The organism is Streptomyces sp. NPDC002206, assembly GCF_053593595.1.
In genome coordinates, this window is sequence record NZ_JBSFCW010000004.1 from 286,713 (window position 1) to 342,771 (window position 56,059).

The 56,059-nt window shown below is 70.4% G+C and carries 53 protein-coding genes and 2 pseudogenes (2 of these 55 only partly in view); 17 read left to right on the top strand and 38 right to left on the bottom strand.

Annotated features, from left to right (window positions below; all coding sequences use genetic code 11):
* The 6 genes from ACWCP8_RS11745 to ACWCP8_RS11770 form a co-directional block, all read right to left on the bottom strand.
* On the bottom strand, positions 1–238 hold the 5' portion of the coding sequence (locus ACWCP8_RS11745; RefSeq protein ID WP_352265067.1) for an ROK family glucokinase. It extends 926 nt beyond the left edge of the window; only the first 238 of its 1,164 coding nucleotides appear in the window; the start codon lies at positions 236–238; its stop codon lies off the left edge, out of view.
* 135 nt (positions 239–373) lie between these two features.
* Entirely contained in the window at positions 374–1,240 is an 867-nt protein-coding gene (locus ACWCP8_RS11750) for an ATP-binding cassette domain-containing protein (protein ID WP_451115644.1), read from the bottom strand.
* A complete protein-coding gene (locus ACWCP8_RS11755; RefSeq protein ID WP_352265063.1) occupies positions 1,207–2,262 on the bottom strand; it encodes an ABC transporter permease in 1,056 nt (351 codons plus the stop codon). Before ACWCP8_RS11755 ends, ACWCP8_RS11750 begins: the two co-directional genes overlap by 34 nt.
* Entirely contained in the window at positions 2,259–3,272 is a 1,014-nt protein-coding gene (locus ACWCP8_RS11760; protein ID WP_443064396.1) for a sugar ABC transporter substrate-binding protein, read from the bottom strand. Before ACWCP8_RS11760 ends, ACWCP8_RS11755 begins: the two co-directional genes overlap by 4 nt.
* Positions 3,273–3,448: 176 nt before the next feature.
* On the bottom strand, positions 3,449–4,462 hold the full coding sequence (locus ACWCP8_RS11765) for a sugar ABC transporter substrate-binding protein (protein ID WP_352265061.1): 1,014 nt from the start codon (positions 4,460–4,462) through the stop codon (positions 3,449–3,451).
* Positions 4,463–4,556: 94 nt separating this feature from the next.
* Positions 4,557–5,315 carry a GntR family transcriptional regulator gene (locus ACWCP8_RS11770; RefSeq protein ID WP_352265059.1) on the bottom strand — a complete coding sequence of 253 codons (759 nt, stop codon included), beginning with the start codon at positions 5,313–5,315 and terminating at the stop codon, positions 4,557–4,559.
* Positions 5,316–5,537: 222 nt separating this feature from the next.
* On the opposite strand from ACWCP8_RS11770, the gene ACWCP8_RS11775 reads away from it, so the two are divergent.
* Positions 5,538–5,957, top strand: coding sequence for a PPOX class F420-dependent oxidoreductase (locus ACWCP8_RS11775; RefSeq protein WP_352265057.1), 420 nt, complete (start codon positions 5,538–5,540; stop codon positions 5,955–5,957).
* A 92-nt stretch (positions 5,958–6,049) separates the two neighbouring features.
* Here the strand turns inward: ACWCP8_RS11775 and ACWCP8_RS11780 are convergent, their stop codons facing one another.
* Positions 6,050–6,535 carry a peptidoglycan-binding domain-containing protein gene (locus ACWCP8_RS11780; RefSeq protein WP_451115648.1) on the bottom strand — a complete coding sequence of 162 codons (486 nt, stop codon included), beginning with the start codon at positions 6,533–6,535 and terminating at the stop codon, positions 6,050–6,052.
* A 214-nt stretch (positions 6,536–6,749) separates the two neighbouring features.
* Here ACWCP8_RS11780 and ACWCP8_RS11785 point away from each other — a divergent pair, with 214 nt between their 5' ends.
* Positions 6,750–7,754, top strand: coding sequence for a Gfo/Idh/MocA family protein (locus ACWCP8_RS11785; protein ID WP_451115650.1), 1,005 nt, complete (start codon positions 6,750–6,752; stop codon positions 7,752–7,754).
* A gap of 15 nt (positions 7,755–7,769) precedes the next feature.
* On the opposite strand, the gene ACWCP8_RS11790 is transcribed toward ACWCP8_RS11785, so the two are convergent.
* The 4 genes and pseudogenes from ACWCP8_RS11790 to ACWCP8_RS11805 form a co-directional block, all read right to left on the bottom strand.
* Complete coding sequence (locus ACWCP8_RS11790; RefSeq protein ID WP_352265051.1) at positions 7,770–8,186, bottom strand: PaaI family thioesterase; 417 nt, start codon at positions 8,184–8,186, stop codon at positions 7,770–7,772.
* Between the two features lie 16 nt (positions 8,187–8,202).
* The gene (locus tag ACWCP8_RS11795) at positions 8,203–9,309 is read right to left on the bottom strand and encodes a cytochrome P450 family protein (protein WP_451115754.1); all 1,107 of its coding nucleotides are present in this window, start codon (positions 9,307–9,309) and stop codon (positions 8,203–8,205) included.
* 122 nt (positions 9,310–9,431) lie between these two features.
* Positions 9,432–10,149 (bottom strand): annotated as a pseudogene (locus tag ACWCP8_RS11800) (response regulator).
* A gap of 203 nt (positions 10,150–10,352) precedes the next feature.
* On the bottom strand, positions 10,353–11,276 hold the full coding sequence (locus ACWCP8_RS11805) for a DMT family transporter (RefSeq protein ID WP_352265049.1): 924 nt from the start codon (positions 11,274–11,276) through the stop codon (positions 10,353–10,355).
* A gap of 290 nt (positions 11,277–11,566) precedes the next feature.
* Between ACWCP8_RS11805 and ACWCP8_RS11810 the strand changes: the two genes are divergently transcribed.
* A complete protein-coding gene (locus ACWCP8_RS11810) occupies positions 11,567–12,397 on the top strand; it encodes an aldo/keto reductase (protein WP_451115653.1) in 831 nt (276 codons plus the stop codon).
* Between the two features lie 81 nt (positions 12,398–12,478).
* Here the strand turns inward: ACWCP8_RS11810 and ACWCP8_RS11815 are convergent, their stop codons facing one another.
* The 3 genes from ACWCP8_RS11815 to allB all read right to left on the bottom strand — a co-directional run bounded on the left by ACWCP8_RS11815 (position 12,479) and on the right by allB (position 15,391).
* Entirely contained in the window at positions 12,479–12,808 is a 330-nt protein-coding gene (locus ACWCP8_RS11815; protein WP_352265045.1) for a putative quinol monooxygenase, read from the bottom strand.
* A gap of 106 nt (positions 12,809–12,914) precedes the next feature.
* Entirely contained in the window at positions 12,915–14,045 is a 1,131-nt protein-coding gene (alc, locus tag ACWCP8_RS11820) for an allantoicase (RefSeq protein ID WP_451115655.1), read from the bottom strand.
* 2 nt (positions 14,046–14,047) lie between these two features.
* Complete coding sequence (gene allB / locus ACWCP8_RS11825) at positions 14,048–15,391, bottom strand: allantoinase AllB (protein ID WP_355997302.1); 1,344 nt, start codon at positions 15,389–15,391, stop codon at positions 14,048–14,050.
* A gap of 352 nt (positions 15,392–15,743) precedes the next feature.
* Between allB and ACWCP8_RS11830 the strand changes: the two genes are divergently transcribed.
* On the top strand, positions 15,744–16,544 hold the full coding sequence (locus ACWCP8_RS11830) for an IclR family transcriptional regulator (protein ID WP_352265039.1): 801 nt from the start codon (positions 15,744–15,746) through the stop codon (positions 16,542–16,544).
* 83 nt (positions 16,545–16,627) lie between these two features.
* On the opposite strand, the gene ACWCP8_RS11835 is transcribed toward ACWCP8_RS11830, so the two are convergent.
* Positions 16,628–16,930, bottom strand: a complete 303-nt coding sequence (locus ACWCP8_RS11835) for a DUF5955 family protein (protein ID WP_352265037.1) — start codon at positions 16,928–16,930, stop codon at positions 16,628–16,630.
* Between the two features lie 305 nt (positions 16,931–17,235).
* On the opposite strand from ACWCP8_RS11835, the gene ACWCP8_RS11840 reads away from it, so the two are divergent.
* A complete protein-coding gene (locus ACWCP8_RS11840) occupies positions 17,236–17,805 on the top strand; it encodes a nucleotidyltransferase family protein (RefSeq protein ID WP_352265173.1) in 570 nt (189 codons plus the stop codon).
* Positions 17,806–18,051: 246 nt separating this feature from the next.
* Positions 18,052–19,671, top strand: coding sequence for a malate synthase A (gene aceB, locus ACWCP8_RS11845; protein WP_328625682.1), 1,620 nt, complete (start codon positions 18,052–18,054; stop codon positions 19,669–19,671).
* Positions 19,672–19,771: 100 nt separating this feature from the next.
* On the opposite strand, the gene ACWCP8_RS11850 is transcribed toward aceB, so the two are convergent.
* Positions 19,772–20,548 (bottom strand): peptidase dimerization domain-containing protein, encoded by a 777-nt coding sequence (locus tag ACWCP8_RS11850; protein WP_451115658.1) that lies wholly within the window; start codon positions 20,546–20,548, stop codon positions 19,772–19,774.
* A gap of 288 nt (positions 20,549–20,836) precedes the next feature.
* Positions 20,837–21,817 carry a fibronectin type III domain-containing protein gene (locus ACWCP8_RS11855; protein WP_451115660.1) on the bottom strand — a complete coding sequence of 327 codons (981 nt, stop codon included), beginning with the start codon at positions 21,815–21,817 and terminating at the stop codon, positions 20,837–20,839.
* Between the two features lie 163 nt (positions 21,818–21,980).
* Here ACWCP8_RS11855 and ACWCP8_RS11860 point away from each other — a divergent pair, with 163 nt between their 5' ends.
* Positions 21,981–22,586: a TIGR03086 family metal-binding protein gene (locus tag ACWCP8_RS11860; protein WP_451115662.1), complete on the top strand. Its 606-nt coding sequence runs from the start codon at positions 21,981–21,983 to the stop codon at positions 22,584–22,586.
* A 129-nt stretch (positions 22,587–22,715) separates the two neighbouring features.
* Here ACWCP8_RS11860 and ACWCP8_RS11865 read toward each other — a convergent pair whose 3' ends face one another.
* Together ACWCP8_RS11865 and ACWCP8_RS11870 are read right to left on the bottom strand one after the other, a co-directional pair.
* Entirely contained in the window at positions 22,716–24,848 is a 2,133-nt protein-coding gene (locus ACWCP8_RS11865) for a hypothetical protein (RefSeq protein ID WP_451115664.1), read from the bottom strand.
* A gap of 62 nt (positions 24,849–24,910) precedes the next feature.
* Positions 24,911–25,594 (bottom strand): alpha/beta fold hydrolase, encoded by a 684-nt coding sequence (locus ACWCP8_RS11870; protein WP_352265027.1) that lies wholly within the window; start codon positions 25,592–25,594, stop codon positions 24,911–24,913.
* A gap of 117 nt (positions 25,595–25,711) precedes the next feature.
* On the opposite strand from ACWCP8_RS11870, the gene ACWCP8_RS11875 reads away from it, so the two are divergent.
* Both ACWCP8_RS11875 and ACWCP8_RS11880 read left to right on the top strand, forming a co-directional pair.
* A complete protein-coding gene (locus tag ACWCP8_RS11875) occupies positions 25,712–26,512 on the top strand; it encodes a chitosanase (protein ID WP_451115756.1) in 801 nt (266 codons plus the stop codon).
* A 364-nt stretch (positions 26,513–26,876) separates the two neighbouring features.
* Complete coding sequence (locus ACWCP8_RS11880) at positions 26,877–27,755, top strand: chitosanase (RefSeq protein ID WP_451115666.1); 879 nt, start codon at positions 26,877–26,879, stop codon at positions 27,753–27,755.
* Positions 27,756–27,836: 81 nt separating this feature from the next.
* On the opposite strand, the gene ACWCP8_RS11885 is transcribed toward ACWCP8_RS11880, so the two are convergent.
* The 9 genes and pseudogenes from ACWCP8_RS11885 to ACWCP8_RS11925 all read right to left on the bottom strand — a co-directional run bounded on the left by ACWCP8_RS11885 (position 27,837) and on the right by ACWCP8_RS11925 (position 35,185).
* The gene (locus ACWCP8_RS11885; protein ID WP_382831962.1) at positions 27,837–29,279 is read right to left on the bottom strand and encodes a nucleobase:cation symporter-2 family protein; all 1,443 of its coding nucleotides are present in this window, start codon (positions 29,277–29,279) and stop codon (positions 27,837–27,839) included.
* A gap of 237 nt (positions 29,280–29,516) precedes the next feature.
* Positions 29,517–30,905: an 8-oxoguanine deaminase gene (locus ACWCP8_RS11890; RefSeq protein WP_451115668.1), complete on the bottom strand. Its 1,389-nt coding sequence runs from the start codon at positions 30,903–30,905 to the stop codon at positions 29,517–29,519.
* Positions 30,906–30,950: 45 nt separating this feature from the next.
* Positions 30,951–31,106, bottom strand: a pseudogene (locus tag ACWCP8_RS11895) (purine permease); the annotation flags it as partial.
* A 182-nt stretch (positions 31,107–31,288) separates the two neighbouring features.
* Positions 31,289–32,212: a factor-independent urate hydroxylase gene (pucL, locus tag ACWCP8_RS11900; protein WP_451115670.1), complete on the bottom strand. Its 924-nt coding sequence runs from the start codon at positions 32,210–32,212 to the stop codon at positions 31,289–31,291.
* A gap of 7 nt (positions 32,213–32,219) precedes the next feature.
* Entirely contained in the window at positions 32,220–32,624 is a 405-nt protein-coding gene (uraH, locus tag ACWCP8_RS11905) for a hydroxyisourate hydrolase (RefSeq protein WP_352265019.1), read from the bottom strand.
* 5 nt (positions 32,625–32,629) lie between these two features.
* Positions 32,630–33,139: a 2-oxo-4-hydroxy-4-carboxy-5-ureidoimidazoline decarboxylase gene (gene uraD / locus ACWCP8_RS11910; protein WP_451115673.1), complete on the bottom strand. Its 510-nt coding sequence runs from the start codon at positions 33,137–33,139 to the stop codon at positions 32,630–32,632.
* 167 nt (positions 33,140–33,306) lie between these two features.
* A complete protein-coding gene (locus ACWCP8_RS11915) occupies positions 33,307–33,684 on the bottom strand; it encodes a helix-turn-helix domain-containing protein (RefSeq protein ID WP_451115675.1) in 378 nt (125 codons plus the stop codon).
* Positions 33,681–33,932: a hypothetical protein gene (locus ACWCP8_RS11920; RefSeq protein ID WP_326606402.1), complete on the bottom strand. Its 252-nt coding sequence runs from the start codon at positions 33,930–33,932 to the stop codon at positions 33,681–33,683. The genes ACWCP8_RS11915 and ACWCP8_RS11920 overlap by 4 nt, the downstream gene beginning before the upstream one ends.
* 56 nt (positions 33,933–33,988) lie before the next feature.
* Complete coding sequence (locus tag ACWCP8_RS11925; protein WP_451115758.1) at positions 33,989–35,185, bottom strand: lactonase family protein; 1,197 nt, start codon at positions 35,183–35,185, stop codon at positions 33,989–33,991.
* 236 nt (positions 35,186–35,421) lie between these two features.
* Here ACWCP8_RS11925 and ACWCP8_RS11930 point away from each other — a divergent pair, with 236 nt between their 5' ends.
* The 3 genes from ACWCP8_RS11930 (at position 35,422) to ACWCP8_RS11940 (ending at position 38,863) form a co-directional block, all read left to right on the top strand.
* On the top strand, positions 35,422–36,261 hold the full coding sequence (locus ACWCP8_RS11930; protein ID WP_451115677.1) for a TIM barrel protein: 840 nt from the start codon (positions 35,422–35,424) through the stop codon (positions 36,259–36,261).
* 46 nt (positions 36,262–36,307) lie between these two features.
* Positions 36,308–37,207 (top strand): 2-hydroxy-3-oxopropionate reductase, encoded by a 900-nt coding sequence (locus tag ACWCP8_RS11935; RefSeq protein ID WP_382831946.1) that lies wholly within the window; start codon positions 36,308–36,310, stop codon positions 37,205–37,207.
* A 198-nt stretch (positions 37,208–37,405) separates the two neighbouring features.
* Positions 37,406–38,863 (top strand): catalase, encoded by a 1,458-nt coding sequence (locus ACWCP8_RS11940; RefSeq protein ID WP_451115679.1) that lies wholly within the window; start codon positions 37,406–37,408, stop codon positions 38,861–38,863.
* A gap of 343 nt (positions 38,864–39,206) precedes the next feature.
* Here ACWCP8_RS11940 and ACWCP8_RS11945 read toward each other — a convergent pair whose 3' ends face one another.
* From ACWCP8_RS11945 to gcl, 5 genes are all read right to left on the bottom strand, one after another.
* Positions 39,207–39,878, bottom strand: a complete 672-nt coding sequence (locus tag ACWCP8_RS11945; RefSeq protein ID WP_451115681.1) for a response regulator — start codon at positions 39,876–39,878, stop codon at positions 39,207–39,209.
* Positions 39,875–41,197 carry a sensor histidine kinase gene (locus ACWCP8_RS11950; RefSeq protein WP_451115683.1) on the bottom strand — a complete coding sequence of 441 codons (1,323 nt, stop codon included), beginning with the start codon at positions 41,195–41,197 and terminating at the stop codon, positions 39,875–39,877. Before ACWCP8_RS11950 ends, ACWCP8_RS11945 begins: the two co-directional genes overlap by 4 nt.
* 10 nt (positions 41,198–41,207) lie before the next feature.
* Positions 41,208–42,371 (bottom strand): acyltransferase family protein, encoded by a 1,164-nt coding sequence (locus ACWCP8_RS11955; protein WP_451115685.1) that lies wholly within the window; start codon positions 42,369–42,371, stop codon positions 41,208–41,210.
* The gene (locus ACWCP8_RS11960) at positions 42,364–43,353 is read right to left on the bottom strand and encodes an alpha/beta hydrolase (RefSeq protein WP_451115687.1); all 990 of its coding nucleotides are present in this window, start codon (positions 43,351–43,353) and stop codon (positions 42,364–42,366) included. Before ACWCP8_RS11960 ends, ACWCP8_RS11955 begins: the two co-directional genes overlap by 8 nt.
* A 241-nt stretch (positions 43,354–43,594) precedes the next feature.
* The gene (gene gcl, locus ACWCP8_RS11965) at positions 43,595–45,379 is read right to left on the bottom strand and encodes a glyoxylate carboligase (RefSeq protein ID WP_451115689.1); all 1,785 of its coding nucleotides are present in this window, start codon (positions 45,377–45,379) and stop codon (positions 43,595–43,597) included.
* A gap of 250 nt (positions 45,380–45,629) precedes the next feature.
* On the opposite strand from gcl, the gene ACWCP8_RS11970 reads away from it, so the two are divergent.
* The gene (locus ACWCP8_RS11970; protein WP_352265002.1) at positions 45,630–46,343 is read left to right on the top strand and encodes a hypothetical protein; all 714 of its coding nucleotides are present in this window, start codon (positions 45,630–45,632) and stop codon (positions 46,341–46,343) included.
* Between the two features lie 317 nt (positions 46,344–46,660).
* On the opposite strand, the gene ACWCP8_RS11975 is transcribed toward ACWCP8_RS11970, so the two are convergent.
* Together ACWCP8_RS11975 and ACWCP8_RS11980 are read right to left on the bottom strand one after the other, a co-directional pair.
* Positions 46,661–47,779, bottom strand: coding sequence for a PP2C family protein-serine/threonine phosphatase (locus ACWCP8_RS11975; RefSeq protein WP_451115691.1), 1,119 nt, complete (start codon positions 47,777–47,779; stop codon positions 46,661–46,663).
* Between the two features lie 251 nt (positions 47,780–48,030).
* The gene (locus tag ACWCP8_RS11980) at positions 48,031–48,603 is read right to left on the bottom strand and encodes an RICIN domain-containing protein (protein WP_451115693.1); all 573 of its coding nucleotides are present in this window, start codon (positions 48,601–48,603) and stop codon (positions 48,031–48,033) included.
* Positions 48,604–48,953: 350 nt separating this feature from the next.
* Between ACWCP8_RS11980 and ACWCP8_RS11985 the strand changes: the two genes are divergently transcribed.
* Positions 48,954–49,460, top strand: coding sequence for a GNAT family N-acetyltransferase (locus ACWCP8_RS11985; RefSeq protein WP_451115695.1), 507 nt, complete (start codon positions 48,954–48,956; stop codon positions 49,458–49,460).
* 146 nt (positions 49,461–49,606) lie between these two features.
* A complete protein-coding gene (locus ACWCP8_RS11990) occupies positions 49,607–49,828 on the top strand; it encodes a hypothetical protein (protein ID WP_352264997.1) in 222 nt (73 codons plus the stop codon).
* Between the two features lie 42 nt (positions 49,829–49,870).
* On the opposite strand, the gene ACWCP8_RS11995 is transcribed toward ACWCP8_RS11990, so the two are convergent.
* The gene (locus ACWCP8_RS11995; RefSeq protein WP_352264995.1) at positions 49,871–51,484 is read right to left on the bottom strand and encodes an AMP-binding protein; all 1,614 of its coding nucleotides are present in this window, start codon (positions 51,482–51,484) and stop codon (positions 49,871–49,873) included.
* Complete coding sequence (locus tag ACWCP8_RS12000) at positions 51,481–53,157, bottom strand: AMP-binding protein (RefSeq protein WP_352264993.1); 1,677 nt, start codon at positions 53,155–53,157, stop codon at positions 51,481–51,483. The genes ACWCP8_RS11995 and ACWCP8_RS12000 overlap by 4 nt, the downstream gene beginning before the upstream one ends.
* 110 nt (positions 53,158–53,267) lie before the next feature.
* On the opposite strand from ACWCP8_RS12000, the gene ACWCP8_RS12005 reads away from it, so the two are divergent.
* The gene (locus tag ACWCP8_RS12005; RefSeq protein ID WP_451115698.1) at positions 53,268–54,110 is read left to right on the top strand and encodes a response regulator transcription factor; all 843 of its coding nucleotides are present in this window, start codon (positions 53,268–53,270) and stop codon (positions 54,108–54,110) included.
* 121 nt (positions 54,111–54,231) lie between these two features.
* On the opposite strand, the gene ACWCP8_RS12010 is transcribed toward ACWCP8_RS12005, so the two are convergent.
* A complete protein-coding gene (locus ACWCP8_RS12010) occupies positions 54,232–55,401 on the bottom strand; it encodes a winged helix DNA-binding domain-containing protein (protein ID WP_451115700.1) in 1,170 nt (389 codons plus the stop codon).
* A gap of 127 nt (positions 55,402–55,528) precedes the next feature.
* Here ACWCP8_RS12010 and ACWCP8_RS12015 point away from each other — a divergent pair, with 127 nt between their 5' ends.
* On the top strand, positions 55,529–56,059 hold the 5' portion of the coding sequence (locus tag ACWCP8_RS12015; RefSeq protein ID WP_355997240.1) for a DMT family transporter. 351 nt of this gene lie beyond the right edge of the window; 531 of the gene's 882 nt are visible here — the first part of the coding sequence; the start codon lies at positions 55,529–55,531; its stop codon lies off the right edge, out of view.

The following is a 56,059-nucleotide window of genomic DNA, read 5'->3' on the forward strand; positions in this document are numbered from 1 at the left end:
TGGTGTCCTCGACGACCCTGGGGCTCTTGGACTTGTCCGGCGTCTCGGTGCGCAGCTGCTCCAGGATGTTCCCGTCGGCGTCGACGACGCCGGCCATCACCTTCGTGCCCCCGATGTCGATGCCGACGGTGGGTACCCGTGGCGCCGTGAGGTGCGAGCGCCGCTCGCGGGTGCCGACGGTCCGCAGGACGGTGGCGCGGGCGGAGCCGCGGTGTGTGAAGTCGCGGTACGTGCTCATCGTCCCTGCATTGTCTGGGGGGACCGGGTGGTGACAGCTCCCGGCGGCGGACGGCGCCCGTCGGGCTCGATTCTGCCACTGCCGGAGCTTCGGGGCGGGCGGTCGGGGTCTGCGGCGCCCCGCCCGCGCTTTCTCCTACGGGGTGTCGTCGGTGACCGAATGGCCGCCCAGGTGGGTCGGCGAGGGGGCCCGCTCGAGCTCGTGGCTGAGCTCCTCGAGCTCGCTGCCACCGGCCATCTGGCGGGTCAGCTCGTCCAGGGTGATGGAGTCCTTGGTGTGGCTGCCGGACATGGCGCCCCGCTTGAGCAGCACGAACCGGTCGCCGACCAGATAGGCGTGGTGCGGGTTGTGCGTGATGAGAACCACGCCGAGCCCGGCGTCCCGGGCGGCCGCCACATACTTCAGCACGACCCCGGACTGCTTGACGCCGAGCGCCGCGGTGGGCTCGTCCAGGACGAGGACCTTGGCGCCGAAGTAGACGGCCCGCGCGATGGCGACGCACTGGCGCTCGCCGCCGGACAGGGTGCCGATCGGCTGGTCGACGTCGCGCAGGTCGATGCCCATGCGCAGCAGCTCGGAGCGGGTCGTCTCGCGCATCATCCGGACGTCGAGCCGCTTGAACGGGCCGGCGCCCGTCGTCGGCTCGGAGCCGAGGAAGAAGTTTCGCCAGACGGGCATCAGCGGAACGACGGCCAGGTCCTGGTAGACCGTGGCGATGCCCCGGTCCAGAGCCTCGCGCGGGTTGGCCAGAGCGGTCTCCTCGCCGTCGACGAGGAACCGGCCTGCGTCGTGCCGGTGCAGCCCTGCGATGATCTTGATGAGGGTGGACTTGCCTGCGCCGTTGTCGCCGAGGACGCAGGAGATCTCGCCCGAGTGGACCTCCAGCGAGACGTCCTGGAGGGCTTTGATGTTCCCGTAGAACTTGCTGACGTGGTCGAGCTCGATCAGCGCCCGGGGGGTCGCGGTCGTCATTTCGTCGCCTCCGCGCGCTTGCGTACCCATGCGTTGAGCAGGGTGGCCAGGAGCAGCATGGCTCCGAGGAAGAACTTGAACCAGTCCGGGTTCCACTCGGCGTACACGATGCCCTTGCTGGTCATGCCGAAGATGAAAGCGCCGATCGCCGAGCCGATCGCCGAGCCGTAGCCGCCGGTGATCAGGCAGCCGCCGATGACGGCCGCGATGATGTACGTCAGCTCGTTGCCGACGCCCTCGCCGGACTGCACCACGTCGAACGAGAACAGCAGGTGCTGCCCGGAGACCCAGGCGGCGAAGGCGACGCCGAGGTAGAGCCCGACCTTGGTGCGGATCACCGGAACACCGACGGCGCGGGCCGCGTCGGCCTCGCCGCCGACCGCGAAGATCCAGTTGCCGAAGCGGGTACGGAGCAGGATCCAGGTGGCGATCGCGACGAGCACCGCCCACCAGAGAATGGTGATCTTGAGCTCGACCCCGCCGACGGTCCACTGCGAGGCGAAGACCTTGCGGGCCGAGTCGAAGCCTTCCATGTCGGCGATGGACTTCGTCGACACGGTTCCGCTGATCAGCTTGGTGAAGCCGAGATTGAGACCGGTCAGCATCAGGAACGTACCGAGCGTGATGATGAAGCTCGGGAGTTTGGTACGGGTCAGCATGAGCCCGTTGAACGCGCCGACGGCCAGCGTCACCAGCAGCGACACGAAGACGCCGACCCAGATGTTGGCCGTCATCTGGTAGCTGAACATCGACGAGACCAGTGCGGAGCTGGTGACCAGGACACCGGCGGACAGGTCGAACTCACCGCCGATCATCAGCAGCGCCACCGGCGCCGCCATGATCCCGATGGTGGACGCCGCGTACAGCACCGTGCCGAAGCTGGAGGCGCGCAGAAAGCTGTCGGCGACGATCGAGAAGAAGATGAAGACGGCTGCGGCGCCCACGACCGAACCGAGTTCGGGGCGGCCGAGCAGCCTGCGCAGCGCCGAGGTGTGCAGCAGCCGCTCGTCGGACCCGGCCGCCGGGGCCGGTGGTTGCTCCGTCGTGGTCATCGGGTCCCCCGCTTCGTGTACTCCGCCAGCTCTGCGGCGTCCTTCGAGGTGATGATCTGCGGGCCGGTGAGGACGGGGCGCCCGCCGCCGAGCACATTGCGGTTGTAGCGGTAGAGCCAGAGCAGGTCGACGGCCTCGTACCCCTGGAGGTACGGCTGCTGGTCGACGGCGAAGCCCAGGGTCTTGTCCTGCAGTGCGGTGGCGACCTTCGCGTTCAGGTCGAACGTGTCGATCTCGGCCTTGGAGCCCGCGGTCCGCTTCGCCTTCACGGCGGCGTCCGCGAACGGTGCGCCGAGCGTGACGACCGCGTCGATGCTCTTGTCCGCCTGGAGCTTCGCCTCGATGGACGCCTGGACGTCGGGCATGTTGGTGCCCTCGACGTACAGGTTCTGCATCTGCCCGTCGAATGCCTTCTTCGCCCCGGCGCAGCGCTGCTCGTGGCCGACATTGCCCTGCTCGTGCAGGATGCACAGAGCCTTCTTGCGGCCGCGCGCGTTGAGCTCGTCCCCGACGGCCTCGCCGGCGATGGACTCGTCCTGGCCGATGTGGGTGAGCGCGCCGAACGCCTTGGACTCCGCGGAGCCCGAGTTCACCGTGATCACCGGGATCCCGGCCCTGGTGGCCTTGGCGACGACGTCCTTCATCGCGTCGGGCTTGGCGAGCGAGACGATCAGCCCGTCGACCTTCTGGTCGATCGCGGCCTGGACCAGCTGGGCCTGCTGCTGCGCCTCGTCGTTGTGCGAGTACAGGAACTTGATGTTGTCCTTGACGGCCGCCTGTTCGGCGCCCCGCTGGACGATGTCCCAGAAGGTGTCGCCGTCGCCCGAGTGCGTGACCATGGCGAAGGTCCAGCGGGGTGTGTTCACCGCGGACCGGCCCTCGGCGGCGGCCCGGGCCGCGCGCTCCTCCGCCCGCTTGCCACCGGTGCTGCTGCATCCCACGAGGGATGCCCCGAGCACCGCCGCAAGCACGGCACCCATCGCACGTACCCCTGTCCGAACCCTTGCCACGACGCCGTGCCCTTCTTGTGCTGCTCGCTGTACTGCTTGGTGCCGCCTGGGGGTATTGCCTCCCGGTCCGGCCGGCCAAGTATCCCCGAGCCCGAGTCGGCGCCGCCCGGCAGGGGCGGGACGTGTGTGTCGGAAGGGGGTGTGCACGGTGGTGTGCGCGGTGGCGCGTACGGCGGTCATCGGGTGCCGCGCGCGGTGTACTCCTCCAGCTGCGGGACGTCGTCGGCGGTGACGATCGCCGGGCCGGTGAGCACCGGTTTGCCGCCGCCGATGACATTGCCGTTCGTCTTGTTGAGCCACAGTTCGTCGACGGCGAGGTAGCCCTGGAGGTACGGCTGCTGGTCGACGGCGAAGCCGACCTCCGCGGCCTTGAGGCGTTTGACGACCTCCGCGTTCAGATCGAATGTGTCGACCTCGGCCTTGGAGCCGGAGCCCTCCTTGGCCTTGACGGAGGCGGCGGCGAACGGCGCGCCGAGGGTGACGATCGTGTCGATGCCGTGGTCGGCCTGGAGCTTCGCCTCGATGGAGGAGGTGGAGGCGGGCATGTTGGTGCCCTCGACGTTGAGGTTCTCGACCGCGCCCTTGAAGGTCTTCTTCACCCCGGCGCACCGCTCCTCGAGCGACACATTGCCCTGTTCGTGGATGACGCAGACGGCCTTCTTGCGGCCGCGCTCGTTGAGTTCCTCACCGACGGCCTCGCCGGCGACCTTCTCGTCCTGCCCGATGTGGCCGAGCGCGCCGACCTCCGCGGAGAACTGCGCGCCCGAGTTGATCGTGACGACGGGGATGCCGGCCTTCACCGCCTTGGCGACGACCTCCTTGACGGCTTCCGGTTTGGCGAGCGTGACGACGATGCCGTCGACCTTCTGGTCGATGGCGGCCTGGACGAGCTGGGCCTGCTCCTTGCCCTCCTTGTCGGCGGAGTACAGGAACTCGACGTTGTCCTTGGCCGCGGCCTGCTTCGCACCGCTGCGGACGATGTCCCAGAAGGTGTCGCCCTCCCCCGCATGTGTGACCATGGCGATCTTCATCCGGGGTGTGGAGACGCCTTTGACGCCCTGCCCGCTGCCGCTCCCGGGCTTGTCCTCCGAGCTCTTGCCGCCGGAGCTGCTGCATCCGGTTAAGGCGGTGAGCGCGAGGCCGATGGTGCATATGGCGATCAGGGTTGCTGTCCTGCGAGGGGTACGCATGGTGGGTCCGCCTTCTCTCCCGGCCGCCCGAGTGCGGCTTGGGGAGTTCTAGCGGGGTGCGTCGGCGTCGTCAACGGGGCCGCCGGAGCGCTCGTCAGCGTACGAGGAGCTGGAAGTCGAAGGCGTAGCGCGAGGCCCGGTAGACATGGGAGGCGAATTCGACCGCCCGCCCGGTGTCGTCGTACGTGGTGCGCTCCATCGTCAGCAGCGGCGCACCCTCGGACTCGGCGAGCTGGGCGGCCTCCTCGGCCGTGGCGAGGCGGGCGCCGACGCTCTGGCGCGCGCTGTGCAGGGTGATACCGGCGGCCCGCATGATCCGGTAGAGACCGGTGGCCTCCAGTCGTTCGGTGCCCAGGTCGACCAGGCCGGCCGGCACGTGGTTGCGCAGCAGGGCCATCGGTTCGTCGTGCGCGGACCGCAGCCGCTCCACGAGGTGGACGTCGGTGCCTTCCGGGACGCCGAGGGCGGCGGCGATCCTGGCAGTGGCGGGCTCGATCCGGTTGCCCAGGACGCGGGTGGCGGGGCGCTGGCCGGCCGCCTCGAGATCGTCGTACAGGCTGCTCAGTTCGAGGGGCCGCTTGACCTGGCTGTGGACGACCTGGGTGCCCACCCCGCGGCGTCGGACCATCAGACCCTTGTCGACGAGCGACTGAATGGCCTGGCGGACGGTGGGCCGCGACAGGCCGAGCCGGGCCGCGAGCTCGATCTCGTTGCCGAGAAGGCTGCCGGGGGCGAGCCGGCCCTGCTCGATGGCCGCCTCCAGCTGCTGGGACAGCTGGTAGTAGAGCGGGACCGGGCTGGTGCGGTCCACACCGAGTTCGAGGGCGGCGGGGTCGGCGACGGGTTTGGGCACGGCAGGAGCGTAGTCCTCATGTCAGGACCACCGGTAGTCAGGTCGTCCCGTTGTCCGGTTGTCCTGACAACCCGCTGCCCAGGAGATGCGATACGCCCGCCGACCCACCCGGTCGCGGGCGGGTCGGCGGGCGACCTGGACGGGGTGATCGTAGTCTGCGGGTGGGGTGCTCAGGGGGCGCGCCACCGGTGCCGTACGACGCGTCGACGTGAGGGAGAGCAGATGTCCAAGCCACCGTTGCCGGACGAAGCCGTGGCCATGCTGAAGAAGGCGAACCCGGCCGTCATCACCACGCTCCGCCCGGACGGCCAGCCGGTGTCCACCCCGACCTGGTACCTCTGGGACGACGGCCGGGTCCTGGTGAACATGGACGAGGGCCGCAAGCGGCTGGAGCACATCCGCCGCGACCCGCGCGTCACTCTCACCGTGCTGGACGAGGCGGGCTGGTACACGCACATCAGCATCATCGGCCGCGTCGCCGAGACACGCCCGGACGAGGGCCTCGCCGACATCGACAAGCTGGCCCGCCAGTACATGGGCAACGACTACCCCATGCGCGACCGCGACCGGGTGAGCGCCTGGATCGAGATCGACCGCTGGCACGGCTGGGGCACTCTGAAGGACAACAGCCAACCGGGCTGACCACCCCCGGGGCGCCGGCCCCGCTACCTCTGGCCGGGAAGCGAAGGCCCGCGGGCCTTCGCACACGTGCCGGTCGGCTGCCGCGGACCGGTTCAGACCCGGAACGCCTGCCGTACCGAGCCGCCGACGACGGCGCACCACGTGCTCTTCCCGACCTTGCCGTCGGGAACGAGGCCGTGCAGTCGCTGAATGCCCTGGACGGCTTTCATGGTCGCGTCGTCATACGTGCCCGTCGGTGCGGCATCGGCGTACCCCTTGCGGACGAGCATCTCCTGAAGGGCCACGACGGGCAGGCCGGTGGCATGCTTGGCGAGGGTGGGTACGAGCGCGTCCCAGGTGGCACCGTCGAAGGTGCAGTCCGGGTCGACCGGTATGCCGTTCCTCGCCTGGAAGTCGTTCACGACCGGGTTCATGTCCTGGCCGAAGACGCCGTCGGCGGCCAGTTCGTATCCGAGGTCGGCGAGCAGGTGCTGCGCCACCTTGACGACCGGGCCGCCGACGAACCGCCAGATGTCCGGACACCGGCGCTCCGGTATCGCGTCGGCCGGCGTGCCCAGCGTGGGAGCAAGTCGCCGCACCCCTCCCTTTCCGAACCCCTGGCATTCACGACGATTTGACGAGCTGTCGGATCACCTGGACACGGCCACACCGCCGGAGGGCCGGGCATCGAACGACGAGCCGCCAGAGACGGGGCACGGGAGCCCTTCCCCCTGAGGTCCGAGGCTCCGAACACACTCTCGTTTGTCAGGACATATAGTTGACAGCGCAGCCGGTGGGCGGCACGTTGGGTCCATGCGTATCGGACTCATCGGCACCGGCCGGATCGGTTCCTTCCATGCGGGTGTGCTGGCCCGCCACCCCGCGGTGGACACGCTGGTGGTGACGGACACCGACGGGGCAAGGGCGGCCGCGGTCGCGGCCCGGACGGGCGCCGCAGCCGCCGGGTCCGTGGCCGAAGTGCTGCGCGCGGGGGTGGACGCCGTCGTGATCGCCTCGGCCACGTCGACGCACGCTGAGTTGATCGGGACGGCCGCTCGTGCGGGGCTGCCCGCATTCTGCGAGAAGCCGATCGCGCTGGACCCCGCGGGGACCTTGAACGCGCTGCGCGAGGTCGAGCGGGCCGGGAGCGTGCTCCAGCTGGGCTTCATGCGCCGGTTCGACGCCGGGTACGCTGCGGCGCGCACCGCCGTGCGGGGCGGGGTGCTGGGCAGGCTGCACACCGTGCGGGCCGTGACCTCCGATCCGGCGCCGCCGCCCGCCGCTTATCTGCCGCACTCCGGCGGTCTGTTCCGGGACTGTCTGGTCCATGACTTCGACATCCTGCGGTGGGTGACGGGCCGTGAGGTGGTGGAGGTGTACGCCACCGGATCGGATGCCGGGCCCGCGATGTTCCGTGCGGCGGGCGATGTCGACACGGCGGCGGCCCTGCTGACCCTCGACGACGCCACGCTGGCCACGGCGACGGCGACCCGGTGCAACGGCGCCGGGTACGACGTACGGATGGAGCTGGCGGGCGAGCTCGGCCAGATCGCGGTCGGTCTCGACGAGCGCACCCCGCTGACCTCGGTGGAGCCACAGGGCCCCACCGCCCCGGCCAAGCCCTGGCCGGGGTTCCTGGAGCGGTTCGCCCCGGCGTACGAGGCGGAACTGGACGCGTTCGTACGGGTGGTGCGGGGCGAGGCGGCCAACCCGTGCGACGGCCGGGAAGCTCTGCACGCACTGCGGATCGCGGAGGCGTGCGAGCTGTCCCGGCGCGAGCACCGGCCGGTGGCGGTGGCGGAGATCCCGGCCGACTGAGGTGGAACTGCCCCTTCAGCGCCGGGCGGAGAGCACGGTCCCCTGGGCCACGGCGCACAGGGTTTCCGTGCCGTCGTCCGCGGCGGCGAACAGATCACAGCGGACGACGGCCTGGCGGCGGCCGGTGTGGGCGACGAGGGCGCGGGCGATCAGGGTGCGGCCGGTGGCGGGCCGGATGTACTGGATCGAGAAGCCGCCGGTGAGTACGGCCGGTCCGAGGGTCGTCCCGGCGGCGAACGTGATCGAGTTGTCGGCGGCGTAGGACAGCACCCCGCCGTGCACAAAGCCGTTCTGCTGCTGGAGTTCCGGACGGATGTCCACTTCGAGGATGGCCGCACCGTCCCCGAAAGCGGTGATCCGTGCCCCGACGAGCCGGCTGAAAGGCTGGCTGTCGAGGACCTTCTGTGCCATCTGCAAATCAAGTCCGGTCATGACACGCTTTCCTACCTCACCAGCGCACCGGCAGCCGTCGCACCCCTCGGATCAGCATCCCGGGCAGCCAGTCGAGCTCCCCGGTGTCCGGGGCGAGTTCGAGATCCGGGCACCGCTCCAGCAGCGCGCGGATCGCGATCCGGCCCTCCATACGGGCCAGCGGCGCCCCCATGCAGAAGTGGATGCCGTGTCCGAACGCCAGGTGCCCCTGGGTGTCGCGGCGGATGTCGAAGCGGTCCGGTTCCGGATAGCGGGCGGGGTCGCGGTCGGCTCCGGCCAGGGCGATCAGGACCGCTTCGCCGGCCGGAATGACCCGGGAGCCGATCCCGACCGGTTCACGGGTGAAGCGGAAGGTGGCGGTCTCCACCGGCCCGTCGTACCGGAGCATCTCCTCGACCGCACCGTCGATCAAGCCGAAATCGGCGCGGAGCGCAGCCAGTTGATCGGGGTGGGCGAGCAGTGCGCGTACCCCGTTGGAGATCAGGTTGACCGTGGTCTCATGACCGGCGACGAGCAGCAGGAAGGCCATCCCGACGAGTTCGTCGGACGACAGTCCGTCGCCCTCCTCGTCGCGCGCCCGGATCAGCGCACTCAGCAGATCGTCGCCGGGCGAGCACCGCTTGTCCTCGATGAGCTCGACCAGATAGGCGCCCATCGAGCGGACCGCCTCGCCCTCCTCCTGCGCCGTCTTCGGGGCGACGATGCCGTTCGACAGCCGGCGGAACTCGTTGCGGTCCAGGTCCGGCACACCGATCAGCTCGCAGATGACCGTCATGGGCAGCGGGAAGGCAAGCGCGTCGACGAGGTCGCCGTGCCCGGCGGGCACCATCGCGTCGAGGAGTTGCCCGGTGATCTGCTGGACGCGCGGCCGCAGCGACTCGATCCTGCGGGCGGTGAACTCGCGGGCGACGAGCTTGCGCAGCCGGGTGTGGTGGGGCGCGTCCATCTCCAGCATGTTGGCGTTGATCGGATCGCCCGCGCCCGTCGCGTACTGCGTCGTCCGCCAGTCCTTGCCGAGCCGCTGGTCGGCGAGGGCGGCGCGGCCCTCCTCGTAACCGACGATCAGCCAGACCCGCTCGAAGTCGTCGGTACGGATGGTGTGTACCGGTCCCTCGGCGCGCATCTTCGCGTAGTACGGATACGGATTCGCGGTGAAGTCCTGGATCCCGCGAAGATCGACGTCCACTGCGGACACGGTCCGCCCCCTCCCGGCCGGTTCGGTCGATCTGCTCGGATCGACCCCCATCAGCCTACGTCGCCGGTGGAGTCGCCCTCCTCGTCGAGCAGACCCGCGTCGTGCACCAACAGCGCAATCTGAACGCGGTTGTTGAAGCCGAACCTCGCGAGAATGCGCGACACATGGGTCTTGACGGTGGCCACGCTGAGATACAGGGTCGCGGCGATCTCCGCGTTGGACCGGCCTCGTCCGACGGCGACCGCGACCTCGCGCTCCCGCTCGGCGAGGGAGGCGATCCGCTGCCGGGCCCGCTCGGCCCGGGCCCGCCGGCCGTCGGCGCCCCCGCGGCACGAGCCATGAGCTGCCGGGTGACGGCGGGCGACAGCACGGGGTCACCGGCCGCGACCCGTCGCACCGAGTCGACGATCTGCGCGGGCCGGGTGTCCTTCAGAACGAATCCTGCGGCTCCGGCGCGGATGGCCCGCAGCACCTGCTCGTCGGCGTGGAACGTGGTGAGGACGACGACCTCGGGCGCGTCGGGTCTGCTGCGCAGCGCCTCGGTCGCGGTCAGCCCGTCCATGGTCGGCATCCTGATGTCCATCAGCACCACATCGGGGGGTGCCGGTCGACGAGATCCGCGACCTCGGAGCCGTCCGCACCCTCCCCCACGACGGTGATGTCGTCGACGCCGCCGAGCATGAGCGTCAGCCCGGCCCGTACGAGCGGGGCGTCGTCGACGATGAGCAGCCGGACGGGGGGCGCCACGGGATCCCTGGGGGTGGTCATGAGGACCACGTTGGCTTCCGCTCCCCGGGCCAAGGCCCGGGGATTCCTACCACGGTCGTGTGTCCGTCTCGGTGGGTTCCTGCTTCACCGCGCTGCGCCGGGACGAGTCCCGGTCTTACCTGCGCTCGACAGGCTGACACCGCCAGTCCGGCGGCCTTGGCGACGTTGACCGCCGCGTTGATGTCCCGGTTCCGGTAGCCGGCTCAAGGACCGGCTGGGGCCGCCGCGCGGCGGCCCCAGCCGGTCCCGGCGAGGACGAGCACCGCGCCCAGTACGCCGAGGGCGGAGAGCCGTTCGCCGCCGATCGCGATGCCCGCGGCGGCTGCCCACAGCGGTTCCGTACCGAGCAGCAGACTGACCCGGGACGGCGAGGTGCGGCGTACCGACCACATCTGCACGAAGAAGGCGAACAGCGTGCAGAAGACGGAGAGGAACAGCAGCCCGCCCCATTCCCGGACGCCGAACCCCGCGGCCACCGTCCAGGGCGACGCCCCGGTGCCGGGAACGGCGGCGAGCACGGCGAACACGGCGACCGCGCTGCCGAGCTGCACGGTGGTCAACGACAGCGAGTCCGCCGCCTGGACGGACTTGATGCGGGCCATCAGCAGCACATGGAGAGTACGGGCGAGCGCGGCCACCAGCATCAGCAGATCGCCCACCGACGGACTGGTGAAACCGCCGCCCTGGGTCAGCAGCACGACACCGGCGACGGACAGTGCGGCGGCGGCGAGGAACGCTCTGGGCGGCCGGACCCTGGTCACCGCGGCCTCGGCGAGCGGCGTGATGATCATGGTGAGACTGATGATGAGCCCGGCGTTGGTCGCCGAGGTGTGCACCACGCCGTACGTCTCCACCAGGAAGATCCCGCTGAGGACCAGTCCCAGCAGACCCGCGCCGCGCCACTGCGCCGCGCTGAGCGCCCGCAGCCTGCGCCACCCGGCGACGGCGAGGACGGGCAGCACGATGACGAAGCGCAGGACAAGGACCGCGACGACGGTGGACGTCGTGGTGATGCCCTTGGCCGCGAGATAGCTGGCGCCCCAGACGACCGCGACGAGCAGCACCGGCAGATCGGTGAGCCACGCCCGGCGCGGCGGTGCGAGGGCGGGCAGGGCGACAGCGGACACCTGACTCTCCTGATTCTCCACAGCGGGAACGATGTGGAGACCTCACCGGCTCACACGCGGAACGATCACGGTACCGGGCGGGACCCGGCTGCGGGAACACCTGTCTCATCGGCCGGGCGAGGCCGCCCTCCTGGTCCTGTGTCTCCTGCTGACACCCAGGCGGTCACCCGATCGGCCCGGCGGCCGCGCGCTCCGTGGGCGTCGGCCTGCCGCCCGTGACCGGCCCGGCAGGTGATCCACCGTCGTCCGTCCTACCCTGGCCAGGAAGGTTTCCGAACGTAAGGGAGATCATGATCGAGACCCCGGCTCGCCCCCTCAACGACGGCCGCACCATTCCCGCCGTCGGGCTCGGCACCTGGCCGATGGACGACGACGCGGCCGAGCAGGCCGTCGCCGGGGCGCTGGGCCTCGGATGCCGGCTCGTCGACACCGCGCTCAACTACCGCAACGAGACCGGCACCGGCCGGGGGATCGCCCGCAGCGGTGTGCCGCGCGAGGACGTCTTCGTCACCACCAAGGTCCCGGGCCGGCACCACGGATACGAGAAGACGCTGGCGTCGTTCGAGGAGTCCCGGCGCAATCTCGGGCTCGACTACGTGGACCTGTATCTCATCCACTGGCCGCTGCCCCGGGTCGATCTGTACGTCGACACCTGGAAAGCCATGATCCAGCTCCGCAAGGACGGTCTGGTGCGGTCGATCGGTGTCTCCAACTTCACCGCGGCCCATGTCGAACGGCTGGAGCAGGAGACCGGGGTGCTGCCCGCCGTCAACCAGATCGAGATGCATCCGCGCTTCCCGCAGGAGGAGCTACGGGCCGTGCACGAGGCGAAGGACATCGTCACCGAGAGCTGGAGCCCGCTGGGCCGGGGACATCGGCTGCTGGCGGACCCGGAGATCGTCGCCGTCGCCGAGGCACACGGTGTGACACCTGGTCAGGCCGTGCTGCGCTGGCACACCCAGCTCGGTGCGGTGCCGATCCCGAAGTCCGCCGATCCAGGGCGGCAGCGCGAGAACCTGGATCTGTTCGGCTTCGAGCTGACGGCGGACGAACTGGCCCGGATCTCCGCGGGCCCACGGCGGCGGTTCGGCGGAGACCCGGAGTCCCACGAGGAGTTCTGACCGGCGGCGACTCACCGGCCGGGATTCGCCCGTGGGATCTCACCCTTCGCAGCCCACCGGCTGGACCTCACCGTTCCTGCGTCACTCACCGCGGGGCGTGAGCTCCGCCATCAGGGACCAACCGTCGCCCGGGACCTCGACGTTGATGATCTCCGGGGTCCGGGCGAGGAGGTCCGCCATCCCGTCCATCGCCGCCGCGAAATGCTCGGACTTCACATGCGCCTCGCCCGCTTCGGGGGACGCGAAGGCCTCCAGGAGCACGAACTGGTCCGGATTCTCGACGCTGTACGACCACTCGAAGAACAGATTGCCCGGTTCCTGGCGAGTGGCGAGGGTGAAGGGCTCGACGGCCGGAAGCCAGTTGTCGCGCTCGGCGCTGCGGACGGTGAACTTGACGGCGATGAAGATCATGGCGACTCGACTCCTGCTCGGGACATGCGATCCGCCCAGAGTCCCATAAGCCCTGGATCGCGACGCGTCGGGCACACCAGGAGGGAGCCGGAGTCACCCGTCCTCGTCAGCTGCCCAGCTCGCGGTGGCGGGCGGCCAGTCGCGTCGCGCCCTCCGCCGTCAGTGAGCCGAACAGCCGCAGCCGCGAGATGCCGCCGTCCGGGTAGATGTCGATCCGGACATGGGTGGCCCGTACGGCTTCCGGCAGGACGAAGCGGTGGTTCGTGTCGGGCTGCAGCCGGGTCCGGGGCAGGAGCTCGGCCCAGTCCCCGCCGTTCCCGTCGGCGCTTTCCCCGTCCCGCACCGAAAGGCTCGCCCAGCCTGCCGAGTTGCCCTTGAGGTACGCGGTGTCGATCTCGACGGCCCGGATCTCCGACTGCTCGGCGAGCCGGTAACGGATCCAGTCGTTGCCCTTGTCGCGCCGACGGCGGGTCTCCCAGCCGTCGTCCATCTGCCGGGAGCGGCCGGGCTGGATCGTGTTGGTGGCCGGGGAGTAGAAGCGGTCGGAGGCGTCCTCGACCTGACCGCCGTTCTCCAGCGCCGCGAGGTCGAAGGTCGACAGGGCTGCCAGCCAGGCAGGGTCCGGGACGACCTCTCCGTAAGCCCGCAGACGGGCGATCCCGCCGTCGGGGTGCTGGTTGACCCGCAGATGGGTGACGCGCTGTTCGACGTCGATCGCGAACCCGTTGGCCGCGTGGCCGCCAACGGCCGTACGGGGTACGAGCGTTGTCCACTTCACGTCCGGCGCAAGGAGTTCCTCGGGCGACGGGGAGCCGGGGACGGAGGCCGCCTCGACGGAAACGGCCTGCGGGTAGTTGCCGCGGAAGTGGGCGGTGTCGACGACGATGCCGCGTACGACGCCGGGCGCGCCGAGCCGCACCAGCGCCCAGTCGTGGTCCTCGTCCGTGGGGTGCGGCTGCGCGGCGCTGACGCCACGGCGGCGGCGCGTCTCCCAGCCGTCCATGATCTTGCCCTTGTGCCCGAAGTGCTCCGGGTCGAACTCGGCGGGCCCGGGCTTCAGCAGGTTCTCGCGCTCGGCGAAGAACTCGTCGTTGGCGGCGATCACGCCCGCGCCGAGCCGCCGGTCGGCGAGGTCGACGAGGTGGGTGAAGGGGAAGTCGGCGGTGCGGTAGTCGGCGTACGGGTCGCCGCCGCCGTACGGGTTGGCGTCGCCGGTGAAGTGCGCTGTCGCCGTCATGGTCAGTGGTTCCTTACGAGGAGGCGGCCGGTGGGTTCGGTGAGGACGCCGGCCGCCGCGATCCGCCGGCCGCGCAGCCAGGTCGACTTCACCACGCCGTGCAGGGTCCGTCCCGCGTAGGCGGTGACCTGGTTGCGGTGGAACAGCTCGGCCGGGTCGACGGTGAAGGTCTCGTCGGGGGCGAGGACCGCGATGTCGGCGTCTCGGCCGGCCTCGATGGCGCCCTTGCGGGTCAGCCCGGCCAGCGCGGCGGGGGCGGCGGACATCCAGCGGGCCACGTCGTCGAGCGAGTGGCCGCGCCGGCGCGCTTCGGTCCAGATGGCGGGCAGGCCGAGCTGGAGGGAGGAGATGCCGCCCCAGGCGGAGGCGAAGTCCGGCGTCTTGAGGTCGGTGGTGCAGGGCGAGTGGTCGGAGACGATGCAGTCGATCGTGCCGTCGGCGAGCCCGTCCCAGAGCGCGTCCTGGTTGGCGGCTTCACGGATCGGCGGACAGCACTTGAACTCTGTTGCGCCATCCGGGACTTCCTCGGCGGTGAGGGTGAGGAAGTGCGGGCAGGACTCGACGGTGACGCGCACGCCGTCGCGCTTGGCGGCCGCGATCAGCGGCAGCGCGTCGCCGGACGACAGATGCAGGACATGGACGCGCGCGTTCAGCCGCCTGGCGTGGGCGATGAGGCCCTCGATGGCGGTGTTCTCGGCGTCGCGCGGCCGGGAGGCCAGGAAGTCGGCGTACGCGGGTCCGCTGCGCTGCGGCGCGGCCGCCAGATGGCGCGGATCCTCGGCGTGCACGATCAGCAGCCCGCCGAAGCCGGCGATCTCGGCCATGGAGCGGGCCAGCTGCTCCTGATCGAGCTCGGGGAACTCCTCGACGCCGGAGGGCGACAGGAAGCACTTGAAGCCGAAGACCCCGGCCTCGTACAGCGGCCGCAGATCCTTGACGTTGGCCGGGACGGCACCGCCCCAGAAGCCGGTGTCGACGTGCGCCTTGGTGGCCGCCACCTGCCGTTTGGTCCGCAGATGGTCGACGGTGGTGGTCGGCGGGAGAGAGTTGAGCGGCATGTCGAGCAGGGTGGTGATGCCGCCCGCCGCGGCGGCGCGGGTGGCGGTCCAGAAGCCTTCCCACTCGGTGCGGCCGGGGTCGTTCACATGGACATGGGTGTCGACGAGGCCGGGCAGCAGGACGTCGTCGCCGAAGTCCTCCAGCCGGGCGCCGGCCGGCACCTCGGTGTCGTACGCCAGGACGGCGTCGATCCTCCCGCCGGCGACCGCCACCGCTGCGGGGCGCGTCCCCTCGGGGGTGACGACGCGCGTCGAGCGCAGTACCAGGTTCACGTCCGCACCGGACACCCGTGCTCCTCACTTCCGGCCTCTCGGCGGCCTGAGGCCGCCGAAGAAATTCAACGAACTGTTGAAGGAGTCTTCACGTGGGATTCCAGCCCGTCAAGACCACACCTTCCCCGCCGGACGGCAAGCCGACCACTCACATGGGTGACTGCAGATTTCCACAAAGTAAAAGAGTAATTTCGGAGAGCGGAACGTAGGATGGGCCAGGTACGGCTTCGCAGAACCGTCCCGCGGATCGCGGACACCCGGACAAACAGGCCCTGACCGGCCAGGACGCCGTGCCGGAGCAGTGGGCCGATCGGGAACCTCCCGGTAGGCTGCTGCCTTGCCCTTCCGCCTCGAAAGGACCGTTGACGTGCCGCCGTCCCACGCCAGCACATCAGACTCCAAGCCCGCCGGTTCCAGCGGCGGCGTGCAGTCACTTGAGCGCGCCTTCGACCTGCTGGAGCGGATGGCCGACGCCGGGGGCGAGGTCGGGCTGAGCGAACTCTCCGCGAGCAGCGGACTCCCGCTGCCCACCATTCACCGGCTGATGCGCACACTGGTCGTCTGCGGCTATGTGCGCCAGCAGCCCAACCGGCGCTATGCGCTCGGCCCGCGCCTGATCCGGCTCGGCGAGTCCGCGTCCCGGCTGCTCGGGACCTGGGCCCGACCGTATCTGGCGCGGCTGGTCGAGGAGACCGGCGAGACCGCGAACATGGCGCTGCTCGACGGCGACGAGGTCGTGTACGTCGCGCAGGTGCCGTCGAAGCACTCGATGCGGATGTTCACCGAGGTGGGCCGGCGGGTACTCCCTCACTCCACGGGGGTGGGCAAGGCGCTCCTCGCGCACACCTCGCCGGATGAGGTACGGGCGCTGCTGGCCCGCACCGGAATGCCGGCCGCCACCGAGAAGACGATCACCACCCCGGACAGCTTCCTGGACGCGCTGGACCAGGTCCGCCGTGCGGGATACGCGGTGGACGACAACGAGCAGGAGATAGGGGTCCGCTGCCTGGCGGTCTCCGTACCGAACTCCCCCACCTCGGCCGCGATTTCGATCTCGGGCCCGGCGGGACGGGTCACGGAGGCGGCGACGGAGCGGATCGTGCCGATCCTGCAGCAGGTCGCGAAGGAGCTGTCGCAGGCGCTGGCCAGCAGCGGCCCCACCGGCTGAGCCGGCTCGGACGTGACAGTGCCCGCCGGGCAGGGACCAGGCGGGCACTGTCATGTTCGGTGGCAGCCGACGCGCGCGTTCCGTCAGCGGCGCGGTGGCTCGCCGAAGAGGTCCACGGCGATACGTACATCCCTGAGTGCGGATGCCAGTGCGCTCACCGAGCCGATCGCCCCCGCGATCAGCAGCAGTGAGCGGCGCAGCCGCGGGATCTCGGGCACACCGGTGACGGCCATGGCGTCCAGTGCGGCCAGCTCGACCTCGGCGATCCCCCGGTCGGGGAACTCCGCAGGATGCCCCGCCAGCTCTCGACGGAGCCGGGAGACGGCCGTACGCAGCTCCGTCACCCTCGGGTCCTCGTCACTGCTGGTCACCCTCGTCTGCCCCACGCTTCGCAACAAAGCACTCCCCCTCGCACATCCTTGTGCCGGTGTTTCGACCACGTCCCGAGCCGTGGTCAAGTGCCCGGGGGTGTGCGCAAGTTAACGCCATGACAGGTGCCGCGCGCCACTCCATGGACAGAAATCAGGGTGACCACCGGGGGACGCAGCGTACTGGCCGGTCCGGTAGGAAATCACCGGTGCGGTGAGGTATTCAGGGCCTCATGGCTCATACACCCCACACCCTGTCCACTTCCGGAGCTCCGCAATCGTCCCGTCCCTCCGACGGGGGACAGCAGCCGGTGATCGCCGGTCTGCTGCTCGCCGCGGGCGGCGGCCGCCGGCTCGGCGGCCGGCCGAAAGCCCTGCTCGAACACCGCGGGCGGCCGCTCGTCGAACATGCGCTGCGTGCACTGCGGAACGGCGGTTGCGGCCCCGTCCATGTGGTGCTCGGCGCCGCGGCGGAGACGGTACGGGCACGGGCCGACCTCTCCGGCTGCATGGTGACCGTCAATGCGCAGTGGCCGGAAGGCATGGGTTCGTCGCTGCGGGCGGGTCTGGGCGCGCTCGCCGGCACGGGGGCGGATGCGGCACTCGTCCTGCTGGTGGACCAGCCGGGCATCGGTGCCCAGGCGGTGGCACGGGTGCGGTCGGCATACCGCTCGAGGGTAAGTCTGGCGGCGGCCTCGTACGACGGGGAACGCGGTCATCCGGTGCTGTTCGGGGCCGAACGGTGGGCGGATGTCGCGGCGGGCGCGGTCGGTGACCAGGGTGCCCGGACGTACCTGCGGGCGCACCGCGATGCGATCACGCTCGTCGAGTGTTCCGATGTGGCGGAGGCCTACGACATCGACACGGCGGAGGACCTGACGCACCTCGAATGAACGGGTTGTGCGCGCAATGGCACGCTGCGCCAGCCCCGCCCCACTTCTGTCGACCCGGAGAATCTCGACATCAACAAACCATTGAACTTCCACTATGAGGAAACTACTATCCACTGGTCAGAAGCGCTCTGTATCCCAGACGGCGCCCACGGCCACATTCCGGAGCCCTGGCACGCCGTGCCATTTCTGGCGACCCGCCGGCCGTAGACACGCCGCCCGCACCGCCCGCTGAAGGAGTGACAGCTCATGTCCGCACCAGCGCCGTCCCCGCTGGCCATCGTCGATGCCGAGCCCCTGCCCCGGCAGGATGAGGTCCTGACCGACGCGGCCCTCGCGTTCGTGGCCGAGCTGCACCGGCAGTTCACGCCCCGCCGTGACGAGCTGCTCGCCCGCCGCGGCGAGCGCCGCGCCGAGATCGCCCGCACCTCCACGCTGGACTTCCTGCCCGAGACGGCGGCGATCCGCGCGGACGACTCCTGGAAGGTCGCGCCGGCCCCGGCCGCGCTGAACGACCGCCGGGTGGAGATCACCGGTCCGACCGACCGCAAGATGACCATCAACGCCCTGAACTCGGGCGCCAAGGTCTGGCTCGCCGACTTCGAGGACGCGTCCGCCCCCACATGGGAGAACGTCATCCTCGGCCAGCTCAATCTGATCGACGCCTACGAGCGCCGCATCGACTTCACCGACCCCACGTCGGGCAAGTCCTACGCGCTGAAGCCCGCCGACGAACTCGCCACGGTGGTCACCCGCCCCCGCGGCTGGCACCTGAACGAACGTCACATCCAGCTCGACGGCACCCCGGTGCCCGGTGCGCTGGTCGACTTCGGCCTCTACTTCTTCCACAACGCCCAGCGTCTGATCGACCTCGGCAAGGGCCCGTACTTCTACCTCCCGAAGACGGAGTCGCACCTGGAGGCCCGCCTCTGGAACGACATCTTCGTCTTCGCCCAGGACTACGTCGGCATCCCGCAGGGCACCGTCCGCGCGACCGTCCTGATCGAGACGATCACCGCCGCGTACGAGATGGAGGAGATCCTGTACGAGCTCCGCGACCACGCCTCCGGGCTGAACGCGGGCCGCTGGGACTACCTCTTCTCCATCGTCAAGAACTTCCGCGACGGCGGCTCGAAGTTCGTCCTGCCGGACCGCAACGCGGTGACGATGACCGCCCCGTTCATGCGCGCGTACACCGAACTCCTCGTCCGCACCTGCCACAAGCGCGGCGCACACGCGATCGGCGGCATGGCGGCGTTCATCCCGTCGCGCCGTGACGCCGAGGTCAACAAGGTCGCCTTCGAGAAGGTCAAGGCGGACAAGGACCGCGAGGCGAACGACGGCTTCGACGGCTCCTGGGTCGCCCACCCGGATCTCGTCCCGATCGCGATGGCCTCGTTCGACGCGGTCCTCGGCGAGAAGCCGAACCAGAAGGAACGCCTGCGCGAGGAGGTCTCCGTGGCGGCGGGCGACCTGATCGCAATCGACACCCTGGACGCCAAGCCCACGTACGACGGCCTGCGCAACGCCGTTGCGGTCGGCATCCGCTACATCGAGGCGTGGCTGCGCGGCATGGGCGCGGTCGCCATCTTCAACCTGATGGAGGACGCGGCCACGGCGGAGATCTCCCGCTCGCAGATCTGGCAGTGGATCAACGCGGACGTGGTCTTCGAGAACGGCGCACACGCCACGGCGGACCTGGCCCGCAAGGTCGCGGCCGAGGAACTCGCCGCGATCCGGGCGGAGGTCGGCGAGGAGGCGTTCGCGTCCGGCAAGTGGCAGCAGGCCCACGACCTGCTGCTCCAGGTGTCGCTGGACCAGGACTACGCGGACTTCCTGACGCTGCCGGCGTACGAGCAGCTGGTCTGAGTCCGTCCGATCCCGTAGCACCTCGCGCCCCCGGTACCGCACAGCACCGGGGGCGCGGTTGCGTGCGGCCCCGTCACCGTGCGGCCCCGTCACCGAGTGCTCAGGAACTGTTCCCCGCCCGGTACGCCTCCGCGTACTCGCGCAGGAACGCGGCTTCGGCGACGACCGCCGAGCGCAGCTCCGAGAAGAGCACCCGCTCGTTCGGGGCGTGCAGATTGCACATGCTGTCCTGGGCGCCGAAGAGCAGCACCTCGGCGCCCGGCACCGCCTTGGACAATCCGTTGACCAGCGGGATCGAGCCGCCACTGGCGACGAATTCCGGGTCCTTGCCCCAGCCCTCGCGCAGCGCGATGCGGGCTGCGCGGTAGGCCGGGCCCTCGGTGGCGGGCTCGAATCCGGGGCCGGTGTCACCCGAGGTGACGGTGAGCGGGATTCCGAACGGGCGCATTGACTGCAAATGGGTGACCAACAGGCCCTGTGCCTCCTCCGGGTCCTGCTGCGGGTGGAAGCGGAGGTTCAGCTTGGCCCTGGCGTAGGGGACGACCGCGGACGCGGCGTGGTCGACGCCCGGGGCATCGATACCGATGACGGTGATCGCCGGCCCGCTCCACAACCGTTCGCCGAGGCTTCCCGTACCCATCAGCGGCAGGCCGTCCCGGACCCCGGCAAGGGAGCGGAACTCCTCCTGCGTATACGCGGTACCGGTCCACTCCTCGCGGCGCAGCCCCTCGACGGCGACATCGCCGTGCACGTCGTGGAGGGTACCGAGGGCCGTGAGCAGGACGAGCAGGGCGTCGGGGGCGGCGCCGCCGAACTCGCCGCTGTGGCGGGCTTCGTCCCAGGGTCCGCACCTCGACGACGACCTCCGAGGCGCCACGCAGACCGGCGGTGAGGGTCGGGCTGCCGGGGCGGATGTTGCCCGTGTCGGCGATGACCATGGCGTCGCAGGCGAAACGGTCGGGGTCCGTCGGCGGGTAGTCGTCGAACGCGCTCCCGTACTCCTCCTGCCCCTCCAGGATGATCTTGAGGCCGACCGGGGGCTTTCCCTCGTAGGCCCGCAGCTCGCAACCCCTCTTCCTCATCCTGCTGATCCATGAGGTTTCCGGGATCAATGGACCATACGGTGCGACTCCCCGCACGCCATGCCTGTCGGCACGATCTCCCGTCAGTCGCCGAGGACGACCGTGCGCCGGGCGGAGAAGTCGCCCCACTTCCCGTCCGGCAGTTTGGCGCGGATCTTCATCGAGTAGCGGGTCCCGCGGGAGTCACCGACGGTGAGCCGGTAGTTCGCCCGGCCCGCCGGCGGCTTGCCGCCCCACACGATCGTGGTGGTGAGCCGGCCGTCGAGGAAGAGCTGGTACGCGGGGATCTCACCGCCGGTGTCGGGCTGCTTCCAGTCCAGGTCGATCGCGTACTCCTTGCCCTGGGCCCTGGTCGTGATCCGTAGATCGGTGGGGGCGGTACCGGCCGGCGCGCCCGGGGCGGAGGGCGTGGTGACGTCAAGGGCGTTGCTGTGCGGCGAGGACGTGTCGGCGGCGTCCCGGGCCCGGACCGTGAAGGTGTAGACGGTGCCGGGGCGCAGTCCGGCCAGACGGGCCGTGGTCTGCGTGCCGGGCACGCTGTGGATGCGGAAGTCCTCCTGGTAGATGTCGTACGAGGTGACACCCACGTCGTCCGTCGAGCCGCTCCAGGACAGGGTTGCCGCCCGGTTGCCGTCCGCCTTGCCGCGCAGCCTGACCGGGCGGGTCGGCGGCTCGTGGTCGGCTGGTGTCGGCGCGGGTGTGGTGACGGCGACGGCCTGGCTCGGCGCGGAAAGGTTCCCGGCGGCGTCCCGGGCCCGGACGGTGAAGGTGTAGGCGGTGGAGGGGGTCAGCCCGTCGATGTCGATCATCTGCCGGGCCGCCGTGACGGACTCGACCTGCGTGCCCTTGCGGTACACCTGGTAGCCGGTGATCGCCTTGTTGTCGGAGGCCGGGTCCCACATGACGTGGACGGAGGTGGCGCTGCTCGCCTGCGCCGTCACCCCGCCCGGGGCGGTCGGTTTCTGCGTGTCGGCGGCGTCGGCGGTGTCGGCGCATGCGGTGAGCGTGCCGAGGAGCAGGGCGGCGGAGGTGGCCAACGCGGCGTGTGCGTGGGGGCGTTGCACGGTTTTGCCTTCCGTCCGGCAGCAATGGTCTGGACCTGTATGCCACGGCCGGCGGGCACCCGACAAGAGCGTGGAGCAGCGCCTTCCGCGATATGCAGGTCTGCGCTGCGGATGCGTTGTGCGCAGAGCGATGAGTTCGGACCGCCACAGCGGTCTGAAGAATATGGATACACAGAACGAAACGACGCCCACGCTCGATCTCGAACCTGCGGCACGGCAGATCGCCGGACTGCTCGACGGTATCGAGGACCGCTCTCTGACCGGCCCGACGCCCTGCCCCGACTATGCGGTACGGGAACTGCTCGCCCACCTGCTCGGGCTGGCCACGGCCTTCTGCGACGCAGGCCGCAAGAACCTCGGACCGACGACCGACACCTCTCCGGATGCCGCGCTTCCGGTCCTGTCGGAAGGCTGGCGCAAGGCACTGCCGCCCCTGCTGGACGAGCTGGTGGCCGCCTGGCGCGACCCCGCCGCCCGGCAGGGAATGACCAGGGCCGGTGGCGTGGATCTGCCGGGCGAGGTGGCCGCGATGGTCGCTCTGAACGAGCTGGTGATCCACGGCTGGGACCTGGCCAGGTCGACCGGCCAGAAGTACGAGGCGGACGAGGCGAGCCTGCGGGTCTCCCTGGCCCTGATGACACCGAGCGACGACAGCCCCCGGCTGGGACAGCCCTTCGGGCCGCCGGTCCCGGTGCCGGCGGACGCGCCCCTCGTCGACCGGGCGGTCGCGATGAGCGGCCGGCGCCCGGACTGGCAGCCGGGCGGCTGACGCGTCCGGCGTCGGCCGGCTCATGGCCCGCCGCTGCCCTCGGCGGATCCGGCGGACGGCTCATGGCATCCCTCGACACCACGCCGGCCTGCCGCGCCGCCACCGGTGCGGCACGCGCGGTCGGCGCGGTCAGCGCGGTCGCAGCGTACGCACCGCCTCGCGCGCCCGGTCGCGGAGTCGTTCGTCGGCCGGGGCGATGCCTGATTCGAGTCCTGACGCCGTCACCCGCAGGTCCCGCTCGGCGAGTGCGGTCAGCCGGCTCAGATGGTCGTCGGTGAGTGCGGTCGGGCCGAGGGCAACCAGGGCTTCGATGGCGGTGACCGGTTCGGCGTCCGCCTCCGCGGAGTCCAGGAGCAGGCCGGCCAGCCGGGGGGCGTCGAGGGATTCGGGTGCGATCGCGTGCAGGGCGAGTACTGCGGCCGGGGTCTGTTGCCGGTCAGCCAGCAGGCCCTCCAGCGCGGGGACCAGCGGGCGGGCCGGCTCTCCGATGAGGGCCGCCGCTCGCGCGGCACGGATGAACGTCCAGCGCATCCAGGCCGGTTCGACCGCCGCGAGCACTCCGGCGAGCACAGGAACCGCTTCCTTCGCGTCACCGGTGATCCGCCACAGGGCGGTGGCGATCTCGACGTCGCCGTCCAGCTGCGGGACGGTGCGGTTCGCTCCGGGAGCAGTGAGCGCGGACCGCAGGGCGGGCACCAGATCGGCTGCCTCCGGGCCCAGCTCACCGGCGACGCCCGCAGCCTCCCGTACATCGAAACCGCCCGCGGCGAGCTGCACGGCCGTCGCCTCCAGGAGTGGGGCGGTGTCTCCGGTCAGCTCGTACAGCGCCCTGGCCGCCGCGAGCCTGCCCGCCTTCGGTCCGGAACGGGCCGCGGCGGTCAGCAGTTCCGCCGTCTTCGCGCGGTGTTCCGGCGGGCACACCGCCGCCAGCGCCTTCGGTACGACCTTCGGAAATCTCGGCAGCGCGGACCGGAGCTCGGGCAGGGCGGAGGACGCCCGGCTCCCCCAGGCGCCGAGCAGGACCGTGAGCCAGATCGGCTCGTTCCCTTCGAGATCGCCGGCTCCGAGGCGGATACGGATCGCGTCCAGCAGTTCGGGGTCGTACGGGAACGAGGGGGCGACCGCCGCCCGGACCGGGAAGCCGCATGCGGCACCGAGTGCGCGCGGGCGCTGCCCCAGGTCGCGGGCGAGGAACGGCGCGGCCTGCGCGGGTGCCACCGCGACGAGGGCTTCGAGAGCCCGGTCCGCCGGATCGCCCTCCCCTGCGGCAAGTCGGGCCAGTACGGGAGCGGCCGCCGCTCCATGCGCGCCCAGCTTCTTGAGGAGCGGGTACGCCGCGGGCACGGCGGCCGGGTCGGTGATCAGTGCGCGCACCGGTGCGGCCAGCCGTTCGGGGGCGCTGCGCGAGAGCCGGCAGGCGCTCTCGGCCGCCCCCAGCGCCTCGGTACGGGCGTCGGGCTCGGGACTGCGCAGTGCGGCGTCGAGCAGGGCGTACGCCGCTTCACGGTCCGCAGGGGCGTCCCGGAGCAGCAGCGATTCGACCACATACTGCAGCGGTTCGTTGCGCTCCTGGTCGAGGCGGCTTGCGACAAGCCCGTCCGCCGGGAGGAGAGCCAGCATCGCGTCGTGGTGTGCGGGGGTCCAGGGCCGGCCGGCGTCGACACCGGCCAGCAGGGCCGCGATCCTCACCTCGCCCGGCTCGCCCGCCCCCATGGCTTCAGTCGCCTCGGCGGCGCTCCCTGCCGGATCCAGATGAGCGATGGCGCCGAGGAGTTCGGCCCGGACGAGGGGATCCGTCTCCTGCGCCCAGCGCCTCCGGAGCACCGGCAGCACCTGGCCGGACGCCCCCGTCATGGCCGCGGTCCACGCGGCGGCCTGCCGCAACCCGGGATTCTCGTCGGCAATCCAGCCCAGGACCAACGGCAGTTGGCCGACGACGGCCGCCCGGCAGGCGGCTTCGTCCGTCTCCCCCCGGTCCTCGCCGCCCTCCGCGATCCCGCCGAGCATCACCAGCAGGTCCTCGGTGCGGTGACCGGCCTCCGCGAGCCGTGCCAGATACGGCACCGCGCGGGCCGTCGCCTCGTAGACCGATCCCTGATGCAGGATGCTGCCGTACAGCTCGGAGAGCGCCTCGGACGCCTCGTCCTCGTCCCCGGCAAGCGCCCGCAGGCGGTCGGGCACATCAGCGGCGCTTCCGTACGCATGCTGCAGCTCGGCCCAGGGCTGGGCGTCGACCTCGGCGAAGAACAGTGCGAGTTCCATGGGAAAGATCTTTTCACCCGGTACTGACAATGCCCCGGCAGCGGCCGCCCCGGCCGCACGGGTCAGCTGGTGAAGAACTCGGTGATCTGCTGGGCGACCTGGTCGGCGTGGATCTCGTGGACCCGGTGGCCGCCGCCGAGTGTGATCAGTCGGCAGTCCGGGATCAGGGATGCCATGTCGGCCAGCCGGCCCTGCGGCATGGTGCTCTCCGGGCCGCCGGCGATCATCAGCGTGGGTGCGACGATCTCGCCGAGACCTTCCGCCCACTGCGGGTCGGGGTCGGCGATCCGGGCCCGGATGGGTGCGACGACGTTCCAGTCGTAGTCGACCGGCCCTTCGGGCTCCGCGACGGGCCTCGGCTCACCGGGGAACGGCGGCGGGGTCTCCACCAGCACCAGCCGCTCCACCCGGTCCGCGTGCTCCTGGGCGAGCAGGTGGGCGACGACGCCGCCCATGGAGTGGCCCACCAGGCCGACGCGGTCGAGTTCGCACTCGTCGAGGAAGCCGAGGACGTCGTCCCGCATCAGCTCGAAGGAGTACTCGTCGGGCCAGTCGCTCTCCCCGTGCCCGCGCAGATCGAGGGCGTACACCCGCCATTCCTCACCGAGCAGGCTCCCGACCGCTTCCCAGCTCGCGGCGGAACCGCCGAGGCCGTGCAGCAGCACGACGGGCGAGCCGAACGGGTCACCCCAGGTCCGGTACGCCAGCCGCACATCACCGACATCCACAACAGACTGATCTTCCATACCCGTGACGCTACAGCCGAATCGACCAAGATCCTTCTCCGCGCCTGGCAGGCTGGCGGAGTGAAGTTCGTTCCGCATTCCCGCCTCGCCCCCGCCAGGGCCTTCGTCACCGCTCTCGTGACGGCTCTCGTGACGGCTCTCGTCGCGCTGTCCGGATGCTCCGCGTCCGGGGCCGGTTCCGGAAGCGACCCCGCGGGGCCCGGGCTCGACGATCCGGCGAAGAAGGAGATCGCCATGCAGCTGGTCTCCAGCGCGGAGAACTCCACCCTCGACTGGAAGGGCCAGTACAAGTACATCCAGGACATCGGCGACGGCCGCGGCTACACCGCGGGCATCATCGGATTCTGCTCCGGCACCGGCGACATGCTGAAGGTCGTCGAGCGGTACGCGGCGACCCGCCCCGGCAATCCGCTGGAACGGTTCCTGCCCGCTCTGCGAGCCGTCAAGGGCAGCGATGCGCACGACGGTCTCGGCCGCCCGTTCACCGACGCGTGGGCGAAGGCGGCCGCCGACGCCGCGTTCCGGTCGGCGCAGGACGCGGAGCGGGACCACTCGTACTTCGATCCGGCGGTGCGCCAGGCCAAGGACGACGGGCTGGGAGCTCTTGGACAGTTCATTTACTACGACGCCTATGTGATGCACGGTGCGGCCGACTCGGGGGGCACGGTCGGGTTCCGTACGATGCGCCGCGAGGCTCTCGCCGCGGCCGAACCGCCGTCGCGGGGCGGTGACGAGACGACGTATCTGAACGCCCTCCTCGACGCCCGCGTCACCGCGATCCGCAAGGAGCCGTCGCACTCCGACGTCAGTCGCATCGAGACGGCGCAACGGGTCTTCGTACGCGAGGGAAGATTTCGGCTGGAGACGCCGCTGAAGTGGAAGGTGTACGGCGACAGCTACCGTATCGACGGACCCTGAACCCGCGATTGGCGGTCTGCACGGTCGACGAAGACGGGGTCAAAATCTCAACGGCCGTGCCCAGTAGGGGCATTGGGCCATGGGCGACCTGCAGGGTGGCCCCACGGGCGTTTGGATCCACGTGCCTACCCCGACTGCTGACAGCCATCGGCCAGAGGGGGTCCGCCCCTGATCCGCAGGCCGCCCCGTACGGCCCCGCACCGCGCGTCCGGCGCGTGGTGCGGGGCCTTTCCGTAGCCGGAGCCGGACTCAACTCGCTTACGCCGAAGGAGTGCATGGCTCTCACTCCACCACGACTCTCACTCCACTCTGATAGGAAAGCTTCCTAGCGGATCCGGAACGACGAACTCCCTTTGGAGGAATGGTGCCCGCTCCCCATCGGCACGCCGCACGTCGCGACACTCGCCCCGTACGGCTCGCGCTGGTCGCATTCGGGGTGACCCTCACGGCGTCACCCACCACCGCCAACGCCGGTACCCACACGCATCCGGTCGTGCGCCAGGAGGTCTCCGCCACCCGGCAGGCGGCTGCCGCCACCGGGCTGGACGATCCGGCGAAGAAGGAGATCGCCATGCAGCTGATCTCCAGCGCGGAGAACTCCTCACTCAACTGGAAGGCGCAGTACAGGTACATCGAGGACGTGGGCGACGGCTGCGGCTACACCGCGGGCATCATCGGCTTCTGCTCCGGCACCGGCGACATGCTCGACCTCGTCGAGCTGTACACCCAGCGCAAGCCGGGCAACGTCCTCGCGAAGTATCTGCCCGCTCTGCGGGAGGTGAACGGCACCGACTCGCACGACGGCCTCGACCCGAACTTCGCCGAGGACTGGGCGACCGCGGCGTCGGACCCGGCCTTCAAGCAGGCGCAGAACGACGAACGGGACCGGGTGTACTTCAACCCGGCGGTCGGTCGGGGGAAGGCCGACGGCATCGGCACGCTCGGCCAGTTCGCGTACTACGACGCCATCGTCATGCACGGCGACGGCGACGACAGCACCAGCTTCGGCTCCATCCGCAAGCGCGCGCTCGCCAGGGCGAAGCCGCCGTCGCAGGGCGGCAACGAGGTGACCTACCTCAACGCCTTCCTGGACGCGCGGGTCTGGGCGATGCGGCAGGAGGAGGCCCACTCGGACACCAGCCGGGTGGACACCGCCCAGCGGGTCTTCCTGAGGAAGGGCAATCTGAACCTGAATCCGCCGCTCGACTGGAAGGTGTACGGCGACAGCTACCACATCGGCTGAGTCCCGCCCGGACCTGCCCGGAACACGTCTGTGGCGCGTACGGCTCCCGCCGTGCGTGCCACAGCGCCGTGCCGGACACGCTCAGTGCGCGCCCACCGGAGCCGCTGCCGGGACGGAGCGCTCCTCCTCGTTCGCCTCCTCGGGTTTCCTGCCCAGGTGGTTGAAGACCAGATTGAGGACGATCGCCACGACGCACCCGGTGGAGATCCCCGAGTCCAGCACGACGAGGAGATCCTTGGGGAACGCGTGGTAGAAATCCGGCGCGGCGATCGGGATCAGGCCGATACCGACGGCGGCCGCGACGATCAGCGCGTTCTCGCCCTTCTCCAAAGCCGCGCCGGCCAGCGTCTGGATGCCGCTCGCGGCGACCGAGCCGAAGAGCACGATGCCCGCACCACCGAGCACCGGCAGCGGCACGAGCGCGATGACGGACGCGCCGACCGGTACCAGGCCGAGCACGATGAGGATGCCACCGCCTGTGGCGACGACGAACCGGCTGCGTACCTTGGTCATCGCCACGAGGCCGATGTTCTGCGCGAAGGCGCTGCACATGAAGCCGTTGAAGAGCGGGCTGATGGCGCTGCCCAGGGTGTCGGCGCGCAGACCGCCCTCGATGGTCCGCTCGTCCGCCGGACGGCCGACGATCTTGCCGAGTGCCAGCATGTCCGCGGTGGACTCGGTCATGCAGACCAGCATCACGATGCACATGGAGACGATGGCGGCGATCTCGAACTGCGGCGCCCCGAAGTGGAACGGGGTCGGGAAGCCGATCAGGTCGGCGTCCTTGATCGCGCCGAAGTCGGTGATGCCGACCGGGATCGCGATCAGGGTGCCGGCGACCAGTCCGAGCAGGATCGCGATCTGCTGGAGGAAGCCGCGCAGCAGTTTGCGCAGCGCGAGGACGATCACCAGGGTGAGGGCCGCCATGGCGATATTGGTCGTCGACCCGTATCCGTCGGCCGTGGCGTTGCCGCCCTGGGACCAGTTGAAGGCGACCGGCAACAGGGAGACGCCGATCAGGGTGATGACGGTGCCGGTGACGACGGGCGGGAAGAAGCGGACCAGTTTGCAGAAGTAGGGGGCGAGGACGAAGCCGAGCAGGCCGGCCACGATGATCGCGCCGAAGATGACGGCGATGCCGTCGTGTCCGCGGTCCTTGCCGATCGCGATCATCGGTGTCACACCGGCGAACGAGACGCCGTTGACGAACGGCAGCCGGGCGCCGATGCGCCAGAAGCCGAGGGTCTGGAGCAGGGTGGCGATGCCGGCGGTGAAGAGGCTCGCCCCCATCAGGAAGGCGGTCTCCTTGGGGGTGAGGCCCACGGCGGGTCCCACGATCATGGGCGGGGCCACCACGCCCGCGTACATCGCGGCCACGTGCTGCAGTCCGCTGGTGAACATCTTCAGTGGGGGGAGAGTCTCGTCGACCGGATGGTTGCCGTCGGCGACCTGCGGGTCGTCCCGTATCGGCTCCTGGTCGGGTCCTGCGACTGCGTCGTTGCGAAACCTGGGCTGTGCTGCCACGGCGGTTCCTCCGGTCGGTTACACGTCAAAGCGACGCGGGTGTCTGGGAGGTGGTGCGTTGGTGCAGGTGGGGCAGGTCGTGCAGCTGATGCGGCAGCTTCGGTCACCGGTCCGGCGGGCGCGTACGTCTGCGTACGTGCCCGCCGGACCGGCTGCCGTGGACCCCGCTCGGGCCCACGGCGGCCGGCCAAGGGCCGTCCCCCTTCGGCCGGCCGTTCTCGGGGGCGCCCCGGAGCGTCAGGCTCCGGCGGCGATCTGCGCGAGGCGGCGGGCCTCGTCGCGGGTGGAGCGCGCGATGGCGTCCTCGTCCACGGTGGTGAGGTGGTTGCTCTCGACGACCGTCTTCCCGTCGACGAGGGAGAGAGTGACGGGGGCCGCCGCGCCGAACACGAGCGCGGTGACCGGGTCGGCGATGGAGGAGTGGGCGAGCGTGTCCAGCTTCCAGAGCACCAGGTCGGCGAGCTTGCCGACCTCCAGGGAGCCGATCTGGTCGGCGCGGCCGAGTACCTGGGCGCCCCCGTACGTGCCCAGGCGCAGCGCCTGACGGGCATTCAGGGCCCGTTCGCGGTGAGCGCCGAGGCGGTTGATGAGGAGGGCGTTGCGCAGTTCGGTGTGGAGCTCACCGGACTCGTTGGATGCGGTGCCGTCGACGCCGAGGCCCACCGGGACACCCGCGGCGAGCATGTCGGGGACCCTGGCGATGCCTGCGGCGAGGCGGGCATTGGAGGACGGGCAGTGCGCGACGCCCGTTCCGGTACGGGCGAACGCGGCGATGTCGGAGTCGTTCATATGGACGCAGTGCGCCATCCACACGTCGTTGCCGAGCCAGCCCGTCGACTCGAAGTAGTCGGTCGGGCCCATGCCGAACAGCTCGTGGCAGAACTTCTCCTCCTCCACGGTCTCCGAGCCGTGGGTGTGCATCCGGACGCCGCGGCGGCGGGCCAGCTCGGCGCCCTGACGCAGCAGTTCGGTGGAGATGGAGAAGGGCGAGCAGGGCGCGACGGCGATCTGGGTCATGGAGTCGAATGATCCGTCGTGGTGCGCGTCGATGGTCGCCTCGGTGGCGGCGAGCGCACCGTCGAGCGTCTCGACGGCGAAGTCCGGCGGCAGTCCGCCGTCCTTCTGGCTGCGGTCCATGGAGCCGCGGGCGAGGGTGAACCGTACGCCCATGTCGCGGGCCGCCCCGATGACGGCGCCGGACAGGTCGCCGGAGCCCTGCGGGTAGACGTAGTGGTGGTCCATGGCGGTGGTGACGCCGCCGCGGACCATCATCGCGAGCGAGCCCTGCGCGGCCGCGCGGACCATCGGCTCGTCGATGCGCGCCCATGTCGGATAGAGCGCGACCAGCCAGTCGAAGAGGTTGTGGTCGGTCGCCAGGCCCCTGGTGATCCACTGGTAGAAGTGGTGGTGGGTGTTGATCAGGCCGGGAGTGACGAGGTGCCCGGCGCCGTCGATGCGTCGTACGACATTCTCCAGGCCCTCGGGGGCCCGGCCGGCGCCGACGTGCTCGATGCGGTTGCCCGCGACGACCACATGGCCCGAGGCGTACTCGGTGTCGTCGGCGTCGACGGTCGCGATCGAACAGTTCTCGATGACGATGCGTTCCACACGATCAGGGGCTGCCATGGCGCTTCCTTCTTCTCGCTGCAGGGACGTGGGCACGGCAGGACCCTAGGAGGATTTGAGTGCCACAGCCGTGCGGCCGTGGGTGCCGAGATGATGGAGGAACAGGTTGAGCGGGACGGCGACGAGCGCTCCCGTACCGATCCCGGAGCGCGGCACGGTCCGCGCCGAGGACGGGGATCCGGCGTGGAGGCCGGGCCCGGCGGGCGTCAGCAGGACGGTGGCGGGTCCGGCGGTCAGCGGGCCGGCCGGATGGGCGGAGCTCTCCGGTGGTGCGGTGCACGGGCCTTCTGCTGCCGGCCCCGTTGCGTGCAGTGCCATGGGGGGTTCCCTCCGGTCCGGCCGGTCCCCGTCCGTCGGCGGACGGGGACCGGCTCGGTGCCGCGTCAGAGGTTGGTCATGTCGACCGGGATCTGCGGCTCTGTGCCGTCGCGCAGCACGGTGGCCTCGATCAGGCCGTACGGGCGGTCCGCGGCGAAGTAGACCTCGTTGTCGTTCTTGAGGCCGAACGGTTCCAGGTCCACCAGGAAGTGGTGCTTGTTCGGGAGCGAGAAGCGGATCTCGTCCACCTCGCTGCGGCTGTTGATGATGCGCGAACCCATCTGGTAGAGGGTCTGCTGCAGCGAGAGGGAGTACGTCTCGGCGAAGGCCTGGAGCATGTGCTTGCGCGTCTGCTCGTAGGACTTCTCCCAGTTCGGCATGCGCGCGTCGTCGCTGGTCCAGTTGTACCGCCACTTGGCGGACACCTCGGTCGCGAGGATGCGGTCGTACGCCTCCTTGAGCGTCGTGTACTTGTCCTTGACGTAGCCCCAGAACTCGGAGCTGGTGGAGTTCATCACCACGAGGTCCTTGAGGCCCGAGATGACCTGCCACTTCTCGCCGTCGAAGGTGATCTGCGTGGTGCGCGTCTCCTGGCCCTTGCGGACGAAGGAGTGCTTGACCTCGTCGGCGCCGATGAACTGCGAGTTGCCGTCGGAGGTGGCGATGCGCTCCCAGGCGTACTCCTCGATCCGGATCCGCGCCGTCCTGATCGGCTCCTGCGACGTCACGAAGTGACGGGCGAGGTGGATGCCGAACTGCTCGGCGGACTCGATGCCGTGCTCCTTGGCGAACGCGTACACCGTGTTCTTGGTGGTGTCGGTCGGCAGGACGTTGGCGTTGGAGCCGGAGTAGTGGACGTCGTCCATGTCGCCGGAGAGAGCGACCGAGACGTTCAGGTCCTTGATGTGGTGGGTGTCGCCGTCCCGCGTGATCCTGACGACGCGGTTCTCTGCTTTGCCGTACTGGTTCTGGCCGAGAATCGTGGGCATGTCGGTGCTAGCTCCCTCGGTAAACGGAGTAGCCGAACGGGTTGAGCAGCAGCGGTACGTGATAGTGCTCGCCCGGTACGACGGCGAAGGTGATCGCCACCTCCGGGAAGAACGCGCCGCTGTCCCTTACGCGGGGGGCGTCCTGCTGCGCCTCGGCTTGCTTCTTGGAACTGTGCTCATTGGAGAAGTACGTCTCGGTGTCGAAGTCGAGCCGTACGTGGGCGGTGCCCTCCGGCAGCGCCGGCAGGTCCTTGCATCGCCCGTCCGCATCGGTCGCGGAGCCGCCGAGCGTCACCCACTGCGCGTCGCTGCCGCTGCGGACGGCGAGCGAGACGGGGACGGCCTCGGCGGGGCGGCCGATGCTGGTGTCCAGGATGTGTGTGGACACCGATGCGGTGGTGTCGGTGCGCAAGACCGTCACTCTCCTTCTGTTACGAGACGGGTCAGCCGGATGCGGTTGATCTTGCCCAGCTCGGTGCGCACGATCTCGCGCTCCTGGTCGGGCGAGTTCCCGATCCGGGACTTCACCGCGTCACGCATCTGCTCACCGGTGGCGCCGGTGGCGCAGATCAGGAAGACGTGTCCGAACCGCTCCTGGTAGGCGAGGTTCAGTTCGAACATCTCGGCCTTGAGCTCCTCGGTGGCGCCGGCCATCCCCCGCTGTTCGCGTGAGGAGGTGGGGTCCCCGGGCTTCGGGCGGCCGATCGGGGGGTGTCCGGCCATCGCGTCGGCGAGCTCGTCCTCGGTCAGCTCGGCCGTGGCGGCGTCACTGGCGGAGAGAAGGGCTTCTGCGGTGGCGTACGGGCGCCGGGAGAGGATCGCTCTTCCCCATGCCCCGCTGGCACACACCTCGTGCAACGCGGTGATGGCCTCGTCGTCCGCCAGGATGTTGAACCGGGCGAGGCCCGGTGTGGAACTCGAAGTCACGGGAGCCTCCGTGGCTGTTCTTCGCTGTGCGTCGGTCGGGCTGCGGATAGCTAACGCCTTCCGCAACACCACGTCAACACTTTGTTGAAATTACCCGAACAGAAAAGGCCGTCGCCGGGCGATCCGGACAACGGCCTTCCATGGTGCTTGTGCACCTCTTCATTCAACTACTCACCTTTGGCGGCGTTTTCCCGGTTGAGATAGTTGTAGACGGTGAAGCGGCTGACACCCAGGGCCCCGGCCACCGTCTCCACCCCGTGCCGTACGGAGAAGGCACCGCGTGCCTCCAGGGTCCGCACGACCGCCTGTTTCGTCTTCCGGTCCAGGTCGGCGAGTGGCATCCCGTGCTGTCGCTCCATGGCGGCCAGGATGTGGTCGAGCGAGTCCGACAGCTGCGGCAGGCGTACGGCTATGACGTCCTCACCCTCCCAGGCCAGCACCACGTCGTCGGCCCGCGCCTGCTCCGGCCCGATCAGCTCGGCGCCCATGGCGTCGACGAGCGGCTTGACCGCGGTGACGAGGGGGTGGTCCGCAGGTTCGGTCACTTCGAGTCCTCCCCGACGACGTTGACCTGGAGCGATATCCGGGTGGCACCCGACTCCAGGGCCTTGCGCAGCAGGGAGTCCACCGCGGTGAGCACCGCGTCCGCGCCGCCCTCCGCCGTATTGCCGAAGGGGCCGACGTCCACGGCGTCCAGTTCGGCCGACTGGATGACCTCGCGGGCCACCACCGCGTGTGCGGGTGCCTCGTCGAGATCGAACGGCTCGGTGGTGAACTCCACTCTCAAGCGCACTGTGCCTCCCTCGTGTGCTCGCCGTGCGCCCAGGGGCCCGCGGCTCGGCCCCGACCCTAACGGACCTCCGCCGGGCCCGGCGGCGGGAGCGGCAGCACACAGGCGGCCATCGGGGCGGCGAACGGGGTTCCGGTGCGGCGCAGGCCGCCGTCCGCCCGGTCGACGTCGAAGACCGTCACCGTGCCGGACCGCTGATTGGCGGCGAGGAGCAGCGCCCCGTCCGGCGAGAAGGCGATCTGCCGGGGGAAGTCACCGCCCACCGGCACCGTGTCGATCAGCCGCAGCGCGGCCCCGCCCGCCTCGACGGCGTAGCGGGTCAGGCTGTTGTGGCCGCGGTTGGCGAGGTAGGCGAAGCGGCCGTCGCCGGTGACCAGGAGCTGGGCGGGATAGCTGGTGCCGGGGCCGGTTCCGGTGGACTGCCCGGCCCCCGGGGTCACGGCGCCGGTGGCGGGGTCGTAACCGCAGACGACGACGGTGTTGTCGACCTCGCAGGCGAGGTAGGCGAAGCGGCCGCTCGGGTGGAAGGTGAGGTGGCGCGGGCCGGCGCCAGGTCGCAGCGCGGCATAGGAGAGCCGGCGGAGCGTGCCCCGGCGCGTGTCGAGCCGGTACGTGTAGACGGTGTCGTTGCCCAGGTCGACGGCGAGGACATGGCCGCCGTCGGGGGCGGTGACGATCTGGTGGGCGTGCGGCCCGTCCTGGCCGGGGCCGGGGGCCGGGGCCGTATGGACGACCAGGTCGGTGCGCTCCCCCAGCGAACCGTCGGCTGCGATCGGGTGCACGGCGACGCTGCCCGAGGTGTAGTTGGCGCTCAGCAGCCACCGGCCACTCGGGTGGACCGAGAGATGGCAGGGGCCGGCGCCGCCGGTGGAGCGGGTGCCGAGCACCCGGAACGTTCCGTCCGGGGCGAGCGCCACGGCCGTCACGCCGCCTTGCTCCTGCTCGTCGACGGTGTACAGCGTGGCGCCCGAGGGGTGCAGGGCGAGGTACGAGGGGTTGTCGACGCCGGTGATCGTCGTTCGTCCGGTGATCGCACCGGTCGCCGGGGCGTACCCGGCGACCCCGATCCCCGTACCCCCTCCGGCGGTCGAGGTGTACGTCCCCAGGAAGAGCGTCCCGGTCCTTCGGTCGCGGGCGGCCGGTGCGTCCGGCCCGGCCGTCGGTCCGGACGGCGCGGGCGGGGCGGGCGAGAAGGAGACTGCGGCGCCCGCCAGGAGCGCTCCGAGAAGCGTGCGTCGGCTGGTGCGGGTCGTCATGCGCGGCACCTCGGGGTCGGCTGCGTCGGACATGTCAGCCACACTCTCCCGCCCCGACCGAAGCCGCAAGTGGCGCAATTTCGGTTGCATCCTCCGCAACCACCATGCACGGGGCCGCGCGCGCCGCTCCCGGCGGCCCGGTGTGCGGACCCCCTCTTGACAGCTCTCCCATCAGCCATGCAATCTTCCGTTAAGCAGAAACTAACTTCCGCAATACGGAAGGAGCGCCTGACCTCATGGGACACCCGGACCAGCGCTTCGATGTGAACCTTTCGATCCTCTTCACGGAACTCCCGCTCCTGGAGCGCCCCGCGGCGGCCGCCGCCGCGGGCTTCACGGCGGTCGAGCTGTGGTGGCCCTGGATCGAGACCCCCGCCCCGCCGCAGACCGAACTCGACGCTCTCAAGAAGGCGCTCGACGACGCGGGCACGCAGCTGGTGGGGCTGAACTTCTACGCCGGACAGCTGCCCGGCCCCGACCGCGGTGCGCTCTCCGTACCCGGCGCGGAGTCGGACCGGTTCCGCGCCAATATCGACGTGGCGGCCGGCTTCGCCGCCTCGGTCGGCTGCAAGGCGCTGAACGCGCTCTACGGCAACCGCGTCGACGGCGTGGACCCGGCGGTGCAGGACGAACTCGCCCTGGAGAACCTGGTCCTGGCCGCCCGCGCGGCCGACCGGATCGGGGCGGTCCTGCTCATCGAGACCCTGAACAAGCCGGAGTCGCCGCGCTACCCGCTAGTGAGCGCACCGGCCGGGATCGAAGTCGTCGACAAGGTCAACTCCGCGACGGGCCTCGGCAACGCCAGGTTCCTGCTGGACCTGTACCACCTGTCGATGAACGGCGAGGACCTCAGCCAGGTGATCGCCGCGTACGCCGGGAAGACCGGCCACGTCCAGATCGCGGACAACCCGGGGCGCGGCGCGCCCGGCACCGGCTCACTGCCGCTCGAGCAACTCCTCGACGAGCTGACGAAGGCCGGTTACGACGGCTGGGTCGGCCTGGAGTACAAGCCGGGCGACCGACCGAGTTCCGAGTCCTTCGCCTGGCTTCCCGCCGAGGCGCGCGCGGCCCGCTGAGGGCGTCGGACCCCCCTCGTACACACGTTTTCAGGAAGGCACCCTCATGAGCAACAACCTCCCCAAGGTTGCGTGGATCGGACTCGGCATCATGGGCTCCCCCATGTCCGAGAACCTGATCAAGGCCGGTTACGACGTCACCGGTTACACCCTGGAGCAGGACAAGATCGACCGGCTGGTCGCCGCCGGCGGGAACGGCGCGGGCTCGATCGCCGAGGCGGTCAGGGACGCCGATGTCGTGATCACGATGGTGCCGGCCTCCCCGCAGGTCGAGGCCATTGCGTACGGCCCCGACGGCATCCTGGAGAACGCGAGGCCCGGGGCCCTGCTGGTCGACATGTCCTCGATCACCCCGCAGACCTCCGTGGACCTCGCGAAGAACGCGAAGGACCGGGGCATCCGCGTGCTGGACGCCCCGGTGTCGGGCGGCGAGGCCGGTGCGATCGAAGCGGTTCTGTCGATCATGGTCGGCGGCGAGCAGGCCGATTTCGACGCCGCGCAGCCGATCCTCCAGGCACTCGGCAGGACCATCGTGCTCTGCGGCCCGCACGGCTCCGGCCAGACGGTGAAGGCCGCCAACCAGCTGATCGTCGCGGTCAACATCCAGGCCTGTGCCGAGGCCGTCGTCTTCCTGGAGAAGTCCGGGGTGGACCTCTCCGCCGCGCTCGACGTGCTGAACGGCGGGCTGGCCGGCTCGACCGTGCTGACCCGCAAGAAGGACAACTTCCTCAAGCGGGACTTCGCGCCGGGCTTCCGGATCGATCTGCACCACAAGGACATGGGCATCGTCACCGACGCCGCCCGCAATGTCGGGGCCGCGCTGCCCGTCGGCGCCGTGGTCGCGCAACTCGTCGCCTCACTGCGCGCGCAGGGCGACGGCGGCCTGGACCACTCGGCGCTGCTGCGCGCGGTCGAGCGCCTCTCGGGTCAGCCCGTCCAGGCCTGACCGGCCTGCCCCCAGACTTCCGGATGGTGTCGGCGCCGACACCTGTCCTGTCGCGCCCAGGCGTCGGCACCATCCGGAACACCCCACTCTCAATTTCAACAAACTGTTGACGTTCGGTTCGGAGCGTACTTACGCTCCTGGAGCCCCCAGGGCGTCGCAGTTCAGCAGCTCCCGTACGGAAGGTCGCCCCCCGACACCATGACGCAGCGTGTGCTTACGACCGAGTCAGGCGCCCCGGTCGCCGACAACCAGAACTCCGCCACCGCCGGCGTCGGTGGCCCGATCCTCCTCCAGGACCAGCACCTGCTGGAGAAGCTCGCGCGCTTCAATCGGGAGCGCATTCCGGAGCGCGTGGTCCACGCCCGCGGCTCCGGCGCGTACGGCTACTTCGAGGTCACCGACGACGTCACCGGCTTCACCCGTGCCGACTTCCTCTCCGCCGTCGGCAAGCGCACCGAGACGTTCATCCGGTTCTCGACGGTCGCCGACTCGCTCGGCGGCGCCGACGCCGTACGCGATCCACGCGGCTTCGCCCTCAAGTTCTACACGGACGAAGGCAATTACGACCTGGTCGGCAACAACACCCCGGTGTTCTTCATCAAGGACCCGATCAAGTTCCCCGACTTCATCCACTCGCAGAAGCGCGACCCGTTCACGGGCCGTCAGGAGCCGGAGAATGTCTGGGACTTCTGGGCACACGCCCCGGAGGCGACCCACCAGGTGACCTGGCTGATGGGCGACCGCGGCATCCCGGCCTCGTACCGTCACATGAACGGCTACGGCTCGCACACCTACCAGTGGACGAACACCGAGGGCGAGGCCTTCTTCGTCAAGTACCACTTCAAGACGAACCAGGGTGTGCGCTCCCTCTCCAGCGAGCAGGCCGCCGAACTCGCGGGCAGGGACGGCAACTCGCACCAGACGGACCTGCTGCAGGCCATCGAGCGGGGCGTGAACCCGTCCTGGACCCTGTACGTGCAGGTCATGCCGGCCGCCGAGGCCGCGGACTACCGCTTCAACCCGTTCGACCTCACCAAGGTGTGGCCGCACAGCGACTACCCGCTGCAGCGGGTGGGCCGACTGGTCCTGGACCGCAACCCGGACAATGTCTTCGCCGAGGTCGAGCAGGCCGCCTTCTCCCCGAACAACTTCGTGCCCGGCATCGGCCCGTCCCCGGACAAGATGCTGCAGGGCCGTCTGTTCGCCTACGCCGACGCGCACCGCTACCGGCTCGGCGTCAACCACACCCAGCTCCCGGTGAACGCGCCGCGGACCGCCGTCGTCGACAACTACGGTCGCGACGGCCTGCACGCCACCCGCAACGGTGCGCGGCACGACAAGAACTACGAGCCCAACTCGTACGCGGGCCCCGCCCAGACCGACGCGGCGCCCTCCGCCCCGCTCGCCGTCCACGGCTGGACCGGCACCCACGCGGCGCCCGCCCACACCAAGGACGACGACTTCTTCCAGGCGGGCGAGCTCTACCGGCTGATGTCCGAGGACGAGAAGGGCCGCCTGGTGGCCAACATCGCCGGAGGCCTCTCCCAGGTCACCCGCGACGACGTGATCGAGAAGAACCTCGCTCACTTCCACGCCGCGGACGCCGAGTACGGCAAGCGCGTCGAGGAAGCGGTCCGCGCCCTGCGCGAGGACTAGAACACCGGGACCGCGCAGAGGATATGACGTGAGGTCATTTCCTTTGTGCTGTCCGTCCGGCCGGCCCTGAGGGGTGCCCGGCGGGACGGACGTGACTGAGGACTGCGGCGGCGTGCGAGCCAGTGCGGTGGTGAAGGCAACCGACGGCCGCTCTCGACCTGACAGAGAGGGGACCCGGCCGCCCATCGCCCGTCGCCGCGGTCCCGGCACAACCTGCACCCAGGACTCCGCCCGGCGGCGCGAACGAAACGGTCACGCCGGCCTCTCGCCGTCGGGCGGTCACCACCCTCATGCAAGGGCGGGGAGTACGGACGGTCCCCCGCTCCCCGCCCTTGCGTGCGCGTCAGTAGCCGGCCGGGCGGACCAGGCCCGTCTCGTACGCGAAGACCGCCGCCTGGGTCCGGTCGCGCAGCCCCAACTTGGCCAGGATCCGGCTCACATGGGTCTTCGCCGTCTGCTCCGCCACCACCAGGCGCGTGGCGATCTCCGCGTTCGACAGGCCCTGCGCGATCAGGGAAAGCACCTCGGTCTCACGCTCCGTCAGATCACCGACTCGGTCCATGAGCGGGGCCCGAGGCTCCGCCGTCATCCGGGAGAACTCGGCGATCAGCCGCTTGGTGATGTTCGGGGCGAGCAGCGCGTCACCTGCTGCCACCACCCGTACTGCGTGGACCAGTTCCTCTACCGAAGCGTCCTTGAGCAGAAAGCCGGACGCACCCGCGCGCAGCGCCTCGTACACGTACTCGTCGAGATCGAAGGTGGTCAGGATGAGCACCTTGATCCGGGCGTCGTGGGGTGACGTGATGCGGCGGGTCGCCTCGATGCCGCCGAGCACGGGCATCCGGACATCCATCAGGACGACATCCGGGACGAGTTCTGCGACCTTGGAGACGGCGTCGAGGCCGTCCACCGCCTGACCGACGACCTCGATGCCGGGTTCTGCGTCGAGCAGCACCGTAAATCCCTGGCGGACCATCACCTGGTCGTCGGCGATCAGTACGCGGATGGTCGTCACAGTGTGTCCTCAGCAGGTAAGGCGGCCGGGTCAGGGGCGCTCACCGGCAGGATAGCCGTGACTTCGTAGCCGCCGTCCGGGGTCCGTCCAGTGACGAGTTCGCCGCCCAGCATCGCGGCGCGTTCGCGCATTCCGAGCAGTCCGTGCCCCATGCCCCGCGATGGCGCCGCGGGTCCGCCCGGCGCGGTGTTGGTGATCCGGACGGTGAGCCCGGCCGCCCCGTAGGCCGTCTCCACCCGCACCTGGGCACCGGGCGCGTGCCGCATCGCGTTGCTGAGCGCCTCCTGGACGATCCGGAACGCCGACAGTTCGACACTCGGCGGCAGCGGGCGCGGCGTGCCGATGGTGGCGGTGGTGACCACGAGCCCGGCGCCGCGCACATTGGCCAGCAGTTCGTCCAGGCGGTCGAGAGTGGGCTGCGGGGCGTGTCTCGCCCCCATCGAGAGAGCGTCCTCGGAGCGCAGTACGCCGAGCACATGCCGCAGCTCGGTGAGCGCCTCGACGGCGTTCTGCCGGATGCCCGCGAGGTTCTCCCTGAGCTCGTCGGACGGGTTGTCGACCAGGTGAGGGGCGACCTGCGCCTGGATGGAGATCACCGACATGTGGTGGGCGACCACGTCGTGCAGCTCGCGGGCGATCCGGTTGCGCTCCTCCAGCAGGGTGCGCCGGGCCCGCTCCCCGGCGGTGAGTTCCTCCTGGACGACCAGCTGGGTGCGGGCCACCCGCAGGCCGCGCAGCGAGGCGCCGATCACCACGGCGGCGATCAGGACCGGAGTGCCGCGGTCGAGGACGTAGTGGTGTGCCCGGGTGGTGGCGACAGTGCAGGCCAGTGCCGCGAGGAGGCTGATCACCAGCGCCCCGGCCGCCCGGCGGGGCCGGACCCGCAGTGCCAGCAGGAACAGCACCCCGCACTGGAGCAAGAGCCCTGAAACGGTCCAGGGGAAGAATGCGTCCGGGCTCAACCCGGGCTCCGTGATCCGCGAGGTGACGACCATGAGGACCGTCGACGCCCACCAGGCGGACACCGGGCGGAACATGCCGACGATCAGCGCCGCCGCCTGGCCGATGCCGAACAGCACCGCGTACCCGGGGATGGCGCCGCCGTCGACCGGTGCCAGTTCCTTCACCTGCACCACGGCGAGGGCCACGGCACAGAAGACCAGCACCATCCCGAACACCGGCCGCCAGACCGGCCATCCGGGATGTCCCATGGCGGGCAGCGGATCGGCGGGCGCCGTCAGATCCTCGAACAGGGCGCGCGGCGCCCTCCGCAGCGCGGTCCTCAACCGCTGTCCGTCCCCCACCACCGACCCCCTCATCCGGTCCAGACTAGGCACGGCGCACCACCGACTTCCGGGCAGGACGCCCCTCGCGGACGATACGGCCGCCTTTCCGCGGCCGCCCTTCCTCGTACTTACGGAACGCCGCCCAGCACACCAGCAGCGCCACGGCGAACACCGGCAGCCAGGCCAGCCGTGCGAACACCCAGCCGTAGTCCCCGGGCACGGTGTGCAGACCGGGCAGCGACTCACCTGCAAGCAGGCCGACGGCAGTGACCGCCATCATCGCGGTCTGGTGCCAGAGGAAGACGGTCATCGCGAAGAGGTTGACCAGCGCCACCGCCGCCCAGGCCGCGGGGCGTCGAAGGACTCGCCGCAGCGGGCCGATCAGCAGCCGGGCCGCGCCGCACTGGGCGAGGCCGAAGGTGACAACCGCGAGCGTGGGCGGGTCGAGGTTGGAGATCCTGGAGCCGGGCACCCCGACCATGGACGCCGGGTAGCCGGCCCACAGGACGAGTCCGGCGGTGGCGGCGGCGCCGACGAGCAGCAGGGCCCATCCGGTCGACCGGCTCCGCAGGCCGCCGCGGGCCCAGCTCGCACCCAGGCAGTACGGGACCAGCCAGCCGGCCGCCACATTGATCCAGCCGAGCCGGGCGGGACCACCCAGCCCGAACCGGATCAGGTCGACATGCAGCACGACGGCGAGCGGCCACAGCGGATGAAGCTTCGCGACCAGCGGGGTCGCCGCTGTCAGCGCTGCGAAGACCAGCAGGAACCAGAGCGGTGACAGCACCAGTTTGAGCAGCGCGTGCACGGTCTCCGTGCCCACCCCGGAGGCGAGCAGCGCGCCCGCAATCACGGTCCACACCACCAGCACGGCGGCGACCGGCCTGAACAGCCGGCCCGTACGGGCGCCGAGCCACTGCCCGTACGTGGTGCCGCGAGTGCGGGCGGAGGCGTAACTCTTCGCCCCGACCTGACCACCCACCAGGAAGAACACCGACAGCGTCTGGAACAGCCAGGAAACCGGGGTCAGTTGGGGCATGTGTTGCAGGGGGCTCGCGGCGCGCACGGTGCCGGTGTCGGCGATCAGGGCGGTCACCAGCCAGTGGCCGAGCACCACGCCCAGAATGGCGAGGGCGCGCAGTGCGTCGACGGCGCGGTCGCGGTCGGGCGGGGTGGCGGCGTCGATCCGCCGGACGAGTTCACGCATGACGGCCCTCCTCGGCAGGGGTCCGGCCGGAGACGATCCGGGCGATGTTCTCCAGCGATAGGGAGCCGGGCTTCAGGTAGTCGCTGTGGCCGCCGTCGCCCGCCGCGAAGTGCCGGGCACCGAACTCCGGGGAGACCGGGTCCGTTCCGAACCCAAGGGTGACGAACGGCAGTCGGAGCTGTACGTGCGGCACCTCGGCGATCCAGTCGTCGCCGCCCCGGCCTGCCCAGACGGTGGCCGGGGTGTGGAGTGCTGCGACGTTTTCGACGCCGGTGCCGGGGCTGCCGTACAGGACGATGTCCGAGACCGCCATCCCTGGGGCTGCCTCGGCACAGACGACGGATCCGTAGGAGTGGCACAGCAGCGACGTCCGGGCGGTTGGCTCGGCTCGCTGCAACTCGGCCAGGAATGTGCGCAGTTCCGTCGCGGCACCCTTGGCCCGGCCTGTGGTCACCGACGCCCGGCTCACCGTGTCCGGCGTTTCGTAGCCAAGCCAGGCGATGACCGCCGTCCCCTCGCCCGTCTCCCGGCGCAGGTCGACGGCGGCGGCCCGCAGCCGCCAGTACCGGTCGAGGCTGATGCCCGCCCCCGGGACCAGCACGGCGATCCGGCGGGCGCCGGAGAGGTCGCCGAACACCTCGACGCTGCGGCCGCCGTCGCGGCCGTCGAAGGAGAAGAAGTGGCGCGCCGGGTCGGCGAGACCGCGCAGGGCTGCGGCCCGCTTACCGTCGCCGTGGCGGCTGGCCATCCGCTCGGCCGCGAGGACGGAGCCGCGGTTGACGGCGTACCGGTCGGCAAGGGCGGCGGGGGTCGCAGCACGCAGCGGAGCAAGGGCGGCCGGGGCCGGCGCCGGGACGGCCGAGGGGCAGGCCGCACCCGCCATGGGCACGGCGACCGCGGCGATGACGAGGGCGGCGAGCAGCGTCCGGACAGCGCGCGGAAGGTTCCTGCGCGGATGGCTCCTGGGCGGGCTGGGCGCCATAAGAGATGGTCCTTCCGTACCGGATGTCCGTCGAGATGGTCGGTAGTGCTTCCGGTACAGAAGTTAGGGAGCCGGCCTTGTGGTCGGCGTCCACCCGGGGAGGGCACCTTCCGGGTAGCCCTGAAGTACTACGGGTAGGGGGAGTTGGCGCTTTCACGGGGCCCGGACACACGTGTGGGGGCGGACCACCGGGTTCCGGTGGTCCGCCCCCACACAGGCGACAGAAGAGAAGAGAGGGTCGTCAGCTCGCGACGAACGGGCGGATCGAGGTCGGGGCGTGACCCGGCTCGGTGGCGATGTCCTCCCACTCGTTGATGGCGTCGATACCCGCGGCGCCCATCGAGATGTTGGTGACGCGCTCCAGGATCGCCTCGACGACCACCGGGACGCGGAACTCGGCGGCCAGCTTCTTGGCCTCCTCGAACGCGGGCAGCAGCTGGTCCGGCTCGGTGACCCGGATCGCCTTGCAGCCCAGGCCCTCGACGACCTTGACGTGGTCGACGCCGTAGGCGCCCAGCTCCGGGGAGTTGATGTTCTCGAACTCCAGGTTGACCTGGAAGTTGATGTCCAGGTTGCGCTGCGCCTGGCGGATCAGCCCCAGATAGGAGTTGTTCACCAGGACATGGACGTACGGGATGTTGTGCTGTGCGCCGACCGCCAGCTCCTCCAGCATGAACTGGAAGTCGTAGTCGCCGGAGAGCGCGACCACCTGACCCTCGGGGTCGGCGGTGGCGACGCCCAGCGCGGCCGGAATGGTCCAGCCGAGCGGACCGGCCTGGCCGCAGTTGATCCAGTGGCGCGGCCTGTAGACGTGCAGCATCTGCGCGCCGGCGATCTGGGAGAGGCCGATCGTGGTGACGTAGCGCGTCTCCGGTCCGAAGGCGCGGTTCATCTCCTCGTACACGCGCTGCGGCTTCAGCGGCACGTTGTCGAAGTGGGTACGGCGCTGCAGCCGGGCCTTGCGCTCCTGGGTGGAAGCGCCCCAGGCGCTGCGGTCCGGCAGCCGGCCGGCCGCCTTGAGCTCCTTCGCCACTTCGACGAAGAGCTCCAGCGCGGCCTTGGCGTCGGAGGCGATACCCAGGTCCGGCGCGAAGATCCTGCCGAGCTGGGTGGGCTCGATGTCGACGTGGACGAACGTGCGGCCCTTGGTGTAGACGGCCAGGTCCCCGGTGTGCCGGTTGGCCCAGCGGTTGCCGATGCCCAGGACGAAGTCCGACTCCAGGAAGTTCGCGTTGCCGTAGCGGTGCGAGGTCTGCAGGCCGACCATGCCGGCGTTCAGCTCGTGGTCGTCGGCGAGGATGCCCCAGCCCATCAGGGTCGGGATGACCGGGGTGCCCGTCAGCTCGGCGAACTCGACGAGGAGTTCGCAGGCGTCGGCGTTGATGATGCCGCCACCGGCGACGATCACCGGGCGCTCGGATGCGAGCAGGAGCCCGATCGCCTTCTCGATCTGGGCGCGGGACGCGGCCGGCTTGTAGACGGGCAGCGGCTGGTACGTCTCCGGGTCGAATTCGATCTCCGTCAGCTGGACGTCGATCGGCAGATCGATGAGGACCGGGCCGGGGCGGCCCGACCGCATCAGATGGAAGGCCTGCTGAAAGACGCCGGGCACCTGCGCGGCCTCCAGGACGGTCGTCGCGGCCTTGGTCACCGGCTTGGCGATCGAGGCGATGTCGACGGCCTGGAAGTCCTCCTTGTGAAGCTTGGCCACCGGTGCCTGGCCGGTGATGCAGAGGATCGGAACGGAGTCGGCGATCGCCGAGTAGAGCCCGGTGATCATGTCGGTCCCGGCGGGCCCCGACGTACCGATGCAGACGCCGATGTTCCCTGCCCTGCTCCGGGTGTAGCCCTCGGCCATGTGGGACGCGCCCTCGACATGGCGGGCGAGCGTGTGGTCGATGCCACCGCCGGCCTTGAGCGCCGCGTAGAACGGGTTGATCGCTGCGCCCGGCACGCCGAACGCGTTGGTGACGCCTTCCAGCTTGAGGATCTCAACTGCCGCTCGGGCAGCGGTCATTCGAGGCATGGAGTACTCCTGCTCGGACGGGTGGAGTCGGGCTCTGTCGCGCCACCTGAGAGCACCTATTCCGCATTACGAAAGTTTGTTTCTGCTATACGGAAGCAATCTAAGCTGCGGCCGAGTGGCCGTCAAGACCGGTGAATCCCCCAAGTCGCTCCCCCGCGCCTCACTCTTGGTGGACCATGGGGACGGAGCACAGGGGACACGGGGCGCGGAGGCCCCGGGGCGGCGCCGGGGGCGCCGGAGGGAGACCACAGTGGAGTCCGTGCCGGTAAGCTGCCCGGCCTGCGGCCGCGATCACGCCTACCTCACACCGGTCTACCCGTGCCCGTGCGGGACTCCCATCGCCCCGCCCGTGCTGCGCGGCGGAGCGGTCGAACCGATCACCCACCGCACCTGGAACGAGGACTGGGTCACCGTGCGCTGCCGCACCTGCGGACGCCACGACCAGTGGCCGCAGCCGGAGCTGTGCTGTCCGTGCGGGACCGTGCTGCGGATCCCGGTCCGCCCGGCCACGGAGTCCGCGCCCGGCCCGGACGCCGGGACCCTGCCCACCCACATCCCCCTGCCGCGGACGGCGGCGGCGCCCCGCCCGGCGTTCCGGCCGATGACGATCCGCACCGGCCGCGACGCGGTCACCGCCGCCGCGATGTACCTGCGGTGGCTGGGCTACCGCAACGTCGTACAGCCGGCGGAACGCCCCGCCTCCCGGATCGATCTGCGCGCCGCCGGGCTGATCGCCCAGGTCGACTCGACCACCCGGCCGACCACCCTGCGCGATGTCGAATGTCTCTGGCTGAACGGCTTGAACGCCTCGGTGACCAGCGTCTTCTTCTCACTGGCGGGCTATGCGCAGGACGCCAGGGAGCGGGCGGACGGTCTCTGCATCCCGCTCTTCGTGATGGACCTCACCGGGACCCCGCAGCCGGTCAATGGCCCGGCCGACGAGCTGCTCTCCACGGGTCACTAGGTCCTGCCCCCGCGATCTTCGTGGATCGGCCCGCGGCGTCTGACGCGGTGCGTCGCAAGGCGGAGGATCGTCGTCGTGCCGGACGTACTCGGGCGACTTCCGACCACACGGCAAGGTGCCGTACCAGGCGTTCCGGGCCCACGAAGACCGCCAGGACAGTGCCCAAGGGCTGTCCCGGCGGCCGATACGGCGGAAGTGAGCGCCGCGCAGGCCACGCTCCACCGACTGGACCGACTGGACCGACTGGACCGCCTGGACCGCCTGGGACAGCGCAGGCAAGCCGATGGAGCGCGCTCCTGCGGACACGGCGGACCGGGTCAGAGATGCACGACGACCAGGGCGGTGTCGTCGGTGACGCCGCCGAGCGGGAGCAGGTCGGCCAGCAGGGCGTCCGCAAGGGTTTCGGGGTCGGCCGCCCAGTGGCGGGCCAGGGAGTCGGCGAGCCGCGCGAGGCCGGTGTCGATGTCCTCGCCGCGGCGTTCGACCAGGCCGTCGGTGTACAGCAGGAGGACGGACCCCTCGGTGAAGGCCACGGTGGCCTGCACCCGAGGGCCGTGTTCAGGGCGGGCGCCGAGCGGGGGGTCGGTGGCCTGGTCCAGGAACTCGACGGTTCCGTCCCTCCGCAGGAGGGCCGGCGGGGGGTGGCCGGCGCTGCTGTAGGTGATGGTGTGGGTGCTCCAGTCGATGAACGTGTTGGCCACGGTGGTGTTCTCGGCCCCGTCGACCGAGCGGGCGTACAGACCGAGGGCTTCCAGGGCACGGGCGGGGCCGTCGGTGACGCGGGAGGTGGCGCTGAGCGCGCTGCGCAGTTGTCCCATGACTTGGGCCGCAGACAGGCCGTGGCCGACGACGTCGCCGACGGCGACCGCGGTGCGGTCGCCGGGCAGGTCGACCAGGTCGTACCAGTCACCGCACACGTCCAGCGCGTCGATGGCGGGCCGGTAGCGTACGGCCGACGGGTGGCGACCGACCGGGCCGAGCGCGGGCAGCATCGCCTCCTGGAGGCTCAGCGCGACTACGCGGGCGTGGATGAGTTCGGTGACCTCCTCCACCCGGTGCAGCAGCAGCGCCACCCGTCCGTCCGAACCGAGGACGGGAATGTTGATCATGGTCCAGTAGCGCTCGTCCCGCACCCCGGACCGGCCGGGACCCGCCATGTCGTCGTAGCGCTGCAGCTCCATGGTGTCGCGCTCACCGGTTTCCATCACCCGACGCAGTGACGCCTCGACGTTGCGCACCACGGTCGCACCGGGACTGTTCGGGCTTTCGGCAAAATCGTCGCGCAGGTAGCGGCCGACAACTTGCCCGCGGGTGCGGCCCACCACACGCAGGAACTCCTCGTTGGCGTCCGCGTAGACCAGCTGCGGGGTCAGGAGCGCGACCGCACCGGGCAGGGCCTGGAACACTGCCGCATAGTCCACCTTCGGTTCGGTCACGTCCGTCCCGTCTCGACGCCGCCCCTCGTGTGTCATTCCACGATAGGCACGGCAAGCCGGGGCAGCGGTACTCCTCACGCCGTGAAGCTGGGCAGGTCAGCCAGGTGCTCGGCCGACAGGGATGCTCAAACCGCCCTCCCCATGGAAGGAGTTTCACGCTGTCCGTTGTCCGCGAGAACGTGGCTGAGTCCCCCCAAGGAGGGTCCCAGCCACAAGGTGTCAGCGCGTGGCTGACGGACTCCCGTGAAGGCTCAGAGGGTGTGGGGTTCCCAGACGGGCAGCCAGACGTCGTTGGTCGCACCCTGGGCGGTGCAGTCGTACTGGACAAGGGGGCGTCCGGCGCCTACTCCGCCCGCGACGTTGAGGCACTTGTTGCTGGACTTGACGACGATCTGGTAGCCGATGCCCTTGGGGACGAGCCTCCACAGTGCGTTGTCGGCGTTGCCGCCGCAGGTGTACTGGATGACCTGGGTGCCGTTGGCGGTACCGCCTCCGTTGACGTTGAGACATTTGCCGCTGCTGACGGACTTGAACCGGTAGTAGGCACCCGCGACCGCATTCGCTTCCCAGCGTTCGTTGGCCGTCCCGGCCCACGGGTACTGGATGACCGGGACACCGTTGCCTTGGCCCGCTCCCCATACATTGGCGACCTGGCCCGGATTGCCGGCCAGTCTCAGGGTCAACTGCTTGGCGACGACGGACCGTGGGGCCGCTCCCGCGGAGTCGCTGGCGACGGCCGGACTGAATGAGCCCGACATCAGCCCGGTACTGACCGCGACGGCTCCCAGGCCCACAGCCCACCGCTTGCAGGATTTCACGTTCATCTCTCCGATCCCGCTGTCGCGCACACCGACCCCAATGTCGCTGTGCGCGATCAACTTGCTACAGAAGGTAGCCAATCGGTCGCATGCGTCACAGATGACATTGGGGTCGCGCGGGAATCGACAAGCGCCTCCGCACGCCCCCTCAATACCAGCAGCATCACTCCTGGGGGCGTTTGCCCTGATTGACCACCGCGAGGGAGCCCTGCGCGGCTCGGGTCCGGCCCACCCACGGCGGAACCCGGGCGCGGCGTGGGCCGCGCCCGGCCGGCGGACCGTCGCCCAGCCGGTCCCGAACCGCGGGTCGGCAATACGGGGGTCCCCGCACCGGCCGCCGACGCCATACTGGCGGCATGCGCATCCGTCCCGCCCGCCGCTCCGATCTCCCACTGCTCCAGGACATCGAGCGCGCCGCCGGCGAACCGTTCCGCACCCTCGGCATGTCCGCCGTCGCGGACGACGACCCGCCGCCCCTCGATCTGCTGGACGAGTACCGCGGGGCCGACCGCGCCTGGGTGGCCGCGGATCCCGACGACCGCCCCGTCGCCTATCTGATCGCCGATCCGGTCGACGGCGCCGCCCATGTCGAGCAGGTCTCGGTCCATCCGTCCGCCGCCCGGCGCGGTGTGGGCAGCGCGCTCATCGACCACCTCGCCGACTGGGCGGGCGACCGGCGGCTGGGCGCCCTCACCCTGACGACGTTCTCGCACGTCCCGTGGAACGCTCCGTACTACACGCGCCTCGGCTTCCGCACACTCACGGAGGCCGAACTCACCGACGGACTACGGAAGATCAGGGCGGAGGAGGCGGAACACGGCCTGGACCGCTGGCCGAGGGTCTGCATGCGACGCGAACTGTGACAGTGCGTTCACCCCTTCCAGCACTGCCTCACGAGGTCCGGCACCACAGCGGAACCGGCCGACAACAGCGAGTGCAATCGGTCACGTTCGGTCCAGGGGCCACAAATGTTCGGCCTCTGTCAGCGGCCGGCCTTAGAGTGGGGCGCATGGTCTTAATTCCACGGCTCTCACCACCTTCCGCCCCGCCGCACGCCGCACAGCCCACGCACCCGTCCGCCGTCGAGGCGAACGAGGCAATACGTGCGCTCGTGGACGCGCGAGCCGGGCAGGACTGGTCCTCCGTGGAGTCCGCGGCGTACGAGATACTGCTCATCGAGTGGGCCGCCGCGACGCGGGGCGCCGCCGACGACATCATCGAAGCCGCCTGACAGCGCCCGCGGGCACCACTTCCCACCGACCGGTACCCGTAACTACCCGTAGTTCTCCCGCAGTTCGATCTTCCGGACCTTCCCGCTGACCGTCATCGGGAAGGTCTCGAGGATCTGCAGCCGTCGCGGGATCTTGTAGTGCGCCAGCTGCTCGCGGCAGTACTCCGTCACCTCATCCAGGGTGGGCGGCTGCGCCGGGTCCCGGGGGATGACGCAGGCCAGGATCTCCTCGCCGTACGTCTCGTCCGGTACGCCCACCACCTGCACGTCGGCAATCTTCGGATGGCCGTAGAGGAACTCCTCGATCTCCCGCGGGTACACGTTCTCGCCTCCGCGGATGATCATGTCCTTGATCCGGCCGACGATCTGTACGTAGCCGTCCTCGCGCATCACCGCGAGGTCACCGGTGTGCATCCAGCGCCCCGCGTCGATCACTTCCGCGGTCCGCTCGGGCTGCTCCCAGTAGCCGAGCATCACGCTGTAGCCACGGGTGCAGAGCTCGCCCGCCGCGCCGCGCTCCAGGGTCACGCCCGTCGCCGGGTCGACGACCTTCACCTCGATGTGCGGCATCACCCGGCCGACCGTGCCGGTGCGGCGCTCCAGGTCGTCGTCGCGGCGGGTCTGGGTGGACACCGGGGAGGTCTCCGTCATGCCGTAGCAGATGGACACCTCGTCCATGTGCATCTCGGCGACGACCCGCTTCATCACCTCGACCGGGCAGGGTGATCCGGCCATGATCCCGGTGCGCAGCGAGGAGAGGTCGTACGAGGCGAAGTCCGGATGGTTCAGCTCCGCGATGAACATGGTGGGGACGCCGTAGAGCGAGGTGCAGCGCTCCGTCTGGACCGCCGCGAGGACGGCGGCGGGCTCGAAGGCGGGAGCCGGGATCACGATGCAGGCGCCGTGCGAGGTGATGCCGAGGTTGCCCATCACCATGCCGAAGCAGTGGTAGAAGGGAACGGGCAGACAGACCCGGTCCTGTTCCGTGTAGGCGACCATCTCCCCCACGAAATAGCCGTTGTTGAGGATGTTGTGGTGCGAGAGGGTGGCGCCCTTGGGGAAGCCCGTCGTGCCCGAGGTGTACTGGATGTTGATCGGGTCGTCGCAGGACAGCTCGGCCTCTCTGGCCGCCAGTTGTCCGGCGGTGACGGCTGCGGCCGCTGCCGTCAGCTCGTCCCAGGACGGATCGCCGATGTAGTGCACGGCCCGCAGGGCGGGGCAATTGGCCCGGACCTGGCCGACGAGGGCGCGGTAGTCGCTGGTGCGGTGGGCGAGCGAGGAGATCAGGAGGGAGATCCCGGCCTGGCCGAGCACATACTCCAGCTCGTGCGCCCGGTAGGCCGGGTTGATGTTGACCATGACGGCGCCGATGCGGGCGGTGGCGTACTGGACGAGCACCCACTCGGGGCAGTTGATCGCCCAGATGCCGACGCGGTCGCCCTTCGCCACTCCGGAGCCCATCAGGGCGCGCGCCAGCTCGTCGACGGCGGCGCCGAATTCCGCGTACGTCCAGCGTCGCCCCGAGGCGACGTCGACAAGCGCCTCGCGCTCCGGGTACGCCTCGATCGCCCGGTCGAGATTGCGCCCGATGGTGTCGCCGAGCAGGGCCGTGGTGCCGGTGCCGTGCGCGTAGGAAAGGCCGGTCCGTCCGCTCATCGCAGGTCCCCCTCGTCGTATTCGGTGCCGACGCCCTCGGCCGTACGCTCGCGCAGCTCGATCCGGCGGATCTTGCCGGACACGGTCTTCGGCAGTTCGGAGAATTCCAGCCGGCGGATCCGCTTGTACGGGGCCAGCACCGCCCTCGAGTGCGCGAACAGCACCTTCGCGGTGTCCGGGCCGGGCTCCCAGCCCTCCGCGAGCACGACGTACGCCTTCGGGACCGCGAGCCGGACCGGGTCGGGCGCGGGCACGACCGCAGCCTCGGCGACCGCCTCGTGCTCCAGCAGGGCGCTCTCCAGTTCGAACGGCGAGATCTTGTAGTCGGATGCCTTGAAGACGTCGTCGGCGCGGCCGACATAGGTGATGTAGCCGTCCTCGTCGCGGGAGCCGATGTCGCCGGTGCGGTAGTAGCCGCCCGCCATCGCCTCGGCGGTACGGTCCGGGTCGCCGTGGTATCCGGTCATCAGGCCGACCGGACGGTCCGACAGATCGAGGGAGATCTCGCCCTCAGTTGCCCCGGGCCGGCCGGTGACCGGGTCCAGGAGCTCGACCTTGAAGCCTGGACTCGGCCGCCCCATGGAACCGGACTTCAGCAGCTGGCCGGGGGTGTTGGCGACCTGGACGGCGGTCTCGGTCTGGCCGAAGCCGTCCCGGATGGTGACGCCCCACGCGCGCCGGACCGTCTCGATGACCTCGGGGTTCAGCGGCTCGCCCGCCGCGACGACCTCGCGTGGCGGGGTCCTCAGCTGGGAGAGGTCGGCCTGGATCAGCATCCGCCAGACGGTGGGCGGGGCGCAGAAGCTGGTGACGCCCGAGCGGTCCATCTCGGCCATCAGCCGGCCCGCGTCGAACCGGGTGTAGTTGAAGATGAAGACGGTCGCCTCGGCGCTCCATGGCGCGAAGAGGTTCGACCAGGCGTGCTTGGCCCAGCCCGGCGAGGAGATGTTGAGGTGGACGTCTCCGGGCCTGAGGCCGATCCAGTACATCGTCGACAGGTGGCCCACCGGGTACGAGACATGGGTGTGCTCGACCAGCTTGGGGCTGGCGGTCGTACCGGATGTGAAGTACAGCATCAGCGGTTCGTCGGCGTCGGTCTCGCGGTCCGCCTCGAAGCTCTCCGGCTGCTCGTCGGCGCCGGTGTACGAATGCCAGCCCTCGACCTCGTCGCCGACGGCGAGCCGGGTGTAGTCACCGGGCACCTCGTCGAACTTGGCGGCGTCCGCGTCCCGCACGATCACATGCCGGACCCGGCCGCGGTCCACCCGGTCGCGCAGATCGACGGGGCCGAGGAGCGGCGTGGCGGGGATGACGACGGCGCGCAGCTTCATCGCGGCGAGGGCCGTCTCCCACAGCTCGATCTGGTTGCCGAGCATGACGAGGATCCGGTCCCCGGCGCGTACCCCCTGGGCACGCAGCCAATTCGCCGCCTGGTTGGAGCGGGCGGACATCCGGGCGAAGGACGCCTCGGTGCGCCGGCCGTCCTCCTCCACGATGTGCAGGGCGGTGCGGTCGTTGTTCTCGGCGATGACGTCGAACCAGTCCAGCGCCCAGTTGAAATGGTCGGCCCGGGGCCAGCGGAAGCCCTCGTAGGCCGCCGCGTAGTCCTCGCGGTGCTGCAGCAGAAAGTCCCGGGCGGCCCGAAACGTTTCCGTCGCGTTCGTTGCCGACATGTGCCCTCCTCATTGCGGACCGGACCGGTCACTTAACATCATGAAAACAGTGACCCAGGTCTCACCACCCCCGAACGGGGGTACAGAGGGCGGGGCGGAGAGGCGACAGCGTGCCGGAACCGGTCGATACGGTCGAGATGCAAGCGGCCCTGCTGCGGCTGCGCCGGACGAGCGGACTGCCCGTCGCGTTCGGCGGACTGCTCTCGGACCCGCGCCACGCCAGGATCGTGGAGCTCAACGGGGCGCAGACCACCGCGCTGCGCGGGCTCGTCATAACGGCCGGCAGCGGGCTCGGCGGCAAGTCGATCGCCCTGTCGCGGCCGTGCGCGGTGACCGACTACCCCTCGTCGCGGCACATCAGCCACGAGTACGACACCGCGGTCGCCGCGGAGGGCCTGCGCTCGGTGGTCGCGGTGCCCGTCGTCGTACGCCGGAGGGTACGGGGCGTGCTGTACGGGGCGCTGCGTGAGCCGCTCGCCCTCGGGGACCGTACGTTCGACGCGGCAGTCGCGGCGGCCCGCGACGTGGAACAGGCCCTTGTCGTACGGGACGAGGTGCAGCAGCTCCTGTCCGTCACCCGGGACCAGGTGACGGACCCCCGGGCCGCTCCGGGGGCCTGGGAGGACGTCCGCGAGGCGCACCGCGAACTGCGCGCGCTCGCCCCCAAGGTGGCCGACCCGGCGCTGCGCGAGGAGCTGCTCTCGGTGTGCGCGCGGCTGGCCTCGGCGTCCGGGGCACAGGAGCCACGCGGCCGTGAGGTGCTGCTGGCGCCGCGCGAGGTCGATGTCCTCGCCTGTGTGGCGGCGGGTGCGACCAACGCGGTGGCGGCCGGCCGACTGGGGCTTCGACCGGAGACGGTGAAGGGGTATCTGCGCTCGGCGATGCGAAAGCTGGGGGCGCACACCCGGCTGGAAGCGGTGGTGGCGGCGCGCCGGGCGGGACTGCTGCCGTAACTCGCGCACCTGACGTCAGCCGTGGCCACTGGCGGTGAATCCGGCGGGTGCGGCGTATCCGGTCTTCCTGGGGGTTCACAACTGCTGGGCGCTCAAGCCGATTTGGCGAAGATGGTCCCGGTCAGTCCCCGAAGTCCACGAAGGGGGCGAACCGGATGTCGTGCGCGGGCTCCTGGGTGGGCGCCATCGTGGCCAGCATCCGCAGCCCCTCCTCCGTGACGGCGTCGCGCTCGGCCCGGCTGAGCCTTCCCAGCGCCTGCACGGTGACGATCCCTTCGCCGCCGGGCTTCCCGCCGGATTTCGTGCCGGGCGCGCCGAGTCGCCAGATCGCGGCGAGGAACCCGTCGACCAGCACGGTTCCGTACGCCTGGTTGCCGTTCCCGTTGCGTCCCCGGTACTGGGGCGGGATGACGCGCGTACGGTCGGCGTGGCCGAGCAGCACGTTGTCGAACTCGGGCAGGAAGCGCGGCGGGGCGGGGGTGTCCGCGTCGGGGCGCGGGGCGTCCGGCAGGTCGAAGAGCTCGACGCCGTTCTCGTCGCGGAAGGTGATCAGCTGCGGCCTCAGCCGTTCGAAGGCTTCCCGCAGCCGGGTCAGCCCCGCCCACATCTGCATGTCCTTCACGGAGGCGGGGCCGAACGCCCCGAGGTAGCGCAGCACGGTCGCGTCGGGTGTGGGCGTCGGCTCCGCCGGCCGGCCGAGCCAGTGCTCCGCGGTGGTCAGCGCGACCTGGCCGCTGCGGCCCCACACCCCGCGCGGGGTGACCTGGACCAGGGGCAGGACGCAGCGGGCTGCCACGGTCAGGGCCTGCGGGTCGGCGTCCGGCCACTCGGCGAGCAGCGCCTCGCGGATCTCCTTCGGGGTACGGGGCCATTCCTCGACTAGCTCCCTGCCGAGCGCCGCGAGCCGGTCCGGATCCACACCGACGAGTCCGTTGCGGAACATTTTCAGCTCCCGGTCGCGGGCCGGCTGGACCAGGGGGCGCAGGGTGAGTGCGTCGGCGGCGGTGTGGGTGTGGATGGTGGACCGCAGGGTCACGATACGGACCACCTCGCGGGACTCCATCAGCCCGGAGAGTTCGGCGGGGTCGAAGCCTTCGAGCCGGGCGAAGAGCTGGTAGTAGGGCGGCTTGGTGTTCTGTGCCTGGAGCCCGACGAGGTGCCCGACGGCGTCCTTCGCGGACATCGGGCTCCGGTGCAGGAGCAGTTGGCGTGCCAGGGTGGCACGGCCCAGTGCGCGGGGCGGGAGCACGGGGGGCGAGGCGGGTGCGGCGGGGTTCGTCTTCGCGGCCATGAACGGCACGCTACGCGGGCTTGCGGACATCTTCGGTCCGCAACTGCGCATCCCTCCTCTCCCGGGCCGCCGCACCCGAGGAGGGCAGGACCCGGGATTGTGGGCGGGCCGCCCGCATCATGGTCCGGTGATCAGTGTCCTGTTCGCCATCCTGACCGCACTCAGCAACGGCGCCGCCTCTGTGCTGCAACGCCGCGCCGCCCGCTCGGTACCCGACACCGAGGCGATGCATCTGTCGCTGATCGGCCATCTGGTGCGCCAGAAGGTGTGGCTGGCCGGAATCGGCCTGGTGATCGTTGCCGCCGTCTGCCAGGCCACTGCGCTGGCCACCGGGCCGATCTCGGTGGTCCAGCCGATCTTCGTCATCGAACTGCCGGCGACGCTGCTGCTGGCCGGGTTCGTGATGCGGGTCCGGGTGCCCCGTGAGGTCTGGTACGGGGTGGCTGCCGTGACATTCGGTCTGGCCCTCGGCATGGTCTCCGCCGCGCCGGGCGGCGGCAGTTCCTCGGTAGAGGGCGCGACGTGGATCCCGGCGCTGGTCATGACCGCGATCTTCGAGGCGGCGCTGATCGGCGGAGCGCTGTCCACCCGCGGCAACCCCCGTGGGGCGCTGCTCGGTCTGGCCGCCGCGTGCGGGTACGCGCTCACCGCCGCCCTG

Excerpts from the sequence above, each read along its gene's own strand:
- ACWCP8_RS11750 (WP_451115644.1), bottom strand. The coding sequence starts at position 1,240 with ATGGGTACGCAAGCGCGCGGAGGCGACGAAATGACGACCGCGACCCCC.
- ACWCP8_RS11755 (WP_352265063.1), bottom strand. The coding sequence starts at position 2,262 with ATGACCACGACGGAGCAACCACCGGCCCCGGCGGCCGGGTCCGACGAG.
- ACWCP8_RS11765 (WP_352265061.1), bottom strand. The coding sequence starts at position 4,462 with ATGCGTACCCCTCGCAGGACAGCAACCCTGATCGCCATATGCACCATC.
- ACWCP8_RS11775 (WP_352265057.1), top strand. The coding sequence starts at position 5,538 with ATGTCCAAGCCACCGTTGCCGGACGAAGCCGTGGCCATGCTGAAGAAG.
- ACWCP8_RS11785 (WP_451115650.1), top strand. The coding sequence starts at position 6,750 with ATGCGTATCGGACTCATCGGCACCGGCCGGATCGGTTCCTTCCATGCG.
- ACWCP8_RS11790 (WP_352265051.1), bottom strand. The coding sequence starts at position 8,186 with ATGACCGGACTTGATTTGCAGATGGCACAGAAGGTCCTCGACAGCCAG.
- ACWCP8_RS11795 (WP_451115754.1), bottom strand. The coding sequence starts at position 9,309 with ATGCGCGCCGAGGGACCGGTACACACCATCCGTACCGACGACTTCGAG.
- ACWCP8_RS11810 (WP_451115653.1), top strand. The coding sequence starts at position 11,567 with ATGATCGAGACCCCGGCTCGCCCCCTCAACGACGGCCGCACCATTCCC.
- ACWCP8_RS11815 (WP_352265045.1), bottom strand. The coding sequence starts at position 12,808 with ATGATCTTCATCGCCGTCAAGTTCACCGTCCGCAGCGCCGAGCGCGAC.
- alc (WP_451115655.1), bottom strand. The coding sequence starts at position 14,045 with ATGACGGCGACAGCGCACTTCACCGGCGACGCCAACCCGTACGGCGGC.
- aceB (WP_328625682.1), top strand. The coding sequence starts at position 18,052 with ATGTCCGCACCAGCGCCGTCCCCGCTGGCCATCGTCGATGCCGAGCCC.
- ACWCP8_RS11860 (WP_451115662.1), top strand. The coding sequence starts at position 21,981 with ATGGATACACAGAACGAAACGACGCCCACGCTCGATCTCGAACCTGCG.
- ACWCP8_RS11865 (WP_451115664.1), bottom strand. The coding sequence starts at position 24,848 with ATGGAACTCGCACTGTTCTTCGCCGAGGTCGACGCCCAGCCCTGGGCC.
- ACWCP8_RS11870 (WP_352265027.1), bottom strand. The coding sequence starts at position 25,594 with ATGGAAGATCAGTCTGTTGTGGATGTCGGTGATGTGCGGCTGGCGTAC.
- ACWCP8_RS11890 (WP_451115668.1), bottom strand. The coding sequence starts at position 30,905 with ATGGCAGCCCCTGATCGTGTGGAACGCATCGTCATCGAGAACTGTTCG.
- pucL (WP_451115670.1), bottom strand. The coding sequence starts at position 32,212 with ATGCCCACGATTCTCGGCCAGAACCAGTACGGCAAAGCAGAGAACCGC.
- ACWCP8_RS11925 (WP_451115758.1), bottom strand. The coding sequence starts at position 35,185 with ATGACGACCCGCACCAGCCGACGCACGCTTCTCGGAGCGCTCCTGGCG.
- ACWCP8_RS11930 (WP_451115677.1), top strand. The coding sequence starts at position 35,422 with ATGGGACACCCGGACCAGCGCTTCGATGTGAACCTTTCGATCCTCTTC.
- ACWCP8_RS11935 (WP_382831946.1), top strand. The coding sequence starts at position 36,308 with ATGAGCAACAACCTCCCCAAGGTTGCGTGGATCGGACTCGGCATCATG.
- ACWCP8_RS11940 (WP_451115679.1), top strand. The coding sequence starts at position 37,406 with ATGACGCAGCGTGTGCTTACGACCGAGTCAGGCGCCCCGGTCGCCGAC.
- ACWCP8_RS11950 (WP_451115683.1), bottom strand. The coding sequence starts at position 41,197 with ATGAGGGGGTCGGTGGTGGGGGACGGACAGCGGTTGAGGACCGCGCTG.
- ACWCP8_RS11955 (WP_451115685.1), bottom strand. The coding sequence starts at position 42,371 with ATGCGTGAACTCGTCCGGCGGATCGACGCCGCCACCCCGCCCGACCGC.
- ACWCP8_RS11960 (WP_451115687.1), bottom strand. The coding sequence starts at position 43,353 with ATGGCGCCCAGCCCGCCCAGGAGCCATCCGCGCAGGAACCTTCCGCGC.
- gcl (WP_451115689.1), bottom strand. The coding sequence starts at position 45,379 with ATGCCTCGAATGACCGCTGCCCGAGCGGCAGTTGAGATCCTCAAGCTG.
- ACWCP8_RS11980 (WP_451115693.1), bottom strand. The coding sequence starts at position 48,603 with ATGAACGTGAAATCCTGCAAGCGGTGGGCTGTGGGCCTGGGAGCCGTC.
- ACWCP8_RS11985 (WP_451115695.1), top strand. The coding sequence starts at position 48,954 with ATGCGCATCCGTCCCGCCCGCCGCTCCGATCTCCCACTGCTCCAGGAC.
- ACWCP8_RS11990 (WP_352264997.1), top strand. The coding sequence starts at position 49,607 with ATGGTCTTAATTCCACGGCTCTCACCACCTTCCGCCCCGCCGCACGCC.
- ACWCP8_RS11995 (WP_352264995.1), bottom strand. The coding sequence starts at position 51,484 with ATGAGCGGACGGACCGGCCTTTCCTACGCGCACGGCACCGGCACCACG.
- ACWCP8_RS12000 (WP_352264993.1), bottom strand. The coding sequence starts at position 53,157 with ATGTCGGCAACGAACGCGACGGAAACGTTTCGGGCCGCCCGGGACTTT.
- ACWCP8_RS12010 (WP_451115700.1), bottom strand. The coding sequence starts at position 55,401 with ATGGCCGCGAAGACGAACCCCGCCGCACCCGCCTCGCCCCCCGTGCTC.